58 protein-coding genes and 2 pseudogenes (1 of these 60 running past the window's edge) are annotated in these 55,708 nt (G+C 63.0%); 29 read left to right on the top strand and 31 right to left on the bottom strand.

All coding sequences use genetic code 11. The features are described 5' to 3' along the window. Positions 1–6: 6 nt before the first annotated feature. Positions 7–981: a hypothetical protein gene (locus HB630_RS13215; RefSeq protein WP_213772689.1), complete on the top strand. Its 975-nt coding sequence runs from the start codon at positions 7–9 to the stop codon at positions 979–981. A 14-nt stretch (positions 982–995) separates the two neighbouring features. Beyond that, complete coding sequence (locus tag HB630_RS13210) at positions 996–1,433, top strand: DUF1489 domain-containing protein (RefSeq protein WP_213772688.1); 438 nt, start codon at positions 996–998, stop codon at positions 1,431–1,433. 221 nt (positions 1,434–1,654) lie between these two features. Here HB630_RS13210 and panC read toward each other — a convergent pair whose 3' ends face one another. Continuing rightward, positions 1,655–2,506: a pantoate--beta-alanine ligase gene (gene panC / locus HB630_RS13205; RefSeq protein WP_213772687.1), complete on the bottom strand. Its 852-nt coding sequence runs from the start codon at positions 2,504–2,506 to the stop codon at positions 1,655–1,657. A 264-nt stretch (positions 2,507–2,770) separates the two neighbouring features. Here panC and HB630_RS13200 point away from each other — a divergent pair, with 264 nt between their 5' ends. From HB630_RS13200 to HB630_RS13185, 4 genes are all read left to right on the top strand, one after another. Beyond that, positions 2,771–3,694: a division plane positioning ATPase MipZ gene (locus HB630_RS13200; RefSeq protein WP_213772686.1), complete on the top strand. Its 924-nt coding sequence runs from the start codon at positions 2,771–2,773 to the stop codon at positions 3,692–3,694. 324 nt (positions 3,695–4,018) lie between these two features. Next, positions 4,019–4,867, top strand: a complete 849-nt coding sequence (locus tag HB630_RS13195) for an alpha/beta fold hydrolase (protein ID WP_213772685.1) — start codon at positions 4,019–4,021, stop codon at positions 4,865–4,867. A 116-nt stretch (positions 4,868–4,983) separates the two neighbouring features. Beyond that, a complete protein-coding gene (locus HB630_RS13190; protein WP_213772684.1) occupies positions 4,984–5,739 on the top strand; it encodes a VWA domain-containing protein in 756 nt (251 codons plus the stop codon). Between the two features lie 54 nt (positions 5,740–5,793). Beyond that, entirely contained in the window at positions 5,794–6,525 is a 732-nt protein-coding gene (locus tag HB630_RS13185; protein WP_213772683.1) for a DnaJ domain-containing protein, read from the top strand. 247 nt (positions 6,526–6,772) lie between these two features. On the opposite strand, the gene HB630_RS13180 is transcribed toward HB630_RS13185, so the two are convergent. Continuing rightward, positions 6,773–8,566, bottom strand: coding sequence for a serine hydrolase (locus HB630_RS13180; protein ID WP_213772682.1), 1,794 nt, complete (start codon positions 8,564–8,566; stop codon positions 6,773–6,775). Positions 8,567–8,965: 399 nt separating this feature from the next. Between HB630_RS13180 and HB630_RS13175 the strand changes: the two genes are divergently transcribed. Continuing rightward, entirely contained in the window at positions 8,966–9,268 is a 303-nt protein-coding gene (locus HB630_RS13175) for a phasin family protein (protein ID WP_213772917.1), read from the top strand. A gap of 76 nt (positions 9,269–9,344) precedes the next feature. Here HB630_RS13175 and HB630_RS13170 read toward each other — a convergent pair whose 3' ends face one another. Beyond that, positions 9,345–11,318, bottom strand: coding sequence for a TadE/TadG family type IV pilus assembly protein (locus HB630_RS13170; RefSeq protein WP_213772916.1), 1,974 nt, complete (start codon positions 11,316–11,318; stop codon positions 9,345–9,347). Between the two features lie 472 nt (positions 11,319–11,790). Between HB630_RS13170 and clpS the strand changes: the two genes are divergently transcribed. Together clpS and clpA are read left to right on the top strand one after the other, a co-directional pair. Further along, positions 11,791–12,120, top strand: coding sequence for an ATP-dependent Clp protease adapter ClpS (gene clpS, locus HB630_RS13165; protein ID WP_213772915.1), 330 nt, complete (start codon positions 11,791–11,793; stop codon positions 12,118–12,120). Between the two features lie 240 nt (positions 12,121–12,360). Further along, complete coding sequence (clpA, locus tag HB630_RS13160; protein WP_213772681.1) at positions 12,361–14,784, top strand: ATP-dependent Clp protease ATP-binding subunit ClpA; 2,424 nt, start codon at positions 12,361–12,363, stop codon at positions 14,782–14,784. Between the two features lie 83 nt (positions 14,785–14,867). Here clpA and HB630_RS13155 read toward each other — a convergent pair whose 3' ends face one another. The 3 genes from HB630_RS13155 to HB630_RS13145 all read right to left on the bottom strand — a co-directional run bounded on the left by HB630_RS13155 (position 14,868) and on the right by HB630_RS13145 (position 17,833). Then, positions 14,868–16,289 (bottom strand): MFS transporter, encoded by a 1,422-nt coding sequence (locus HB630_RS13155; protein ID WP_213772680.1) that lies wholly within the window; start codon positions 16,287–16,289, stop codon positions 14,868–14,870. 118 nt (positions 16,290–16,407) lie between these two features. Beyond that, on the bottom strand, positions 16,408–16,764 hold the full coding sequence (locus HB630_RS13150) for a PilZ domain-containing protein (protein WP_213772679.1): 357 nt from the start codon (positions 16,762–16,764) through the stop codon (positions 16,408–16,410). 133 nt (positions 16,765–16,897) lie between these two features. Continuing rightward, positions 16,898–17,833 (bottom strand): glycine/sarcosine/betaine reductase selenoprotein B family protein, encoded by a 936-nt coding sequence (locus tag HB630_RS13145; protein ID WP_213772678.1) that lies wholly within the window; start codon positions 17,831–17,833, stop codon positions 16,898–16,900. 177 nt (positions 17,834–18,010) lie between these two features. On the opposite strand from HB630_RS13145, the gene HB630_RS13140 reads away from it, so the two are divergent. Beyond that, complete coding sequence (locus HB630_RS13140) at positions 18,011–18,937, top strand: lytic transglycosylase domain-containing protein (protein ID WP_249780856.1); 927 nt, start codon at positions 18,011–18,013, stop codon at positions 18,935–18,937. A 6-nt stretch (positions 18,938–18,943) separates the two neighbouring features. Here the strand turns inward: HB630_RS13140 and HB630_RS13135 are convergent, their stop codons facing one another. Both HB630_RS13135 and HB630_RS13130 read right to left on the bottom strand, forming a co-directional pair. Next, positions 18,944–20,104, bottom strand: a complete 1,161-nt coding sequence (locus tag HB630_RS13135) for an AbrB family transcriptional regulator (protein WP_213772676.1) — start codon at positions 20,102–20,104, stop codon at positions 18,944–18,946. A 6-nt stretch (positions 20,105–20,110) separates the two neighbouring features. Further along, entirely contained in the window at positions 20,111–20,683 is a 573-nt protein-coding gene (locus tag HB630_RS13130) for a hydrolase (RefSeq protein WP_213772675.1), read from the bottom strand. Between the two features lie 173 nt (positions 20,684–20,856). On the opposite strand from HB630_RS13130, the gene HB630_RS13125 reads away from it, so the two are divergent. After that, positions 20,857–21,519: a TetR/AcrR family transcriptional regulator gene (locus HB630_RS13125; RefSeq protein WP_213772674.1), complete on the top strand. Its 663-nt coding sequence runs from the start codon at positions 20,857–20,859 to the stop codon at positions 21,517–21,519. A 173-nt stretch (positions 21,520–21,692) separates the two neighbouring features. Further along, positions 21,693–22,184, top strand: a complete 492-nt coding sequence (tsaA, locus tag HB630_RS13120) for a tRNA (N6-threonylcarbamoyladenosine(37)-N6)-methyltransferase TrmO (protein ID WP_213772673.1) — start codon at positions 21,693–21,695, stop codon at positions 22,182–22,184. A 19-nt stretch (positions 22,185–22,203) separates the two neighbouring features. Here tsaA and HB630_RS13115 read toward each other — a convergent pair whose 3' ends face one another. From HB630_RS13115 to HB630_RS13100, 4 genes are all read right to left on the bottom strand, one after another. Then, complete coding sequence (locus HB630_RS13115; RefSeq protein WP_213772672.1) at positions 22,204–22,626, bottom strand: HIT family protein; 423 nt, start codon at positions 22,624–22,626, stop codon at positions 22,204–22,206. A 49-nt stretch (positions 22,627–22,675) separates the two neighbouring features. Beyond that, entirely contained in the window at positions 22,676–23,920 is a 1,245-nt protein-coding gene (locus HB630_RS13110; protein ID WP_213772671.1) for a GNAT family N-acetyltransferase, read from the bottom strand. A 107-nt stretch (positions 23,921–24,027) separates the two neighbouring features. Then, positions 24,028–24,780, bottom strand: a complete 753-nt coding sequence (locus HB630_RS13105) for a glycerophosphodiester phosphodiesterase (RefSeq protein ID WP_213772670.1) — start codon at positions 24,778–24,780, stop codon at positions 24,028–24,030. 14 nt (positions 24,781–24,794) lie between these two features. Beyond that, positions 24,795–25,262: a RidA family protein gene (locus tag HB630_RS13100; protein ID WP_213772669.1), complete on the bottom strand. Its 468-nt coding sequence runs from the start codon at positions 25,260–25,262 to the stop codon at positions 24,795–24,797. A gap of 249 nt (positions 25,263–25,511) precedes the next feature. Between HB630_RS13100 and HB630_RS13095 the strand changes: the two genes are divergently transcribed. Beyond that, positions 25,512–26,399, top strand: a complete 888-nt coding sequence (locus tag HB630_RS13095) for a cell envelope integrity EipB family protein (RefSeq protein ID WP_213772668.1) — start codon at positions 25,512–25,514, stop codon at positions 26,397–26,399. A 116-nt stretch (positions 26,400–26,515) separates the two neighbouring features. On the opposite strand, the gene HB630_RS13090 is transcribed toward HB630_RS13095, so the two are convergent. Both HB630_RS13090 and HB630_RS13085 read right to left on the bottom strand, forming a co-directional pair. Then, a complete protein-coding gene (locus tag HB630_RS13090) occupies positions 26,516–27,799 on the bottom strand; it encodes a DNA polymerase IV (protein WP_346656088.1) in 1,284 nt (427 codons plus the stop codon). Further along, positions 27,796–28,095 carry a DUF3572 domain-containing protein gene (locus HB630_RS13085; protein WP_213772666.1) on the bottom strand — a complete coding sequence of 100 codons (300 nt, stop codon included), beginning with the start codon at positions 28,093–28,095 and terminating at the stop codon, positions 27,796–27,798. The genes HB630_RS13090 and HB630_RS13085 overlap by 4 nt, the downstream gene beginning before the upstream one ends. A gap of 223 nt (positions 28,096–28,318) precedes the next feature. On the opposite strand from HB630_RS13085, the gene HB630_RS13080 reads away from it, so the two are divergent. Beyond that, positions 28,319–28,684: a response regulator gene (locus HB630_RS13080; protein ID WP_213772665.1), complete on the top strand. Its 366-nt coding sequence runs from the start codon at positions 28,319–28,321 to the stop codon at positions 28,682–28,684. Positions 28,685–28,695: 11 nt separating this feature from the next. Next, the gene (locus HB630_RS13075) at positions 28,696–30,069 is read left to right on the top strand and encodes a PleD family two-component system response regulator (RefSeq protein ID WP_213772664.1); all 1,374 of its coding nucleotides are present in this window, start codon (positions 28,696–28,698) and stop codon (positions 30,067–30,069) included. A gap of 259 nt (positions 30,070–30,328) precedes the next feature. Here the strand turns inward: HB630_RS13075 and rpmG are convergent, their stop codons facing one another. The 6 genes from rpmG to topA form a co-directional block, all read right to left on the bottom strand. Continuing rightward, positions 30,329–30,496 carry a 50S ribosomal protein L33 gene (rpmG, locus tag HB630_RS13070; protein WP_100382284.1) on the bottom strand — a complete coding sequence of 56 codons (168 nt, stop codon included), beginning with the start codon at positions 30,494–30,496 and terminating at the stop codon, positions 30,329–30,331. Positions 30,497–30,624: 128 nt separating this feature from the next. Continuing rightward, a complete protein-coding gene (locus tag HB630_RS13065; protein ID WP_213772663.1) occupies positions 30,625–31,950 on the bottom strand; it encodes an LLM class flavin-dependent oxidoreductase in 1,326 nt (441 codons plus the stop codon). Between the two features lie 228 nt (positions 31,951–32,178). Beyond that, a complete protein-coding gene (locus tag HB630_RS13060) occupies positions 32,179–32,931 on the bottom strand; it encodes an NUDIX hydrolase (protein WP_213772662.1) in 753 nt (250 codons plus the stop codon). A 35-nt stretch (positions 32,932–32,966) separates the two neighbouring features. Beyond that, entirely contained in the window at positions 32,967–33,407 is a 441-nt protein-coding gene (locus HB630_RS13055) for a DUF983 domain-containing protein (RefSeq protein WP_213772661.1), read from the bottom strand. Then, positions 33,404–35,785, bottom strand: coding sequence for a ribonuclease R (gene rnr, locus HB630_RS13050; protein ID WP_213772660.1), 2,382 nt, complete (start codon positions 35,783–35,785; stop codon positions 33,404–33,406). The genes HB630_RS13055 and rnr overlap by 4 nt, the downstream gene beginning before the upstream one ends. A 13-nt stretch (positions 35,786–35,798) precedes the next feature. Continuing rightward, positions 35,799–38,561, bottom strand: coding sequence for a type I DNA topoisomerase (gene topA / locus HB630_RS13045; protein ID WP_213772659.1), 2,763 nt, complete (start codon positions 38,559–38,561; stop codon positions 35,799–35,801). A gap of 222 nt (positions 38,562–38,783) precedes the next feature. Here topA and HB630_RS13040 point away from each other — a divergent pair, with 222 nt between their 5' ends. After that, the gene (locus HB630_RS13040; protein WP_346656087.1) at positions 38,784–39,026 is read left to right on the top strand and encodes a hypothetical protein; all 243 of its coding nucleotides are present in this window, start codon (positions 38,784–38,786) and stop codon (positions 39,024–39,026) included. A gap of 102 nt (positions 39,027–39,128) precedes the next feature. Here HB630_RS13040 and HB630_RS13035 read toward each other — a convergent pair whose 3' ends face one another. Then, positions 39,129–39,596 (bottom strand): helix-turn-helix domain-containing protein, encoded by a 468-nt coding sequence (locus HB630_RS13035; protein WP_213772913.1) that lies wholly within the window; start codon positions 39,594–39,596, stop codon positions 39,129–39,131. 163 nt (positions 39,597–39,759) lie between these two features. Between HB630_RS13035 and HB630_RS13030 the strand changes: the two genes are divergently transcribed. Together HB630_RS13030 and HB630_RS13025 are read left to right on the top strand one after the other, a co-directional pair. Further along, a complete protein-coding gene (locus HB630_RS13030; RefSeq protein WP_213772658.1) occupies positions 39,760–40,533 on the top strand; it encodes an SDR family oxidoreductase in 774 nt (257 codons plus the stop codon). A 94-nt stretch (positions 40,534–40,627) separates the two neighbouring features. Beyond that, positions 40,628–40,789, top strand: a complete 162-nt coding sequence (locus HB630_RS13025; protein WP_213772657.1) for a hypothetical protein — start codon at positions 40,628–40,630, stop codon at positions 40,787–40,789. A gap of 71 nt (positions 40,790–40,860) precedes the next feature. Here the strand turns inward: HB630_RS13025 and HB630_RS13020 are convergent, their stop codons facing one another. Next, positions 40,861–41,469 (bottom strand): NAD(P)H-dependent oxidoreductase, encoded by a 609-nt coding sequence (locus HB630_RS13020; protein WP_213772656.1) that lies wholly within the window; start codon positions 41,467–41,469, stop codon positions 40,861–40,863. 117 nt (positions 41,470–41,586) lie between these two features. On the opposite strand from HB630_RS13020, the gene HB630_RS13015 reads away from it, so the two are divergent. Then, a complete protein-coding gene (locus tag HB630_RS13015) occupies positions 41,587–41,967 on the top strand; it encodes a helix-turn-helix domain-containing protein (RefSeq protein WP_346656086.1) in 381 nt (126 codons plus the stop codon). Here the strand turns inward: HB630_RS13015 and dprA are convergent. The 3 genes and pseudogenes from dprA to HB630_RS13000 all read right to left on the bottom strand — a co-directional run. Then, a pseudogene (dprA, locus tag HB630_RS13010) lies at positions 41,968–42,999 on the bottom strand (DNA-processing protein DprA); the annotation flags it as partial. Positions 43,000–43,094: 95 nt separating this feature from the next. Next, positions 43,095–43,877, bottom strand: a complete 783-nt coding sequence (locus HB630_RS13005; protein WP_213772654.1) for a hypothetical protein — start codon at positions 43,875–43,877, stop codon at positions 43,095–43,097. Positions 43,878–43,941: 64 nt separating this feature from the next. Beyond that, positions 43,942–44,178, bottom strand: coding sequence for a DUF6471 domain-containing protein (locus HB630_RS13000; protein WP_213772653.1), 237 nt, complete (start codon positions 44,176–44,178; stop codon positions 43,942–43,944). Positions 44,179–44,278: 100 nt separating this feature from the next. On the opposite strand from HB630_RS13000, the gene HB630_RS12995 reads away from it, so the two are divergent. After that, positions 44,279–45,262, top strand: a complete 984-nt coding sequence (locus HB630_RS12995; RefSeq protein WP_213772652.1) for an IS1595 family transposase — start codon at positions 44,279–44,281, stop codon at positions 45,260–45,262. Positions 45,263–45,467: 205 nt separating this feature from the next. Beyond that, positions 45,468–45,695 carry a hypothetical protein gene (locus HB630_RS12990; protein ID WP_213772651.1) on the top strand — a complete coding sequence of 76 codons (228 nt, stop codon included), beginning with the start codon at positions 45,468–45,470 and terminating at the stop codon, positions 45,693–45,695. On the opposite strand, the gene HB630_RS12985 is transcribed toward HB630_RS12990, so the two are convergent. The 5 genes from HB630_RS12985 to HB630_RS12970 all read right to left on the bottom strand — a co-directional run bounded on the left by HB630_RS12985 (position 45,681) and on the right by HB630_RS12970 (position 49,271). After that, the gene (locus tag HB630_RS12985) at positions 45,681–46,130 is read right to left on the bottom strand and encodes a hypothetical protein (protein WP_213772650.1); all 450 of its coding nucleotides are present in this window, start codon (positions 46,128–46,130) and stop codon (positions 45,681–45,683) included. The two genes, HB630_RS12990 and HB630_RS12985, sit on opposite strands and share 15 nt — an antisense overlap. A gap of 38 nt (positions 46,131–46,168) precedes the next feature. After that, complete coding sequence (locus HB630_RS28640) at positions 46,169–46,291, bottom strand: hypothetical protein (protein WP_276571600.1); 123 nt, start codon at positions 46,289–46,291, stop codon at positions 46,169–46,171. Between the two features lie 100 nt (positions 46,292–46,391). After that, a complete protein-coding gene (plsY, locus tag HB630_RS12980; protein WP_213772649.1) occupies positions 46,392–46,988 on the bottom strand; it encodes a glycerol-3-phosphate 1-O-acyltransferase PlsY in 597 nt (198 codons plus the stop codon). A 26-nt stretch (positions 46,989–47,014) separates the two neighbouring features. Then, the gene (locus HB630_RS12975; protein ID WP_213772648.1) at positions 47,015–48,316 is read right to left on the bottom strand and encodes a dihydroorotase; all 1,302 of its coding nucleotides are present in this window, start codon (positions 48,314–48,316) and stop codon (positions 47,015–47,017) included. Position 48,317: 1 nt separating this feature from the next. After that, positions 48,318–49,271 (bottom strand): aspartate carbamoyltransferase catalytic subunit, encoded by a 954-nt coding sequence (locus HB630_RS12970; protein ID WP_213772647.1) that lies wholly within the window; start codon positions 49,269–49,271, stop codon positions 48,318–48,320. A gap of 274 nt (positions 49,272–49,545) precedes the next feature. On the opposite strand from HB630_RS12970, the pseudogene HB630_RS28365 reads away from it, so the two are divergent. The 3 genes and pseudogenes from HB630_RS28365 to HB630_RS12960 all read left to right on the top strand — a co-directional run. Then, positions 49,546–49,656, top strand: a pseudogene (locus HB630_RS28365) (peptidase M15); the annotation flags it as partial. Between the two features lie 40 nt (positions 49,657–49,696). After that, positions 49,697–51,340, top strand: a complete 1,644-nt coding sequence (locus tag HB630_RS12965) for an acyl-CoA dehydrogenase family protein (protein WP_213772646.1) — start codon at positions 49,697–49,699, stop codon at positions 51,338–51,340. 10 nt (positions 51,341–51,350) lie between these two features. Continuing rightward, positions 51,351–52,136 carry a CPBP family intramembrane glutamic endopeptidase gene (locus HB630_RS12960; protein ID WP_213772645.1) on the top strand — a complete coding sequence of 262 codons (786 nt, stop codon included), beginning with the start codon at positions 51,351–51,353 and terminating at the stop codon, positions 52,134–52,136. 4 nt (positions 52,137–52,140) lie between these two features. On the opposite strand, the gene ruvX is transcribed toward HB630_RS12960, so the two are convergent. Continuing rightward, positions 52,141–52,623 carry a Holliday junction resolvase RuvX gene (gene ruvX, locus HB630_RS12955; RefSeq protein WP_213772644.1) on the bottom strand — a complete coding sequence of 161 codons (483 nt, stop codon included), beginning with the start codon at positions 52,621–52,623 and terminating at the stop codon, positions 52,141–52,143. Positions 52,624–52,677: 54 nt separating this feature from the next. On the opposite strand from ruvX, the gene HB630_RS12950 reads away from it, so the two are divergent. From HB630_RS12950 to gatA, 5 genes are all read left to right on the top strand, one after another. Continuing rightward, positions 52,678–52,890, top strand: a complete 213-nt coding sequence (locus HB630_RS12950; RefSeq protein ID WP_213772643.1) for a hypothetical protein — start codon at positions 52,678–52,680, stop codon at positions 52,888–52,890. A gap of 101 nt (positions 52,891–52,991) precedes the next feature. Further along, positions 52,992–54,068: a nitronate monooxygenase family protein gene (locus HB630_RS12945; RefSeq protein WP_213772642.1), complete on the top strand. Its 1,077-nt coding sequence runs from the start codon at positions 52,992–52,994 to the stop codon at positions 54,066–54,068. A 76-nt stretch (positions 54,069–54,144) separates the two neighbouring features. Next, positions 54,145–54,432, top strand: a complete 288-nt coding sequence (gene gatC, locus HB630_RS12940; RefSeq protein ID WP_213772641.1) for an Asp-tRNA(Asn)/Glu-tRNA(Gln) amidotransferase subunit GatC — start codon at positions 54,145–54,147, stop codon at positions 54,430–54,432. 77 nt (positions 54,433–54,509) lie between these two features. Further along, positions 54,510–54,722 carry a hypothetical protein gene (locus tag HB630_RS12935; protein ID WP_213772640.1) on the top strand — a complete coding sequence of 71 codons (213 nt, stop codon included), beginning with the start codon at positions 54,510–54,512 and terminating at the stop codon, positions 54,720–54,722. Beyond that, positions 54,719–55,708, top strand: the 5' portion of a protein-coding gene (gatA, locus tag HB630_RS12930) for an Asp-tRNA(Asn)/Glu-tRNA(Gln) amidotransferase subunit GatA (RefSeq protein WP_213772639.1). The gene runs 486 nt beyond the window's last position; only the first 990 of its 1,476 coding nucleotides appear in the window; it begins with the start codon at positions 54,719–54,721; its stop codon lies beyond the right edge, outside the window. Before HB630_RS12935 ends, gatA begins: the two co-directional genes overlap by 4 nt.

The following is a 55,708-nucleotide window of genomic DNA, read 5'->3' as shown; positions in this document are numbered from 1 at the left end:
TTACGCATGAATTGGGCTTGGGCAACATCGCTCGATCAGGTCTGGCGCTCGCCGGCCTTCCCGATGTGGCTGACTGTGGCCGCCGCGGGATTCTTCGGGATCATCGTTTTCGTCACGCTGTTGCGCGCCGAGAAATCGGTCGCCAACGGAGCGCTGACCGTCATCACGCTGCTGGCGATCGGCGTCGCGGTGGCCTCGACTCTTCGCAGCTTCGGGCCGCCCGGCGGCGGCGGCGCTCCCGTATCCACGTCAACTCAGCAGCCGCCGGTGGTGAACGCGGCGCTGCCGGCCTTGTCGTGCGTCGACGACCTCGCCGGAGAAGTCGTTTTGACGGCCTGCGAGAAGGTGTTGTTCGGCTCGGCCGAATCCGCCGCCGCGGCGGTGTCGTATGCGGCGGCCCGGCTGACGCGCTTGATGTCGTTCGGCGACGTCGTGACAGCCGACAAGAACATGACGCCGGATCTGCAGGCGCTGCGCAGCTCGATCGAGCGCGACCGCTATGGACTGGCGGCCCACGTGCTGCTGGCGCGCGACCATTGCACGCCGGCGGAATGCGCGGCCTTCAACTCGCTCACGGACCACAGCCGGATCGTCGCGAACATGGATCAGCAGGTCTATGACGGCTTGGTTTCGCATTATGCGCCGGGTTGGAACGCGCCTGTGACGACCGGAACGACGATGGGCGCGCTCGCCGCGTTTCCTCCGTCGGTGCCGACGGGCAGGCCGACCAACGCGGATTTTCCAAGCGCCGCTTCCACACCGCCGGTCAGCATCATGACGCCTGAGCCGGGTTCGGGCGCCGGATCGCGCACCCCGCCCGCAACGGCGGGCACGCCGCCACCGCATCCGGCCGCAACGGCCACGACGCCGACGGCGGCCAAGAAACCCGCGCCGAAACCGCGCGCGGCGGCGGCGCCTGTCCAGATCGCGCCGTCTGCGCCCGCAGCGCCTGCGGCGGCTCCCGCCGCGTCAAACCAGTGAGTGTTTCAGGATCGATGCCGCTTCATCTCATCAAGCTTGCCGTCGGCTGTGATTCCGTCAAGGAACTGAAAGGCTGGGTTGCCGAGCGCATGCGGGTCGCGAAGCAGAAGGGCCTGCCGCGCCATCACATCCACATCACCCGCATGGTGCCGAAGCGCGACCAGGAGATTTTGGCGGGCGGATCGCTTTACTGGGTGATCCGCGGCGAAATCGCGGCGCGGGAAAAGATCGTCGCGATCGAGCCGTTCCGCGACCGCGACGGCATCGGACGTTGCCGCCTGGTCTTGCAGCCCAAGGTGATCGCCGTGCTGCCAAGGCCGATGCGTCCGTTCCAGGGCTGGCGCTATTTCGAGGATCGCGATGTCCCGCCGGACCTGGATTCGGCAGGCACGGGCCTTGCGGCGATGCCTGAGCCGATGCGTCGCGAATTGCGCGAGCTTGGACTGCTTTGAAGCGTTTTCGAGCGAAGTGAATGCCGGTTCGCGTGAAGAAAACGCGTCAAAATAACAATCTGGAGCTTCGGTTCTGATTCAATCAGAACCGGTCATGCCCCAGAGCTGGATGACTTTTCCTCGAATAGTCATCCAGCTCTATCTTTTTGTTTGAGCATGATCTTTTCGGAAAACCGGCTCCCACTTTTCCGGATCATGCCCTGGCGTCGGAGGCTTGCACCTCAGGCCGCGATATTATCGATCAGCCGGGTCTTGCCGAGCCTTGCCGCCACCAGGATCCGCATCGGGCCGTCCTTCACCGAGTCGATCGGCGCCAGCGTTTCGGCGTGGCGGAGCTCGAAATAATCCAGCGTGAAACCGGCCGCGACGATCATTTCCGCGCCGCCCGCCATCGCGGCGTTGACATCATCGCCGGCCCGCAAGCGGCGGACGCTTTCCTTCATGGCGCGGTACAGCGCCGGCGCCGTCTGGCGTTCCTCCGGCGACAAATAGACGTTGCGCGAGGACATCGCGAGGCCGTCGCGCTCGCGCACGGTTTTCGACCCCGTCACCTTGACGCCGAGATCGAGATCCCTGGCCATCTGCGCGATGACCCGCAATTGCTGAAAATCCTTTTCCCCGAACATCGCGAAGTCGGGCCGGACTTGGGCGAACAGCTTGCCGACCACGGTGGCGACGCCGCCGAAAAAATGCGGCCTGAAACGATCCTCCAGACCGGCGGTCGCCGGTCCCTCCGGCACGATGCGCGTGGCGAAGCCGTCCGGGTACATGGTCTTGACGTCCGGATTCCAGACCAGGTCGACACCTTCGTCCGAGAGCTTGGCGATGTCGGTCTTCCAGGTGCGCGGATAGGAGCCGAAATCTTCTGTCGGCGCGAACTGGGCGGGATTGACGAAGATCGAAACCACGACCTTCCTGGCTCGGCGCTTGGCGAGCCGGACCAGCGACATATGGCCGTCATGGAGCGCTCCCATGGTTGGCACCAACGCGACCGTGGCCTTGCGCGCGCGAAGGCCATCGAGCGCGCGATGCAGTGCAGGGATCGTGCGGGCGATCATGGGGCTTCGCGACATTGGGGCTCGGTCTGTAAGGGGCCGGTTCTGGCCTGACGGCGGGAACACCAACCCTATCAAGGCTGATGCTCTCTCGCCAAGTGGACAGAGTGGACAGTCGGCAAATCGGTCGCGGATCAGAACGCGGTTCATGGCGCATCGCGCCGGCCGTTCTGCGCGCGTGATTCACCATCACGACAGGCGATCGGGGATTGAATGGCGTCGTCGCGCATTTCACTTGACCGCCGTCGCGCGCGATTTGAAGATGTCGGCAGGGGACGAATGATGCTGGTGCAGACTACCCAGGGGCAATCGGGTTCGGCACATGTCGTTGTGCTGGGCAACGAGAAGGGCGGTTCGGGCAAATCGACCGCCGCCTTGCACATCGCCGTCGCCCTGATGAAGGCAGGTCAGCGCGTCGCCACCATCGACCTCGATTGCCGCCAGCAGAGCTTTACCCATTACATCAACAACCGGCGTGCCTGGGCGCGCCGCACCGGCCTCGATCTCGAGGTTCCCGTCCATTGTTGCATCAAGCTCGGCGAGACCATGCAGATCGCCGACAACGAATCTTCCGAGTTGCAGCAATTCGTGGACGCGGTGAGCGCGGTCGAACGCACGTTCGATTTTCTCGTCATTGATACGCCGGGCTCCGACAGCTACCTGATGCGGCTGGCGCACTCGATGGCCGACACGCTGGTGACGCCGATCAACGACAGCTTCCTCGATTTCGACGTGCTCGGCACCGTCGATCCCGCCACCTATGCGGTGACCGGCGAGAGCCATTATGCCGAAATGGTGCGGGACACGAGGCGCAGGCGCCGCCAGCTCGATGGCGTGAATTGCGATTGGATCGTGGTCCGCAACCGGCTGTCGATGCTGGGCTCGCGCAACAAGCAACTGGTTGCCGACAGCCTCAAGGAACTGTCGTTCCGGCTCGGCTTCCGCGCGATCGACGGTTTCGCCGAACGCGTGGTTTATCGCGAATTCTTTCCGCGCGGGCTGACCGCGCTCGACGATCTCGACGAGGCCACGCTGGGCACCCGGCCGAGCCTGGGCCATGTCACCGCGCGCGAGGAGGTCATGAGCCTGTTGCGGGAGCTGAAACTACCTCTGGACGAGCGCGGCCGGCGCCGCGCCGCCAACCGCGCCGAGTGGTTCAGCCAGATCGACAAGCCGCTCGACGTCCACGACATCATCGGCGTTTGATCCCCGAAGCGCGAGGCGCCTCATCCTGAACCGGGCGTCCGGCGCAGAGCACAGTTTGGTGTCTCGCATTTATGGCGTTTTACCAAGGATTTGTGCCCGACTTTCATTGCCGTCGTCGTTCGTAACTTCGGGTGGAGGCGGGGGGCCTCTGCACCCCCAGTAGTCAATTTGCCCAATATTAGGGTGCATCGCACAACGATCAGGCGGCTAACTCACAACATTTAGCCTTTCTGTCACGGGGCTGTGACATATACTGCGGACAAGGGACCGAAGAGTTTCAAGGTTGAGGATGCCCACCGAGAGGCCGGTGCGTCGAGGACGAACATGAAACGTGGAATTGCCGTTCTGCTTTCGCTGTGTGTGCTGGTGACGGGCGCCTATTTCACGGCGAGCAAATGGGCTATCCGCCACGAGACCATCACATTCTATGATCCGGCGCGCGATAACCGCCCGGTTGCGGTCGATGTTGCGGTCCGGCGCGACAAGGAGATGCAGGCAGACGCTGACATGATCACGCTGCCGGTCGCCATCCTGAACCACGGCAACACCGTCAAATTCACCGAATATTCTTTCCTGGCGAACGTCTTTGCCGCGCGCGGCTATCTCGTCGTAAGCATCCAGCATGACCTGCCGACCGATCCGCCGATGGTGACGAAGGTCGGCGAACTCTACGTTGGCCGGTTGCCGCAATACGAGCGCGACATTGCCAATATCCGCTTTGCGATCGACGAAATGAAGAAGGTGCAGTCGAACGCGGACTACGATCATTTGACCATGGTGGGACACTCCATGGGCGCCGATGTCTCGCTGTATTTCGCCAAGATGTATCCCGACAAGATCAAGAAAGTCATCACTCTGGACAATCTGCGCGTTCCGTTCATGACCGACGGCAAGTTCAAGATCCTGTCGTTCCGTTCCAAGGATCCGGTGTTCAAGCCTGATCCCGGCGTCGTGCCCGACAGTGACATCTGCGAGAAGTCCGGCATTACGATTGTACAGACCGGCTTCCAGCATAATGACATGCGTGATACCGGTCCCGACGAGGCAAAGACATCGATTCAGAACATGCTCGACAAGTTCCTTGATGACGACTCCGCTCTGGCGCCGGTCCAGACCAAGGCGCCGAAGGTCAAGCCGCGGCCGGTCGCCCTCAACGCGCCGATCAGGAACTGATAGTCTGCGGCGATAAACCTGTTCAAGGGATTTGACCGCCGCTCGGGTGATTGTTCCGCGCATTGACCACGGTGCCATCCGGCTCCACATAAGCTTGCGGCAATCAGCGAGCATTTATGTCGGGCGAACCTGTCAAACCGAAATCCGCAGGCGATATGCCGTTGGCGAACAAGCCTTCGTCGCGGGAAGCGGATTCGCTGGTCTCGGCTTCGGAAGACATCGCCGCCTTCGTCGCCAGGGCCCGCGCGATGTCTCCCCATGCGGCGGGCGCGAGGGGCCGGATGGTGTTCGCGCTCGACGCCACCATGAGCCGGCAGCCGACATGGGACATGGCCTGCGCGTTGCAGGCCGACATGTTTCGCGAAGCTGCGAGCCTCGGCAGTCTCGATATCCGCCTCGTCTATTATCGCGGCCTCAACGAATGCCGCGCCACCGGTTGGATCTCCGACAGCACACAACTGGCCAAACTGATGGGCAAGATCGATTGCCGCGGCGGCAACACCCAGATCGGGCGGGTGCTGTCGGAAGCGCGCCGCGAGGCCGTGGCGTCGGCCGTGCGCGCGGTGGTCTTTGTCGGCGACGCCATGGAGGAATCGGTCGATCAGCTCTGCGTCAAGGCCGGCGAGCTTGGTCTGCTCAAGGTCCCCGTATTCATGTTTCAGGAAGGGAATGATGCCGTTGCCGAGCAGGCGTTCCGCGAGATCGCGCGCCTGACCGGCGGCGCATGGTGCCGGTTCGATCCGGGGGCGGCGGCACAATTGCGTGAATTGCTGCGCGCCGCTGCCGCCTATGCCGCCGGCGGGCGCGAGGCGCTGTTGCGGCTGTCGAAGGCCGGCGGCAGTGCGGCCAGGCTGATCAGCCAGATGAAGTGATCCGGCGGCGTCGTCCGGCATGTCTTTCGGCGCGAGGGAAGCTATATTGGGTTCATGCCTACGCTGATCGCCGGCGCCGTCGCCATTTTCGTTCTTTATTCGCTGCTGCAGATGTTTCGTGCGGCCAATCCGGTCGTGCTGGCGCGTGCGGTCAAGATCGTCGGCGGCGTGCTGGCGCTTGCGGTCGCTGCCTTTACCGGCCTCAAGGGCGAGCTTGCCGTCGCCATTCCGATCGGAATCTTTGGTGCGGGACTGCTCGGCTGGTCGCCGTTCGGCGCGTCCGGCTTTGGCCATTTCGGCGGGATATTCGGTGGCTCCGGCGCTCAACGCTCGGCCGGGCAGTCGTCGCGGGTCCGTTCGCAATATCTCGACATGAGTCTCGATCATGACACCGGCGAATTGAACGGACAGATTACAGACGGACCCTATGCCGGCCGTTGGCTCGGCGAATTCGACCTGTCGCAATTGCTGGCGATGATCCCGGGCTTCGACGCCGAGAGCGTGTCGTTACTTGAAGGCTATCTGGACCGCCGGTTTCCCGCCTGGCGTCAGGACCCGCAGGGAAACGCGGCAGGGGGGCAAGGTCGAGCGGCGTCGGGCGGCAAAATGACGGAACAGGAGGCCTATCAGATCCTTGGCTTGCAGCCGGGGGCGGGGCGTGACGAGATCGGCCGGGCCCATCGCGGGCTCATGAAGAAATTGCATCCCGATCAAGGGGGGTCGACGTATCTCGCCGCCCGTGTAAACGAGGCCAAGGATACCCTGCTTCGTACGCATCACAGCTAACTCCGGCAACGCTACTAAACGCCACTACCTGAGAGTTGCTTCTGTTTTTCAGCTCTGTTGACGCCCTGGCACCGCCCGCCGTTATCCGGCGTGGTCGATCTTTGATCTGCTCAGTTCTAGCCGCCAAATCTTGACGAGAGGTTTGCGCGCCAGGATTTTGCACCGCGAACGATACGTACCGGCCAGCAAAAAAGCCGCCCGCATGGAGCGGACGGCTTCGCCATGTGCCCCGCAAAAGGGACTCGGTTCAGTTCTTGACGGTGATGCATGATATCTCGGAGCGCTTCAGCGTCCGGCAAACGGCTTCGGCCTGGTCGCGATCAAGGCCGGCGAAGCGGGCGCGGTACAGTTTCTTGTCGCCCTTGGAAACGACCGGTTCGGTGAACGGATCGGCCCTGCTGAGCAGACCGTGGGCCTGGCTGCGGGCCGCCTCGATGCGCTCCTTCGCTTCGGTTTCGCTGTCGAGCGCGCCGACCTGGATGATCCATCCGCTATGGGCGGTGGCTGGCTTGAGGGGCCCATCCTGCTGCTGGGTTGCTTGCGGCGCCGGATCGGCGGAGGCGATCCGCACCTGCGGGTTGGCCGCCACGCTGGAGGCCGGCAACACGCCAAGGATGCCTTGTCCGGTGCCGAAATTGGCCGGCTGCGGCGGCATATCGGTCCTGGCATCAGTCTTGTTGGCTTCCGCCTTGGCGACGACGGCACCCGAGGTTTCCGGCACTTCCATTCGCATCGGCGCTATGGCGCTGGTGATTGTCGTGGCGGGCTGGGACGGTGCGGCGGAGGCCAGCTTCATCGGTCCGGCTTTGATCTGAACGGTTTTCACCTTGACCGGCTTCATCGGCTCGGACGAGCCGGGGATCACGGCGATCGGCTGGGTTTGAATCACCCCGCTCGTGAGCGGCGCCGGCTCGGGTTTGGCTTGCGGCGGCGGAACTGCGGCGGTTGCGGCGGCGAGCAGGGACGATTTCTGCACCGGTGCGCTCGGACGCGCCGGCGGTGGAGCCGCCGGCTCGTTCGATGCGGAGGCGACCTGAACCGCGCTGTCAAGCTGAGCCGTCGGCGCCGGTTGCGGTCGCGCGTCATCCTCCGCCACCTCGGTGCTGGCCTCCGCGCCGCCGCGTTCGCTGATCGCGGCGACCGTGCGCGTGGTCGAGGCCTTGTCCAGGTTTTCGGCCAGCAGGCCGCGCATGATGGCGTCGCGCGAGCCGCCGCTGTGGCCGCCCAGCACCACGCCAACGAGATGACGGTTGCCGCGGCGCAAATTGGTCACGAGATTAAAACCGGAGGCGCGGGTATAGCCGGTCTTGATGCCGTCGACCCCCTCAACGCTGCCGAGCAGGTGATTATGGCCATGGATCGATTGGCCGCGAAAGTTGAACGCCTGTGTCGAGAAATAACGATAATAGCGCGGAAAGCGATCCTGGATCGCCCGGCCAAGCGTCGCCTGGTCGCGCGCGGTGGTGATCTGGTCGTCGTCCGGAAGGCCGGAGGCGTTGACATAGGTCGTCCGGCCCATGCCGAGCGCCCGCGCTTTTCGGGTCATCATCTTCGCGAAATCGTCTTCGTCGCCGCCGATCGCTTCAGCGATCACCACGGCCGCGTCGTTGGCCGAGCGCGTCACGATGCCTTTGATCGCGTCTTCGACGCGCAGCGTCTGACCGGGGCGAAGGCCGAGCTTGGTGGGCGCCTGTTCGGAGGCATGTTCGGAGACCGGCATCCCGGTGTCGAGCGTCATCTTGCCGGATTCCAGCCGCTCGAACAGCAAATAGAGCGTCATGATCTTGGTCAGCGAAGCCGGATGGCGGGGGCTGTCGGGATTGTTCGATTCGAGCGTCGCGCCGGAATTCGCGTCGACGATGATGGAGGCGAATGCCGGGCTGTAGCCCTCCGACTCCTCGTGATGGTGACGGGCGTAGTACCGGTGCCGGTGGTGACGCGCGTCGGCCGTGCCGGTGGTGAGAACGACCGTGGCGGTGGTGGCTAGCCCGAAGGCAAGGACGCGCAGAACGCGCGACGAAGCCAAGGTTGTGCGAAGCATAAACTTCCCCGTCCCATTTTCTGTCTTGTTCACCGCCCCGTGAGGCCAAATTATGCCCGACGGTCGGAGACGTTTTCCGTTCCAAGCTGCCGGCTGTCAGGCTGGCATTTCCGCTGGAAAGGCCAATCGGATCGCTATGCTAGCTAACCAACTGTACGCAAACATATTTTTGACGAGTCTGTCGGGAGCGCGAATAGCGTCAGAATCAGGTTAGGTCGCGGGGGTTTCCAAAAAGTTAAACAACCCTTGCGTGGAATTCCGGTGTTTGACGATAAACTTAATGAATTGTGCATTGCACAAATTCGTTGACTTTATTGTGCATTGCACTATATTTAGGCTGCGAGGGAACCGGGATCTCCCGCCGAACTGTCAAACTTCAGTCTGGGAAAGGATTCGATGATGGTCAAAATTGAAGAGATTCAACAATATGGGACTTCGCTGCAGAGCGGTGTCCAGGCGATCGCGACCGCCTATGGCGACTACACCAAGAAGTCGTTCGAAGACACCAAATCATTCGTCGAGAAGCTGTCCGGCGTGAAGTCGCTGGACAAGGCGCTCGAAGCGCAGAGCGAATTCGCGAAGTCCGCCTACGAGACCTTCGTCGCCGATTCGCAGAAGATCGCGGGGCTGTATACCGACCTCGCCAAGCAGACCTTCAAGCCGTTGGAAAACGTGGCTGCGAAATTCACCCCGGCCACCTGATTTTCACGCTGCATTAAAAATCAAAAGCCCGGCCGTTTTTGGCCGGGCTTTTTGTTGTCGAGAACGATTACCGCGATTATCGCGCGACGCGCAATTCGCTCAGGGTGTTTCCGATCGTGGTGAAGGTCGTGGCGATCTGGTTGGAACTGGTCAGCATGAAGAACTTGTCCGGGCTGCTGGCGCAGTTCTGCAGGACGGTCGATGTCGGATCGGCCGGTCGGCCGGTATTCACCTGGATCGTGTAGACCGTGTACATCGGCAGACCGGTCTTGGGATCGATCTGGTTCTTGATGTTCTGGCACATCAACGCCTGCCTTGCGTCGATATCACCAACGCCGCCGGTGAAGTTTTGCGTATTGCCGTTGCCGTAGTCCGGCCAGCGGTCCTCGGTATTCAAGCCGTCCGACAGCAGGATGATGACCCGGTTGTAGGCGGTGTTGGAATCTTCTTCCGGGGCCGGGATCGGGCCCGTCGTCAGAAGCGACTGCCATGCCCAGGCCAGTCCGATCGCCTGATTGGTGCCGCCGGTCGGCTGCATCGCCGTGATGTTGGACTTGAGCGTGCTCCAATTATAGGTCATCGGCATGATCGGCTTGAGCGGCGGCGAATTATTCAAATTACAATAGGCCTCGCTGTTCTCGTAATACTGGTTGGCCGGAAACATCGTATCCGTGATGTTTTGCGTGGGAGAATCGCCCTGGGCGTCGTAGGGCTGGGTGCGATCGGTCACGCAACCGGTCCAGGTGCTGATGGGATTGGTTGATTGCGCCGCATAGGTATTCTGAACAGCGTTCTGGGGTACAGTTGAATCAAAAAACGGGTCCACAGATTGCCAGGGAATCTGCTGGCTATTTGAGTTCTGTGTTGGAGCCGATTTGGAGACTGAGGGCTGTCCCCAACTGGTGGTGGCATTCCATTGGTGATTTTGGAAGCCCACATAGGCGTTCACTCGGGGCGCTTCCAGATTATGTGTCTCGTCATTCGGCTGCGTCCAGTTGTGGTCGTAAAGAGGCCCTGTACATGACGTATTACTGCCACTGCCAGTGCATTTACAACTGCTGGATGCTCCACTTGGGCAATAGCAATTTGAGGATCCCGAGCAGAAAACTCCACTAGAGGGACTGGCTTGAGTACTGGTCCAACAGCCATTGTAACGAGTATGAGAATTGCTATCCACGCTCGGGCAAATGTAGCCGCTGGATGGAATCGTTGAGGCATTTGACGTGCTGGTCGGACCGGTGGTGCAGGTGAATCCGCTATTGCTGGTCGTGAATGGACACTTCATGCCGGGCCCGAGCGCATGCCAGTATGAAGGAAGCATCGCTTCATAGTTTGTGCCGCCAACGTTGTTGGCCGGCTGCGCGGTCGGCGGATTCAGCCAGTCGGTCCAGTCGATCCAGTCCGCGCTGACATTGCTGGTGCCGATATTGACCGTCTTGGCGAACGGAATGAGGGAAATGTAGACGTCGCCATCGGTCTTGGCGAGGGCGCTGAGCTGGTCGATGAGATTGCTCGCGGCGGTACGCAGCGCGGTTATTTTGCCGTCTTCGGACATCGATCCCGTGTTGTCGAGCGCCAGCGCGACGCGCATCTTCACGTTGCCCCACGCCGTGGTCGAACTGCTACCGAAGGAGAGGGTCGGAAAGCCAGCGATCTTCATGAAGTCGGTGTTGATGAGCCCGGATCCATTGATCGCGATCGTGTTGCCCAGATTGCCGTTATTGGCCGTGTAGGTCGCGCTGACGGTAACGGACTTCGCGTCGGCATCCGTATAGAGCGCGCTGAAATAGGCTTGGGCTGTCGCGTCGACCTGGGCCGCCGTGATTTTGCCCGACGACAGATCCTTGGACAGCATCAACGCCGTCGAGTCGAGCGCGGCCTGCATCGACGAACGCGCATCGTTGAGGCGGCTGTAGTCGATCGCGGCGCCGACAAAGCTGATGATGGGGAGGGCGGCGATGGTGAAGATCACCGCGATGTTGCCCTCGCTGGCTCCCATGAAACGGAGGGCCGCTTCCCGGACATGGCGGATAATGGATGCACCGAGCATGGCTGTCACCGAAGTTGTATTTTCCGATGCCATTTCGGTTCCCGCCGCTAAACAGGCGGTAAATCCGTCCGGGGAAAGGCCGGCCTATGGCGGTGGATGTCCGGAATCCGCGCTCGGAACCGGCGGATATCGTCAATACCCGCTAAACGGTGACGGCATTCCTTTGTCAAACCGGTCGGAATTGATTAACCTTGTCCGGATCGCCGAACGGTTCGAAGCCCGCAGCGGGATGCGCGTCAGCAGTATCCGCGCGCTTGCGGCGGGCGGAAAGCGGACCCATATTCCTGATACCGGTCCGCGCATGGATCGGGGAGGAGCGGCGGTTGGAAACGTGTCCGGGAAACTGCCTGGACGCTGTCTGATTTTCCGTGGGGATTTCGAACACCTGACCATGCTGCAACCAACATCGACATCTGATTTGCCTTCGCCTGATTTGCCCGCGCCATCTGTAGCCGCCGTTTCTGCTCCACAAATGAGCAACGACGATCGCGGCGGTGGGACGGGCGGTCCGGCCGCATCGGTCATTACCAAGGTCAAGCCCAAGACCAAGCGCCCGAATCTGTATCGCGTGCTGATCTTGAACGACGACTATACGCCGATGGAATTTGTCGTCCTCGTGCTGGAGAAGTTCTTCCAGAAGGATGTCGAAGCCGCGACCAAGATCATGCTCCACGTCCATCATCATGGAATCGGGGAATGCGGCGTCTTTACCTACGAAATCGCCGAGACCAAGGTGACGCAGGTGATGGATTTCGCACGCAAGCATCAGCACCCCCTGCAATGCGTGATGGAAAAGAAATAGTCTAATCTCGCTTTCCCCCAAACGGGAACGGGTCTTGCATTGCTTACTCCCGATCGACAGTCAGCCTGGTCGAGTCGGAGGGATCGGCGTTTTCTGTGCCTGCGGGATGGATTTCGCGTGCAGAAAACGCGGTTGCGGAACCGGTCTTTCGCCCCGATCGAGCGTAACTATATGATGAATGTTGTTGTTGCCTGAGCGGGCAAGGACGATCATGATGGCCGGGGGCCATAGAGGACGCGAATGCCAACTTTTTCTCAAAGCCTTGAACAATCCCTGCATCGAGCGCTGGCGATTGCAAATGAGCGTCACCATCAATATGCGACGCTTGAACATCTTCTGCTGTCGCTGATCGATGATTCCGACGCGGCCGCCGTGATGCGTGCCTGCAGCGTCGATCTCGACAAGCTGCGCACCAGCCTCGTCAACTATCTTGAGACCGAATTCGAAAACCTGGTGACGGATGGCGCCGATGACGCCAAGCCGACCGCCGGTTTCCAGCGCGTGATCCAGCGCGCAGTAATCCACGTCCAGTCGTCCGGCCGCGAGGAAGTGACCGGCGCCAATGTGCTGATCGCGATCTTCGCCGAGCGCGAGAGCCACGCGGCCTATTTCCTGCAGGAGCAGGACATGACCCGCTACGACGCGGTGAATTACATCAGCCACGGCATCGCCAAGCGTCCCGGCGTCTCGGAAGCGCGCCCGGTGCGCGGCGTCGACGAGGAGACCGAGACCAAGGGCAACGAGGATTCCAAGAAGAAGGGCGAGGCGCTCGAGACTTATTGCGTCAACCTCAACAAGAAGGCGCGCGACGGCAAGATCGATCCGGTAATCGGGCGCAATGCCGAGATCAACCGTGCGATTCAGGTGCTGTGCCGCCGCCAGAAGAACAATCCGCTGTTCGTCGGTGAGGCCGGCGTCGGCAAGACCGCGATCGCGGAAGGCTTGGCCAAGCGCATCGTCGACAGCGAAGTGCCGGAAGTTCTGGCGGCCGCCACCGTGTTCTCGCTCGACATGGGCACGCTGCTCGCGGGCACGCGCTACCGCGGCGACTTCGAGGAGCGGTTGAAGCAGGTTCTGAAGGAACTTGAGGCGCATCCGAACGCCATCCTGTTCATCGATGAAATCCATACCGTGATCGGCGCCGGCGCGACCTCCGGCGGCGCGATGGATGCGTCCAACCTGCTCAAGCCGGCGCTGGCGTCGGGCACGATCCGCTGCATGGGTTCGACGACCTACAAGGAATACCGTCAGCACTTCGAAAAGGATCGTGCGCTGGTGCGCCGGTTCCAGAAGATCGACGTCAACGAGCCGACGGTGGAAGACGCGATCGCGATCCTCAAGGGCCTGAAACCCTATTTCGAGGATTACCATCACCTGAAATACACCAACGAGGCGATCGAGGCCGCGGTGCAGCTGTCGTCGCGCTACATCCACGACCGCAAGCTGCCGGACAAGGCGATCGACGTGATCGACGAATCCGGCGCGGCGCAGATGCTGGTGGCGGAGAACAAGCGCAAGAAGACGATCGGCATCAAGGAAATCGAGACGACGATCGCGACCATGGCGCGGATTCCGCCCAAGAGCGTGTCCAAGGACGATGCCGAGGTGCTCAAGCATCTCGAGCAGACGCTCAAGCGCGTGGTGTTCGGCCAGGACAAGGCGATCGAGTCGCTGTCGGCGTCGATCAAGCTGGCGCGCGCCGGCCTGCGCGAGCCGGAAAAGCCGATCGGCTGCTATTTGTTCTCGGGCCCGACCGGCGTCGGCAAGACCGAGGTGGCCAAGCAGTTGGCGTCGTCGCTCGGTGTCGAGCTGATCCGGTTCGACATGTCGGAATATATGGAGCGGCATACCGTGTCGCGCCTGATCGGCGCGCCTCCGGGCTATGTCGGCTTCGACCAGGGCGGCCTGCTTACCGATGGCGTGGACCAGCATCCGCATTGCGTGGTGTTGCTCGACGAAATCGAAAAAGCGCATCCGGACCTGTACAACGTGCTGTTGCAGATCATGGATCATGGCCGGCTGACCGACCACAATGGCAAGCAGGTCAATTTCCGCAACGTGATCCTGATCATGACCACCAATGCGGGCGCGGCCGATCTGGCCAAGCAGGCGTTCGGCTTCACCCGCAACAAGCGCGAAGGCGACGATCACGAGGCGATCAGCCGGCAGTTCGCGCCCGAGTTCCGCAACCGGCTCGATGCCATCGTTTCGTTCGCCCATCTCAATGCCGACGTGATCGGCATGGTGGTGGAGAAGTTCGTGCTGCAACTCGAGGCGCAGCTTGCCGACCGCGACGTCACGATCGAATTGTCGGAGCCCGCCAAGGCGTGGCTGATCAAGCATGGCTATGACGAGCAGATGGGCGCACGGCCGATGGCGCGCGTGATCCAGGAGCACATCAAGAAGCCGCTCGCCGACGAGTTGCTGTTCGGCAAGCTCAAGAGCGGCGGCCATGTTCGCGTCGTGCTGGTCAAGGACGAGACGGGCGCGGAAGCTGCGGAAAAGATCGGCTTCGAGTTTGTCGAAGGGCCGGTCACGCCGAAGCCGGAAAAGCTGCCCGGCACGCGCAAGCGCACGGCGACGCGCAAGCCGAAGTCGAACGGTCCTAACGGCGGCGGCGGCTCGAAGGGCCCGGCCTCGCGGGGACCACTGGTCAAGGCCTGATCGGCCGGAGCAGAGGCGATCAAGACAGATTAAAGCAAAGAGGCCGGCAAGCGATTGCCGGCCTCTTTGCTATGGCTTGGTGCTCATTCCCCCTTCAGACGCTGGCCCTCATAGACTTGCACCCGATCGGCGCCTCTGCTGCCGGCCATCGACAGCCGCAGCGTGCTGAGCATCGCGCCCGTCACGGCGAAGCCGACCCCGACCAGCAGCGCGATCCGCGTGCCCTGCACCGGATAGCGCGCCAGAAACAACGCCACCAGGGCCGCGCCGATCGTCTGTCCCAGGAGCCGCGCGGTCCCCAGCATCCCACTGGCGCCGCCCGAGCGCTCACGTGGGGCTGCGGCGATCATGGTGCGGTTGTTGGGGGTCTGGAACAGGCCGAAGCCCGCGCCGGCGAGCGCCATGCGCCATGCCACGTCGAGCGGCGAGGCGGCGGCCGGCATCAGCGCCAATGCGCCGAGCCCCGAGGCGAACAGCAGCAATCCGATGCCGCCCAACAGGCCCGCCGGGTAGCGCTCGACCAGCCGGCCGGCGAGGGGGGCTGCGAAGGCGACCGCGATCGGCCAGGGCGTCACCAGCAGGCCGATCTGCACCGCGGAATAGCCGAAATGGCTCTCGAGATAAAAAGGCATTGCGACAAAGGCCAGCATCTGGCCGCAGAACGAAGCGATTGAAGTGCCGATCGACAGCGCGAAAATCGGAATCCGCAACAGATCCACCGGCAATAGCGGCGCCGGAAGATGCGTCTGCCGGTACACCAACAGGACGCCCGCGGCCACGGCGACGCCGAACTCGACCAGGCACAGATACAGCGCCTCGCCATGACCGGCGCTGTCGATCGCGGCGATGCCGAGCCCGAAGGCCACGGCGCTCAGGCCGGCGCTTTGCCAGTCGAACCTGTGACCGGCCGGACTGGTATGAGGCATATAGCGCCAGCCAAGCGCCAAGGTCGCGATGCCGAGCGGGACGTTGATGGCGAACAGGTACGGCCAGGTTCCGATGGCCAGAATGGCCGAGGCGACGGTCGGGCCTACCGCGGCGGAGACGGCGACGACCAGCGCATTGAGGGCGATGCCGCGACCGAGCAGGGTGCGCGGGTAAATGAAGCGGACCAGCGCCGTGTTGACGCTCAGGATTCCGGCCGCGCCAAATCCCTGCACGATGCGCGCAGCGGTCAGCAGCACCAGCGTATGCGACAGCGCGCAGAACAGCGAGGCCAGCGTGAACAGCAACAGACCTGCGAGATAGACGCGGCGATAGCCGATGATCTCGCCCAGCGAGGCCAGCGGAAGCAGAGAAATCGTGATCGCGAGCTGATAGCCGTTGACGATCCAGATCGAAAACGCGGGGCTCGCGTCAAGATCCCGGGCGATGGTGGGCAGGGCAACGTTGGCGATCGACCCGTCGATCACGGCCATCACGATGCCGAGTGCGATGGTGAGGATGGCCAGATTGCGTTGTGGCTGCGGCAGCCCGTCGGCATACTCGACTGTAGCGGACGACATCAGATGAAATGGCCTCGACTACCAGCATCGGCTGGCTATCGCATGATGGATCGGCCGGCACTTTGCAACCCCGAAATACCACACCGGTTCCGGCAGATGCCGGGGCCTCCGGCCGGCTTTACTCCTCGCCGAGCAGTTCCTTGATACGGCGCTGGAGCGCGCGTTTTTTCGCTTCGCTTTTGCGAAGACGCTCCTCGAGATCGGAGACGGGCGCGGAAGGCGCTTCGCCGTTGAAAGCGAGGCCGACGAAATTATCACGCCACCAGATCACCCTGGCGAGGAAGGAGCGGCCCTTTCGCGCGATGGTCAGCGATATCTGCTCCTTGGGAAACCTGACGGGATTCGTGAGTTCGATGCTGGCGCCTTGTTCCGAGAGGTTGCGGACGACGCAGGCCGTGGCCGTGCCGGATTCACCGACCCTGGCAACACCGCCATAAAGAACCTTGTCGCGGGTATTCTGGCGCCGCTCCGGCATCGGATAAATCTCCCAAATAACGGGATGACCTTACCCCGCTGCGCTGCCTACGAAAGGGGCAGGGTCGGCAAAATGCCGCGTTAACGTAAACCGATCACCACTGCGACCGGATGCGTCTCCGGGGATGCGGGCTTTACGCCGCGTTTTCACGCAATCCGCGGGCGATTTCCTTCTGCGCGTCGAATTCCCGCCGCCGCCGCGCCAGTTCCTCGGCGCTCAACATCGCGACATTGTTGTAGTCGCGCTTCCAGGATGCGTCCGCGCTCCAGCGCAGCGGTGATTGCACCGTGGTTTGCGGCCCCGGCGCGGTCTCGAGCACGCGCAGCGCAAGCTCCAGCGTGAAGGCCTGCGACGGCAGATCGTGCGGCTTGCCGGCGGAATTGCCGAGCGGGAAATCGCTGAACAGAAACCGCGGCACCGCGGCGAATTCGACGATGTCCTTGGCGCAGCCCATCACGACGGTGGCAATGCCATTGGCCTCGAGATGCCGCGCCACCAGGCTGACGGTCTGGTGGCATACCGGGCAGTTCGGCACCAGCACCGCGGCATCGACCTGATCGGCCCGGCAGCGGGCGAGAATGTCCGGCGCGTCGGTTTCGATGGTGACGCGCTGGCTGCGGTTGGTCGGCGCGCCGAAGAAGCGCGGCGCCACGTCGCCGATGCGTTTCTCGCGCGCGAATTGTTGCAGTTGCGGCAGCGGAAACCAACTGCCGCTGTCCTCGGCTTTGGTATGCACGCGATCATAGGCGACGTGCGAGATCCGCAGATCATGCGTCTTCGCAGTGTCGCCGTCATAGACCGAATAGAATTTGGCGCCGCCATTATATTTCGCGCCCGGGCCTTGATCGCCCTTGGCCGGATCGAACGGGGCCGCCGTGGTGATGATCGCGACGCGGGATTGATTGATCGGCTTGCGCAGCGGCTGGAACGGCGCGTCGATATAATGCGCCCAGCGATAGGGCGTGGTGTAGCCGATGGCCTGATAATATTCACGGGTCCGCGCCATATAGGGGATCGGCACGTCATCGTCGGGCGCGAAACCAAGCGGATCGTCAGACACTCCGGGCATTCTTGCGTTCCCTCATCTGCGCCATCATTTTTGAATTAGCTAGACGGTCCTCCTTGTGTGTCAAGCAGGTTGTCGGGAACAATGGCATTGCGAAAGGTCAGGGGGCTGCCAGCGGTGCTTTGCACCGTGGCCATTATTCTCGCGCTGCCGGCAGCGGCGGAAGATACCTCGCCTGCCATGACCGATGTGGCGCGGCCAAGCGTCGAGGAACTGGCTACCAAGGGCGAACCGGTAAAATCAGATGAAATTGCCGGCGACGCCGATACCCGCGAGGCCATGTGCCTGATGATCGAATCGGCGGCCCGGTCGCAAAACCTGCCCGTCGAATTCTTCGCGCGCGTGATCTGGCAGGAAAGCCGCTTTCAGTCCGATGCGGTCGGACCCATGACGCATAGCGGCCAGCGCGCGCAGGGGATCGCGCAATTCATGCCGGGAACGGCCTCAGAGCGCAGCCTGCTCGATCCTTTCGATCCGGTGCAGGCGCTGCCGAAATCGGCGGAGTTCCTGAACGAACTGCGCAACCAGTTCGGTAATCTCGGCCTTGCCGCTGCTGCCTACAATGCCGGGCCCCGCCGCGTGCAGGAATGGCTCGCGGGAGCCGGCGCCATGCCGCAGGAGACCCGCCACTACGTTCTCGTCATTACCGGTTCGACCGTCGATGACTGGGCCGCGGCCGGCAAGAACGGCAAGACCCCGGATGAGCACGGGCGCGCCGCGCCGAACGGCACGCCGGCCACCGCGCCGAAACTGGGCTGCCGGGAGCTGATGGCGTTGCTGCAGCGCGCGCCCAATCCCTTTGTCACCCAGCTCGAACAACATGTGAAGCTGAGCGCGGCCAAGCTATGGGGCATCCAGCTCGCGGCCGGTTTCAACCGCGACATGGCGCTGGCGATGTATGCCCGCGCCATGAAACGGCTCAGCGCCGTGATCGGAGATCAGGATCCGAGCCTGCTGAGTTCGGTGCTGCGCAGCCGCGGCACCCGCACCTTCTATCAGGTGCGGATCGGCGCCGACACGCGCCCGGCCGCGGACGATCTCTGCAACCGCATCCGCCGCGCCGGCGGCGGCTGTTTTGTGCTGCGCAACCCCAACGTCCGGGGGTGATGACGTTCAGTCGAGGTCGCCGAGATCATCCTCGGCTGCGCGGCGTTCGATTTGCAGAACGGAGGTCGGTGACAGCTCCGGCGCCGGGCCATGATCCCCGTCCACGAGCCGGGCGACGAACAGCGAGAGCGCGGGCCCCGCCACCAGGATCAGCACGAAGCGAACAGTCTGCATCGCCATCACGAAGGACGTGTCGACCTTGGTCGAGGCCGCGATGATGGCCACGGAATCGACGCCGCCGGGGCTGGTCGCAAGATAAGCGGTCAACGGATCGACGCCGATGATGCGTACCAGCAGCACAGCCAGCCCGCCACAGAACGCGATCATGACGACGATCGAAAACACGCTCTGCGGCAGCGCCCGCACGACCGCGCTCAACAGCTTCGGGCTGAAGCGCAGGCCGGTGTTCCAGCCGACCAGCGCGTAGCCTGCCGCGAGTAGCCAGGGCGGTAGTTCGATGGCGCTGTAGCCGCCGATATGCAGCACGCCGCCGATCGCCATCGCCGCGATCAGGACGCCGGCGGGGATTCCCGGTACGAGCAAAGCAAGGAAGCTGACGGCGATGATCAGCAGCGTTGCCAGTAGTGACAGCCATGCGACCGGTGGAAACCAGATCATGGCATGTGCGGCATCCGCCGGGACGTGGACCCAGAAGCGGGCAATCAGCGATGCGGTGATGGCCACGAACACCACGCGCAGATATTGGATGAAGGCGACCAGCGGCGCATCGGCGCCATAGGCTTCCGCCATCAGGATCATCACCGGTGCGGCGCCCGGCAACAATCCCCAAACCGCGGTCGTGCCCGGCATGATGCGAAGCGTGCTGATCAGCCATCCGAGGGCGACGCTGGCGATCACGATGGTGACGACGACAACCAGAAACAGCGGCCAGCTTGCACCGAACCTGACGAGAATCTCCGAGGTGAACGAACGGGCAATCAGGCAGCCGATCACGGCCTGCGCAAAATTCATCGGCAGTCGCGGAACGCGCATTATGCCGCCGCCGGTTGCAGTCAGGATGCCCGCCATCATCGGGCCCAGCATCAGGGCGGCCGGCAGCCGCACCCATTCAAGGATGGCCGTCGTCACCACCGAAATGGCGACGAGGACGGCCCACTGAACCGAAAGCGAAAGCTTCGCCAACGGCAGCGCGCGCGACGCGGGCATTGTCGTTCAGCGCTTTAGCGCGATGTCGTCGGCCTTCACCACGCGGCTCAACATCGGAAAGATGGCGTTGACCGCGAACGCATGCATCTCGCTGGAGAAGCTGGTTGTCGTGTCTTCCGCGATCACCACCTCATAGGCATGTTCGTGCGCCTGTCGTGCCGTCGATTCAACGCCGATATTGGTTGCGATCCCGCCGAGCACGATGGTCCGGATGCCGCGACGGCGGAGCTGCACATCGAGGTCGGTGCCGTAAAACGCGCCCCATTGATGCTTGGTGACGAGGATATCGCCGGGACGATAAAGGCCGTCGACGAGCTCGCTGAAATTGGCAGGAAAACCGCCTTCCGGATGCGCCATCGGCCTGTCGACCGGCGGTTTCAAGGCATCGCCGAAATCCGGCGCGAACGCGACGTTGACCAGCACCACGGGCGCGCCGGCGGCGCGGAAACGCTGCGCGAGCCTGATGCCGGCCGCAGCGGCCTCAGCGCCGGATCTCGGCGCGAGCGCCGGCATCGCGACGATGCCCTGTTGAAGATCGATCAGGACGAGGGCCGTGGTCGCGGGGGAGAATTCGGGCATCGAGATGTTTCCTGGGTGGGTTGAGGACCGCCGCAACGATCGTCCGGTCGCGGCTTTGCCGGCCGGTCAGGCGGCCGTCATGAACTTGAGGATATACTCAAACATGGAATCTACTTGAGTGCAACATCAAATAAGAATTGGCCGTTATCGGAGACTGCTGCTAGGCTGCCGGCATGCCCTCACGTCCTGCAAAACGGCGGCCGGCCACGGCGGCTTCAAGGCCCAATCGCGACCGTCCTGCGCTTCGGCCGCAGCGCAGCGTCGGGCGGGAGCGCGTCGCCAATCTGATGATCGCCGCGGCGGACGTCATTCGCGAGCGCGGATTCGATGCCGCCACGATGGCGGAGATCGCGGAGCGGGCGGGGGCGAAGGTCGGTTCGCTCTACCGGTTCTTTCCGAGCAAGGAAGTTCTGGCCGATGCGCTGATGCAGCGTTATGCGGATCTGATCGACGCCGCCTGCGATGAGATCGACGCCCGCCTGTCCGCGCTCGCGGCGGATGAACTGGCCGATCTCTTCGTGAACTTCTTCGTGAAGATTCACCACGAAAGCGGCGCCTTGACCGCGCTGTTGGAGGCGCGTTCGCATTGGTCGGCCAAGCGTCTTGAATTTCGCGAGCAGGCCCTGAAGCGCTTTGTCAACACGCTGTTGCTCAGGGCGCCGGCACTGCCGCGAAAGACGGCGCGGGACATGGCGGTTGTCCTGCTCAACAACATGAAGACGATGGTCGCCATGACAGTCGACAAATCGGCGCCCACCAGTCCGGGAAGCGCGGATGAACTGCGGTTCATGAACCGCCTTTATCTTGCCAGCAAGCTTGCCGGGTTTGAGCGCTAGAGCCTTGTCGGTTCTGATTGAATCAGAACCGAGGCTCGCCTCTTTTATTTTAACGCGTTTTCTTCACGCGAACCGGAAGCCGCTTCGCTCGAAACGCTATAGATACAACCATGCCGCATTGCGGCGGTGCGATATTCGGCTAGACTCATGGGGCGCATGGAGTGGATTGAAGCATGGTTCGAGAGAGTGAAGTCCGCGAAGGCGAAATCGCCGTCGATATGCCGGCGGCGCGTGATGCTGGCCTCATCTTTATCGGCCGCATCCGGACGCCCTGGACCTCGCGGCTGGTGACGCCGCGGCAGGGGCGTCAGGACGGCCCGGTCTGCCGGCTGGAGATTTTCGAACCCTGGGTGCCGGCGATCAAGGACGTCGATTTCTACGCGAACCTCGAGGTGCTGTACTGGCTGCATCTGTCGCGCCGCGACCTGGTGCTGCAAAGCCCGAAGAACAACAAATCGACCCGTGGCACGTTCTCGCTGCGCTCGCCGGTACGGCCCAATCCGATCGGCACCTCGATCGTCAAACTGGTCGGCATCGAAGGCAACACGGTGCTGGTGCGCGGCCTCGATTGCCTCGACGAGACGCCGTTGCTCGATCTCAAGCCCGACCGTTGCGAATTCACCCCGCTGGCGCCGCCGCAAGACGGTGATTTCGAGACGGAGTGATTTTTTCGTCTGGGGCGCGCTACCCCAGCGCCGCGATCAGCTTGGCGGCGTTGTCTTCCAGCACCTTGGCGTCTTCCTTGCGGCTGGCCGGCGGCAACAGCGAGACGCCGTGGTGGCGCGGCATGATGTGGATGTGCAGGTGAAAGACCACCTGTCCGCTGGCGGGTTCGTTGTGCTGCTGCACGGTGAGTCCGTCTGCGTTGAACGCTTTCATCGCCGCCGCGGAGATCCTGTGGGTGGCGCGGGCCACGTGAACGTAATCATCCGGCGATATGTCGAAGATGTTGCGGGCAGGGGCCTTGGGAATGACAAGCGTGTGGCCGGGCGAGCGCGGCATGATGTCGAGAAAGGCGAGGACATGCTCATCCTCATAGACCTTGTAACAAGGTAGCTCGCCGCGCAGGATTTTCGCGAAAATATTATTGGTATCGTAGGCGGGCATGACGGCTCCTGAAATGTATTGTTGAATTTCCCGCAGCCGGCCTGCGCGGTCAAGCATCATCGGTCTTGCGGAACGGCCCGGCCTCGGTGAGTTCCTGCGCTGCTTCCGCCACATAGACGCGCTCGCGCTGTAGATACTCGGCAATGGCGTGGCGCAGGCCGGGATCGGCGATATAATGCGCCGAATAGGTCGTCTGCGGCAGATATCCGCGCGCGATCTTGTGCTCGCCCTGTGCGCCGGCCTCGACGGTTTTCAGCCGGCGCTGGATCGCAAAATCGATCGCCTGATAGTAACAGACCTCGAAATGCAGGAACGGGTGATGCTCGATCGCGCCCCAGTTGCGGCCGAACAGCGTGTCCGAGCCGATGAAATTGATCGCGCCCGCGATCCAGCGCCCATCGCGCTTCGCCATCACCAGGAGCACGTCCTCAGCCATGCTCTCGCCGATCAGCGAGAAGAAGGAGCGGGTGAGATAGGGCCGGCCCCATTTCCGCGAGCCGGTCTCCATGTAGAATTCGAAGAAGGCGTCCCACGCGTCTTCGGTGATGTCGCTGCCGCTGAGCGGGTGGATCGTGATGCCAGCCGCCAGCGCATCGCGCCGCTCGCGCTTGACCGCCTTGCGGTGGCGCGAATTCATGGTCGCGAGGAAATCGTCGAAGCTGCCATAGCCCTGGTTGTGCCAGTGAAACTGCTGGTCGGTACGCTCGAGGAATTCGTGTTCGGCCAGGAATTTCTGCTCGGCCTCGCGGGCAAAGGTCACGTGAACGGAGGAGGCATTGCTGGCGTCGCATAGCGCCACCAGCCCGCTCGCAAGCGCGGTGCCGATCAAATCCGTATCGACGCCGTCGCGGATCAGAAGGCGCGGGCCGGTCGCCGGCGTGAAGGGAACCGATACCTGCAATTTGGGATAGTAGCGGCCGCCGGCGCGCTCATAGGCGTCGGCCCAGCCGCGGTCGAACACGTACTCGCCTTGCGAATGCGATTTCAGATAGCAGGGCGCGATGCCGGCGATGCGGCCGTTGATCTTGGCCAGCAGATGTCGCGGCCCCCAGCCGGTCCGCGCGGTGGCCGAACCCGATTTCTCGACCGCCGAGAAAAACGCGTGAGAAACGAAGGGGTTGTAGTTCGATTCGAGAGCGATGCAGGAGGCGCCTGGGAGAACGACGGAACTCAGCGTGTCCAGACGTTCGATACTGTTCGGATCGCGCCTGGGATTGGCGCAGGCGTCCCATTCCTCAGCCGGAATGTCGCTGACGGAAGGGACCGCTTCGAGGGTGATTTCAGATGACGCCATCGACGATCAGGACCGGTCTTTCGTCAGCATCGGCCGTCGCTTCATAGGGGCCGATATTCCAAAGATCGTGCATTGCACACGCGACTTCAAGAGCCGAAAACTGCGCATCAGGTTTCCGGCCTGAAGCCTTCGAAAATCATCTGGTCGGCGTAGCGGGCGGCGCGCTGGCGCTGCTCGGGCGTGCGCACGGTCCAGGTCAGCAGCGGAAGGCCGAAAATATGGCGGGCGATCCAGGGCGCCGGCGCCGGCAGCTGATTGACCCAGAAGGCGACAAAATGCGGCTCGGTGTGGAAGGCATGACGCAGATGGAGCATGCCGTCGCGCTGCTCAGGCGTCAGTTTTTTCCATTCGTCGTCGTCATAGCTGCGCTGGGCGATGATGCCGCGCGGCAGCTTCGGCATGGTCTCGCGCAAGGCCAGCACCTGATCGGGATCGAACGACATCGCGGCGGCCGGCCCCTGATAGGAGCCGAGCACTTCGGCCATTCGCCTGACCAGCTTGCGGTCGCCGTCAAAATGGCTCTTGATCTCGATCACAAGGGGAACGCGGCCCGCGACCAGCGCGCAGAGATCGCCGAGCGACATCATCCGCTCGGAGGTGTTCTTGAACCTGACCGCCTTGAGTTCGGCGGCCGTCTTGTCGAGCAATGCGCCGGAGCCTTCGGTGAGGCGGCCAAGCCCGTCGTCGTGATGTACCATGGCTTCACCGTCGGCGGTGAGCTGGACGTCGCATTCGATCGAAAAACTGCCCGCGATCGCGGCCTCCGCCGCGCCCGGCATGTTCTCGACAATGCCGCGCGCCAAATCATGCAGGCCGCGATGGGCCACCGGTCGCGCAGTCAGCCAGCTGGGTGCGCGCACCGGATGGCGTCCTCTCAGGCAACCTCGAAGATGCCCTCGACCTCGACCGCCGCATCCCCGGGAAGCACGGCGACGCCGATGGTGGTGCGGGCGTGACGGCCCTTGTCGCCGAACACCGCGACCATCAGGTCGGAAGCACCGTTCAGCACCTTCGGTCCCTCCAGGAAATCCGGCGCGGAATTGACGAAGCCGCCGAGCCGCACCACGCGGACCACCTTGTCGAGGTCGCCGAGCGCGATCCTGACCTGCGCCAGCAGATTGATCGCGCAGCCGCGCGCCGCGGCGCTGCCTTGCTCGATGGTAACGCCGGCGCCGAGCTTGCCCTTGGCGATCAGCTTGCCGTCGAGGCCGTTACAGACCTGACCCGATACGAACAGCAGGTTTCCGGAGCGGACAAAGCCGACATAATTGGCGACGGGGGCTACGGGCTCGGGCAAGACAATACCCTGTGCCGCCAGTTTCTGCTCAATCGTACCTGCCATGCTTCGTCCTCGTCTGCTGTGATCTGTACCCGATATAGCCGGGCGCGCTTTGTTTCGCGCATTGCGGCACTACATGCAAGCCATCGGGTTTCGGCAAACGGCCTCCCGGTTTTCCGGCTGTTTCCCGGGCCGAGGACGGGAGGACAGGCCGGAAAACCGGGAGGCCGGACTGTTTTTGTCGGTTTCGCCCTAGTTGCGGCGCAATGGGGCGATCCCTAATGTGACGGAATCCTGACCGAGAACACACACATGACCCGTTCGCTTCCTTCCTTCCGCAACGCCCGGTTGCTGGCGCTAGCCATTGCCGCCATCGGGCTTGGGTCTGGTTTTGCCGACGGCACGGCCGATGCCGCTGCGGCTACGCCGTTTCTCGCGCATCAGGCGCTCTATGATTTGAGCTTGGTGAAGTCGCGCGGCTCCAGTCCGATCAGCAGCGCCCGCGGGCGCATTCTCTACAATTTTTCGGGCAGCGCCTGCGAAGGCTACACTTCGGAATTCCGGCAAGTCTCGGAGATGGAAAGCGGCGAGGACAAGCTGACGCTGAGCGACCTGCGTTCGACCTCCTGGGAGGACGGGGCCGGCAAGACCTATCGCTTCAAGATCGATGCGCGGATGAACGAAGCCGATTCCAGCCCGGTCGATGGCGTCGCGGAGCGGACCGGCGACCATGTCACCGTCAAGCTGAAATTGCCGGAGGAGAAGACCTTCACGCTCGACGGCAACACCGTGTTTCCGACCCAGCAGATCGAGCGCATCATCGAAGCCGCGCGCGAGGGAAAATCCGTGCTCGAACTGATGGTCTATGACGGCTCGGACAATGGCGAGAAAGTCTACAACACGCTTTCCGTGATCGGCCAGCCGATCCCGGGCGGCCGGGCCCCCTCCGACCCGGATCCCTCCACTGCGAGCGATGCGATGAAGTCGATGACGCGGTGGCCGGTGACGGTCAGCTATTTCGACCACGACGCCAAGCCTACCGAAGGCGAACAGACGCCGGTCTATTCGATGTCGTTTGAATTATACGCGAACGGCGTTTCGCGGGCGCTGGTGCTGGACTACAATGATTTCGTGATTTCAGGTTCGCTTGGAAAATTCGACGTCTCGGACGCCGGCAAGGACTCCAAGCCGTGTAAGTGAGGCGAGGGCCTTACGCCTCGACCGTCATGCGCGGGGTTAATCCTGCGCATCCATCACACTTCAAGGATTTTTCGAAATAGATGGATTGCCGGGTCAAGCCCGGCAATGATGGTTGGTCATTCCGTCTTCTGCGGTCCCTCATAGGCAATGCCCCGGATCACGGCGGCATCGCCGAATTTCCGGCGCAGATCGTCGATCGCGCGCTCGGCATGGGCCGAGCGGCGGTCGAGCATGTCGGTGTCGTTGGCCTGCGATCCCGGGCGCAGCGCACTGACGCCGGTGCCCATCAGCCGGAACGCGGTGCCGTCGATTTCCTTCGCCAGCATTTCCCGGGAGATCGCGAAGATTTTTGCCGCGAGCTGCGTCGGCGCATGGATCGATTGCGAGCGGGTGCGTTGCCGGAAGTCGGCGGTCTTGAGCTTCAGCGTGATGGTGCAGCCTGCGAGGCTGCTGTTCTTCAGCCGCGACGATACTTTTTCCGACAGCCGCCAAAGTGTTTTCTCGAGGGTTGCAAGATCGCGGATATCGGTCTCGAAGGTGGTCTCGCTGGAAATGGTCTTGGCGCCGCGATCGGGCACCACGCAGCGGTCGTCGATGCCACGCGCCAGCCGCCACAGCCTGCGGCCCTCGGTCGAGAACTGCTTCATCAACTCGGTTTCGTCGGCGCGCTGCAAATCGGCGATGCTGCGGAAACCGCGCTGCGACAGCCGCTCCTGGGTCGCAGGTCCGACGCCGAATATGAACCCGACCGGTTTGTCCGCCAGCATCGCTTTCGCTTCCTCCTGGTCGAGCGCCGCAAAGCCCCTGGGCTTGTCGAGGTCGGAGGCGATCTTGGCCAGGAACTTGTTGCAGGACAGGCCGACGGAAACCGTGATCCCGATCTCGCGTTCGACCTGGTGGGCAAAGCGGGCCAGCACCTTGGCCGGGATCATGCCGTGGACGCGCTGGGTGCCGGCGAGATCGAGGAACGCCTCGTCGATCGAGAGCGGCTCGACCAGCGGCGTCAGCGCCTGCATGGCGTGGCGGACCTCGCGGCCGACCCTGACATATTTCGCCATGTCGGGCCCGATCACGACCGCCGACGGGCACAGCGCGAGCGCCTTGAACATCGGCATCGCCGAGCGCACGCCGTAGGTCCGCGAAATGTAGCAGGCCGCCGAGACCACGCCGCGCTTGCCGCCGCCGATGATGACGGGCTTGTCGGCTAACTTAGGATTGTCGCGCTTCTCCACGGTCGCGTAGAAGGCGTCGCAATCGATATGCGCCAATGTCAGCGCGGGCAGGGCGCGGTGATGCACTAGGCGAGGCGAGCCGCATTCGCTGCACCGCCGGGCCGCCGCGTCGAGATCGACAAGGCAATCCCGGCAAAAACATGTCGGCCCTGATGCGGCATCGTTCACGGCACATCGCGCTCCCACTGCGGATCGTTCAGCGCCTGATGGGCGGCTGCAATGTTGGTCGGATGAAGCTGGGAAGCTGCCGCGAACGCCTTCACGGTCGCGTCATCCCGCATCACGAAATCGAGCACGCTTGCGAGGAAACGCGGATCCTTCGCTGCCATGCGCAGGGTCTCCGGGCCGATCCCGCTTTCGGCCAGGAACAAGCCCAGCCGTTCCGGTTCCCCGGCGATGAAGGAAAGCGCCTGAACTGCAACAATTTCAGCCACTTCCCGCGGGTTTTGAACAGGTTTTCTCAACGGTCCCGTTTGCCTTTCCGTAACTTCTGGTCTCTAGTTTGGAACCATCATGCCCGAGTCTGCGAAAAATGTTCAAGCAAGTGCGAACCGCAGCGCAGAAAGACATCCCCTCAACTTAACGGGTTAGAGCGAATCTGGCGCTATTTTGAATTCACTTTTTTACACGTCCGGCGGGCGGCCGATAGCCGCTTGCCGGGTCCAGCAATGTGATCGGAGGGACGGGATGGCGAAAACCGTCCTGATCGTGGAAGACAACGAGCTCAATATGAAGCTCTTTCGCGATCTCCTGGAGGCGCACGGCTATAATACGTCCGGAACCAGCAATGGTTTCGAGGCGCTCGATCTCGTTCGCAAGCTGCGCCCGGATCTCGTTCTCATGGATATCCAATTGCCCCAGGTGTCCGGCCTCGAAGTGACGAAATGGATCAAGGACGATCCGGATTTGCGCGCCATTCCGGTGGTCGCGGTCACGGCGTTCGCGATGAAGGGGGATGAGGAGCGTATCCGCGAAGGCGGTTGCGAGGCTTATTTGTCCAAGCCGATTTCAGTAGGCAAGTTTATTGAAACCGTCCGGCGGTTTGTGGGGTAGGGGAGAATTTAGTGTCCGCGCGTATTTTGGTTGTCGATGACGTCCCCGCCAATGTCAAACTGTTGGAAGCGCGGCTGTCGGCCGAGTATTTCGACGTTCTGACGGCGAGCAACGGCACCGAGGCGCTCGCGATCTGCGCGCGCGCCGAATGCGACATGATCCTGCTCGATGTCATGATGCCCGATATCGACGGCTTCGAGGTCTGCCGCCGGCTGAAAACCAATCCCGCGACGCATTTCATTCCGGTCGTGATGGTCACGGCGCTCGACAGCCCCGCCGACCGCGTGCGCGGCCTCGAGGCCGGCGCCGACGATTTCCTGACCAAGCCGGTGTCCGATGTCGTGCTGATCGCAAGGGTGCGGTCGCTGACCCGGCTGAAGATGATGACGGACGAGTTGCGCATGCGCGCCATCACCTCGCTCGAGATCGGCGTGCAGGCGCCGGAGCGCAGCGCCGTGGCCGATACCGGCATGGGCGGCCGTGTCCTGCTGGTCGACGACCGCGCCTCGTCCTATGAGCGGCTGGCGCCGGTATTGAGCGCCGAGCACACCGTCGATGTCGAGACCGATCCGGCGGAAGCGCTGTTTCATGCCGCAGAGGGCAATTACGATCTTCTGATCGTCTCGCTGGGCCTTGAGAATTTCGACGGCTTGCGGCTGTGCAGCCAGGCGCGCTCGCTGGAGCGGACCCGGCATGTGCCGATCCTTGCGATTTCCGACGCCGACAACAACACCCGGCTGCTGCGCGGCCTCGAGATCGGTGTCAATGATTACCTGCTGCGCCCGGTCGACAAGAACGAACTGCTGGCCCGCGCGCGCACCCAGATCCGCAAGCGCCGCTATACCGACCATCTGCGCGACAATGTGCAGAACTCGATCGAGATGGCGATCACCGACGGGCTGACCGGCCTGCATAATCGCCGCTACATGGAGAGCCATCTGGCCACGCTGGCCGAACAGGCCGCAAGCCGCGGCAAGCCGCTGGCGCTGATGATGCTCGACATCGATTACTTCAAGGCGATCAACGACACTTACGGCCACGATGCCGGCGACGACGTGTTGCGCGAATTCGCCGTCCGCGTCCGCAAATCGATCCGCGGCATCGATCTCGCCTGCCGCTATGGCGGCGAGGAATTCGTCATCGTGATGCCGGAAACCGACCTGCATGTCGCGGGCATGGTGGCGGAACGGCTGCGGCGCGCGATCGCCGGCGAACCCTTTGCGGTGAACAAGGGCAGCAAGCGCATCGAGGTCACGATCTCGATCGGGCTGTCCACGCTGGAGAACAAGGTCGAAAACGTCGCCGACCTGCTCAAGCGGGCGGACATCGCGCTCTACCGCGCCAAGAACAACGGCCGCAACCGGGTGGTGGCGGAGGCGGCCTGAGCGATGGCCGGTGGATCGGCCGGCGATGATCTGGTTCAGGTCGAGAGCCTTATCGGTTCTGATTGAATCAGAACCGGGCGCTGCCATTTTTTGACGCGTTTCTTCACGCGAACCGGAATCCACTTCGCTCGAAAACGCTATGGTTTCGCCGAAACACCGGCTCGCGCTTTTCCGGACCGAGCTCCGAAGATGAAAAAAGCCCTGAAAAATGAAAACGGGGCCCAAAGGCCCCGTTGAAGTCGGCAGTATTCCCGCGATCTTACTTGATTTTACCTTCGCGGAATTCGACGTGCTTGCGCGCGACCGGATCGTACTTCTTCTTGACCAGCTTGTCGGTCATGGTGCGCGAATTCTTCTTGGCGACGTAATAGAAGCCGGTATCCGCCGAGGAGACGAGCTTGACCTTGATGGTGACCGCTTTGGCCATGTTCAGAACCTATAATGTAAAGAGTGGTCAGGCGCCGGCCAAACCGGCCTGCATTTGGCGCGCAACCTAGCCTTTAACGGCCCAAAGTCAAGATTTTGCCGGTAAAATAACCGCACAAATCAGGCCATTCAGGCCTCGAAGAAGCGGTTTTTCGGCCTCGGCAGCCCCAGATTTTCCCGCAAGGTCTTGCCCTCGTACTCTTTCCGGAAGATTCCGCGCTTTTGCAGTTCCGGGATCACCTTGTCGACGAAATCGTCGAGGCCGGCGGGTAGGAACGGGAACATGATGTTGAAGCCGTCGCTGCCTCTCGTCGTCAGCCATTCCTCCATCTGATCGGCGATCAGCGCGGGCGTGCCGACGAAGGACAGCCCGCCATAGCCGCCGACGCGCTGGGCGAGCTGGCGCACGGTGAGCTTGTCGCGCGCCGCAATGTCGACCAGGCGCTGCCGGCCGCTCTTGGAAGCGTTGGTTTCGGGGATCGGCGGCAACTGGCCGTCGGGGTCGAAGCCGGAGGCATCGGTGCCCAGGATCACCGAGAGCGAGGCGATGGCGCTGTCGTAATGTACCTTGCTGTCGAGCAAGGCGCGCTTCTCCTTGGCTTCCTCGACGCTGTCGCCGACCACCACGAAGGCCCCGGGCAGGATCTTCAGATGGTCGGGATCGCGGCCGACCTTTTCCATGCGGCCCTTGATGTCGGCATAGAGCTTTTGCCCGTCGGCGAGGCTGCTGCCGCCGGTGAACACGGCTTCCGCGGTCTCGGCGGCGAGCTGCTTGCCGTCTTCCGACGCGCCGGCCTGCACGATCACCGGCCAGCCCTGCACCGGGCGGGCGATGTTGAGCGGGCCGCGCACCTTCAGATATTTGCCCTTGTGGTCGAGCACATGCATTTTGGCGGGGTCGAAATAAAGCCCGGCTTCGACGTCGCGCACGAAGGCGTCGTCGGCGAACGAGTCCCAGAGCCCGGTGACCACGTCGTAGAACTCGCGCGCCCGCTTGTAGCGTTCGGCGTGCTCCATGTGATCCTCAAGCCCGAAATTCAGCGCGGCGTCCGGATTGGAGGTGGTGACGATATTCCACCCCGCGCGGCCGCCGCTGATGTGATCGAGCGAGGCGAACCGGCGAGCGACATGGTAGGGCTCGTCGAAGGTGGTCGATCCGGTGGCGACCAGCCCGATATGTTCGGTGACGCTGGCCAGCGCCGACAACAGCGTGAACGGCTCGAACGAGGTGACGGTGTGGCTGCGCTTCAGCGCATTGATCGGCATGTTGAGCACGGCCAGATGATCGGCCATGAAGAAGGCGTCGAACTTGCCGGCCTCGAGTTTCCGGATCAGTTGCTTGATATGCGCGAAGTTGAAATTGGCGTCCGGCCAGGCGCCGGGATAACGCCACGCGCCTGTATGAATGCTGACCGGCCGCATGAATGCGCCGAGCTTGAGTTGCCGTTTTGCCATCGCCCCAATCCGTGCTGGTTGTCGTTTGGGAAGAAGTAGGCATGAAAGGGCGCCGTGCCATTGCCGTAAGGGCAGAAGATTATTTTGTTTTTGGGCGCGTCTCCGACACGATCGTCATTCCGCGATGGTCCGAAGGACCAGACCTCCGATGCGCAATTGCGCATTGGGGAATCTCAAGATTCCGGGTTCGCACTAACGTGCGCCCCGAAATGGCGGAGAGGTGGGACGCTACGCCCCCAGCACGTCCTTCTGCATCTTGCCGCCGTAGAAATGGAAAAAAGGCACCGGCGCATCGTGGCTCAGGGGCCCGGCGGCGAGGCGCTTTTCGAGTTCGTTCAGCACGTTTCTGGTCATGGCGTGCAGATCGGCGAGCGGTTGCGACCCGAGCTCGACCCATACCAGCTCGACCAGTTCGGCGTCGGGGTGGACCACGCCCTCGACCCGATGCGCGATGGCCGAGGCATCGGCGGTGAAGAAGCGGGTATCGAAGCGCCTGATACGGCCGGGCGGGGTAATCGCACGCGCGATCAGGAACAGGCCCGATGGATCGGGCAAAAGACCTGCCTCGACGAACGGCTTCCACGGACCGTCGAGGCTGGGCGCGTTGCTCTCGCTCTTGCTGCCGAGGCAGAGGCCGGTCTCTTCGCAGGCTTCGCGGATGGCGGCGACCGCCAGCGCGCGCGCCCGCGAGGCGGCGATCCTGGGGCTGCCTTTCAGCAGGTTGGCTTCCAGCGCTTTGGACATCGGCGCGGCAACAGGGACACGGTTGTCGGATTTATCGACCCGGCCGCCCGGGAAAACGAACTTGCCCGGCATGAACACCACCTTGTCGTGGCGCCTGCCGACCAGAACTTTCGGGACCGCCGCGCTGCGATCGATCAGGATCAGCGTCGCGGCATCCTTGGGCCGGAAATACGGATGGTGATCGGCTTCTTTTTCTTCCTTTTTCGCTTCCCTTGCGGCCTGTGCGACGTCGGTCATCTCCACCCCACTGATCTTATTTTTAATTAAGCCGATTAGACGGGCGGAATGCCGTCCGGGGCGTTGTCGTCAAATCCGTGCATGCGCAGGGCCCATTGCAGGCCGACCACGACCCCCTTTACCGGCTGCAGCAGCAGGATTGAGAGGATGAAGGTGAGCGGCAGGTAGATCGAGAGTTGCAGCGCCACCGGCGGGGAATAGTTGGTTTCGATCATCAACGCCAACGGCACCATGATGTGCCCGACGATGACGATGACCAGATAGGCCGGCAGGTCGTCGGCGCGGTGCGGCGTGAAATCGAGGCCGCACACCGAACAATGGTCGTCGACCTTCAGGAAGGCGCGAAACAGCTTGCCTTCGCCGCAGCGCGGACAGCGGCTGCGAAAGCCGCGCTTCATCGCGCTCCACACGTCGCGTTTTTCAACCAGTCCGGCTTGTCGCGTCCAGACCTTGGGCGCCGGGTTCAAGGTGTTCATGGCTTGCCTTTCCCTGACTTGTCCTTTCCTGACGTGCCGGATTTGCTCCTGGCTGACGTGCGGACGGTCTTGTGCGGGCTTCGGCCCGGATGTTTTTTGGTCTTGTGCTTTTCGGCCCTGTGCGTTTGGGGGTGGGCTTTCGTCAGCGTCCCCGGACCGGCGCCACGCGCGCGGTCGCGTCTTCGTCCTCGCTGCTCGACACGGCCTTCCGACAGCAGTTCAAAGCGCAATGCGCCGGCGACGGGGGCAGCTTCTACCAGACGGACGTCGACCACGTCACCGAGCCGGTGCATGGCTCCGCTGCGCGATCCGATCAGCGCGTGGCGGGTCTCGTCGTAATTGAAATATTCGGTTCCCAGCGTGCGGATCGGGATCAGGCCATCGGCGCCGGTATCGTCGAGCTTGACGAACAGACCGGCGCGGGTGACGCCGGAAATCCGGCCCTGAAAGGTGGCGCCGATCCGGTCGGCGAGGAAATGCGCGATCAGGCGATCGGCGGTTTCGCGCTCCGCCTTCATGGCGCGGCGTTCGGTGACGGAAATCTGCGCCGCGACCTCGTTGAGGCTTTCCACCGTCTCGGTCTCGGGCAGGGCGCCTTCGCCGAGGCCAAGCGCCCGGATCAGGGCGCGATGCACGACCAGATCCGCATATCGCCGGATCGGCGACGTGAAATGCGCATAGCGCCGCAGGTTCAGGCCGAAATGTCCGTAGTTCTCCGCCGAATATTCCGCCTGCGCCTGCGAGCGCAGCACCACTTCATTCACCAGCGGTTCGGAATCATGACCGCTGACCTGGGCCAGCACGCGATTGAACATCGAGGGGCGCAGCGCGCCGCTCTTGACGAAGGGAATGTCCAGCGTTTTCAGAAATTCCTGCAAATTGTGAACCTTCTCGAGCGTCGGTTCGTCATGCACCCGATAGATAAGCGGCAGCGCCTTCTTTTCCAGTGTTTCGGCGGCCGCGACATTGGCCAGGATCATGAATTCTTCGATCAGTTTATGCGCGTCCAGCCGCTGCGGCACGATCACGCGATCCACCATACCGTCGGGCTTCAGCAGGATCTTGCGTTCGGGAATATCGAGATCGAGCGGATCGCGTTCGTCGCGCGCGCGCTTGACGAGATCATAGGCCGCGTAGAGCGGTTTCAGGATCGGATCTAGCAGGGGCCCTGTCACATCGTCGGGCCGCCCGTCGATCGCCGCCTGCGCCTGAGCGTAATTCAGCTTGGCGGCCGATCGCATCAGGATGCGATGAAAGCTGTGCGAACGCTTGCGGCCGTCATTGCCGATCACCATCCGCACCGCCAGCGCGCCACGCGGCTCGCCCGGCACCAGCGAACACAGGTCGTTGGAGATGCGTTCGGGGAGCATCGGCACCACGCGGTCCGGGAAATAGACCGAATTGCCGCGGGCCAGCGCGTCGCGGTCGAGCGCCGATCCCGGCCGTACATAGAAGGCGACGTCGGCGATGGCGACGTGGACGATGGTGCCGCCTTTGTTGTTTGGATCGCTATCCGGTTCGGCGTGAACCGCGTCGTCATGGTCCTTGGCGTCCGGCGGATCGATGGTGACGAGCGGCAGCTCGCGCCAGTCCTCGCGTCCGGCAAGCGTTGCAGGGCTTGCCGCTTCGGCCTCGCGCAACGCCGCCGGCGAAAAGGCTTGCGGAATTTCGTGGGCGTGGATCGCGATCAGGCTGACCGCTTTTTCCGACGCCAGCGACCCGAGCCGCTCTTTCACTTTTCCGGACGCAAGGCCGAAGGCGCGGGTGCGGACCAGATCGACGCTGACGAGATCGCCATCCTCGGCGCCGTTGGCATCGGCTTTCGCGATATTCAGTTCGCGGCCGGCCTGCTTCTTGTCCACCGGGACCAGGCGTCCGCCGCCGTCGGGAAGCTTGCGGAAGATTCCGAGCAGTCGCGTCTTGCCGTGATCGATCACCTTGATGACGCGGCCGCGATAGGGCGTGCCGTCGCTTTCCTCGATTTTTTCGATCCGTAGCAGCGCGCGATCGCCGACGCCCGCCGCCGTGCCCGGCTGCGGACGGCGGGGAACGTGAATGCGGATTTTCGGCGCGGCGCCGCTCTCTTCCTCGTCCCATTCGGTCGGGGTTGCGATCAATTCGCCATCGGCGTCGCGGCCGGTGATGTCGGCCATCACGGTCGGCGGCAGCGCCAACGGTTCATGCATCTTCCGCTTGCGCCTGGCGATCGCGCCTTCGTCGGCGAGTTCACGGAGCATGCGTTTCAGTTCGACGCGGTCGGCATTCTTCAAGCCGAACTCGCGTGCGATTTCACGAGTCCCGACCTCGCCCGGATGCGCGCGGATAAAGGCGACGATGGCGTCCCGGCTTGGAAAGACCTTGTCGCGGTGTTTTGCCACTTATCCGCTTATCCTATCCGCTCGCTTTGCCGGCGCTTTTCTTCGCGGCGGGGTTTGCGGCTTTTGCCGCCGACGTCTTGGCCGTTACCGGAGCGCGAGCTTTGCTCGCGGCGTCGGATTTCGGCTTTGCCGCCGACTTTTTCGCGGCGGCCTTCTTGGCAGGCTTTGCGGCTTCGCCGTCTGCTTTTTCCTTGGCGGGTTTCGCCTTGGCGGACTTGGTACTTGCCTTGGCGCCTGTCTTGGCCGCGCGCTTCGGCTTGGCGCCGCCCTTCGCCACGCGCTCGTCGATCAGCGCGATGGCCTCGGGCAGGGTGATGGTGTCGGGCGTCTTGTCGCTCGGGATGGTGGCGTTGACGCCGCCCGCGGTGACGTAAGCGCCGTAGCGGCCGTTCTTGACCGCAACGCCGCCAAGCGTCGGATGATCGCCCAGCGGCTTGCCGGGATCGGCGCCGAAACGGCGGCCGCTCGGTCCTTTGGCGACCTTCTCGGCGATCAGCGTGACGGCCCGGTTGAGCCCGATATCGAACACCTCATCGCCGGCCTCGAGGCTGGCATAGGTTTTTTCGTGGCGCACGAACGGGCCGAAGCGGCCGATGCCGGCGGTGATCGGCTCGCCGGTCTCGGGATGCTTGCCGATCTCGCGCGGCAGCGACAGCAGTTTCAGCGCAAGCTCAAGCTCGATATCGCCGGGCGACATGTTCTTCGGAATGCCGGCGCGCCTGGGCTTTTCGCCCTCGGCATAGTCCTTCTGCTCGCCAAGCTGGATGTAGGGGCCGAACCGTCCGGCCTTCACCACCACATCGAGGTCGGTGTCGGGATCCTTGCCCAGGATGCGGTCGGCGCTGGCCTCGCTGTCGGCCGCGAGCGGACGGGTGTAGCGGCATTCCGGATAATTCGAGCAGCCGACAAAGGCGCCGAACTTTCCGGCCTTGAGGTGGAGCTTGCCGGTGCCGCAGGTCGGACACTGCCTGACGTCGCCGCCATCGGCGCGGGGCGGGTAGATGTGCGGCCCGAGCATGTCGTCGAGCACGTCCAGCACTTGCGCGACGCGCAAATCCTTGATGTCGTCGACCGCTCCGATGAAATCGCGCCAGAAATCCTTCAGCACCTGCTGCCAGGAAATCTCGTTGTTGGAGACGCGGTCGAGCTGCTCCTCCAGATCGGCGGTGAAGTCGTATTCGACGTAGCGGCGGAAGAAGCTTTCCAGGAACGCGACCACGACGCGGCCCTTGTCTTCGCCATGCAGGCGTTTCTTCTCGAGCCTGACATAGCCGCGGTCCTTCAACACCTGCAGGATCGAGGCGTAGGTGGAGGGACGGCCGATGCCGAGCTCTTCCATGCGCTTGACCAGCGAAGCTTCGGAAAAGCGCGGCGGCGGCTCGGTGAAATGCTGGGTGACGGCAAGATCCCGCCGCTTCAGCGCGTCGCCCTGGCTCATCGCGGGCAGGCGCCGGCTGTCCTCGTCCTCGCCATCGTCGTCGCGGCCTTCCTGGTAGAGCGCGAGGAAGCCGTCGAACTTGATGACCTGGCCGGTGGCGCGCAGCTCCAATAGCCGCGAGCCCGCCTTGGCTGCGATATCGACGGTGGTGCGCTCGAGCTCGGCCGATTCCATCTGGCTGGCGACGGTGCGGGTCCAGATCAATTCATAGAGCCTGGCCTGGTCGGAATCGAGACGGTGGCTGACATCCGGCGGACGCCGCGACAGATCGGTCGGACGGATCGCTTCATGCGCCTCCTGCGCGTTCTTCGCCTTGGTCTGGTACTGGCGCGGCGCCTCCGGCACATAGGCGTTGCCGTAGTCCTCGCCGATCACCTTGCGCGCCTGCACGATCGCCTCATTGGCGATCTGCACGCCGTCGGTTCGCATATAAGTAATGAGTCCGACGGTCTCGCCGCCGATATCGACGCCCTCATAGAGCCGCTGCGCGATCCGCATCGTATGCGCCGGCGCGAAGCCGAGCTTGCGGCTGGCTTCCTGTTGCAGCGTCGAGGTGGTGAACGGCGCCTGCGGGTTGCGGCGCGCCGGCTTGGCCTCGACCGAGGAGACCGTGAAGCTTGCGGCTTCGATCGCCTTCTTGAAGTCCTCGGCTTCCGCGCCGCTGCCGATATCGAGCCGCTGGATCTTCTTGCCGTCGGCGCCGACCAGCCGCGCCTCGAAGGTGTCGCCGCGCGGCGTGACCAGGGTCGCCACCAGCGACCAGTATTCGCGGGGGACGAATTTCTCGATTTCGAGTTCGCGGTCGCAGACCAGCCGCAGCGCCACCGATTGCACGCGGCCGGCCGAACGCGCGCCCGGCAGTTTGCGCCACAGCACCGGCGACAGCGTGAAGCCGACCAGGTAATCCAGCGCCCGCCGCGCCATATAGGCGTCGACCAGCGCGCCGTCGATCTCGCGCGGATGCTTCATCGCATCGGTGACCGACTGCTTGGTGATGGCGTTGAACACCACGCGCTCGATCTTCTGATCCGTCAGCGCGCGCTTCTCCTTCATCACTTCGAGCACGTGCCACGAGATTGCCTCGCCCTCGCGATCAGGGTCGGTGGCGAGGATCAGCTTGTCGGCGCCCTTCAAGGCCTTGGCGATGTCGTTGAGCCGGCTCGCCGCCTTGGGATCGACCTCCCAGATCATCTGGAAGTTGGCCTCCGGATCGACCGATCCGTTCTTCGCCGGCAGATCGCGGACATGGCCGAACGAGGCCAGAACCTCGTAGGACGGGCCCAGATACTTATTGATCGTCTTGGCTTTCGCCGGCGACTCGACAATGACGAGATTCATGTCATTCCAATAACTTACAGGGAGAATAAAGGCCGGTTCCGCGAGATTCGCGCCGGCCGTTTCGCACCGAACATGGGTGTAGCCGGGGCCCCTGTCAAATCGGCAGATGTCGAGGGGCCCGTTTCCGGCCCCGATCCACTATCCGGAAAGTTGTAAAATACCGTCCTAGAGTTGCGCTCTCAAAGGGGGTACCTTCCGGCAATACACGGATTCGGATGTACCTTGACCAAGAAAAAGAGCGGCCGAAAACGCGCCACCCGGGCCATGCCAGCCAGGGTCCGCCAGCGAGACCATGAGCCGCGCGGCGAGGGAGGACCGGAGGAGGCGGCGGCTTTCATCGCGGAAGCCACCGCCGATCTGGTCCAGATGGCCCACCGTCACGGGCTTGAGATGCTCAGCCATCTGCTGCGGATGGCTGAACTGGAGGCGGACGAGTATCTGCGCGACAAGCGCAACCTGTCGTGAGCGGTGGGGCCATAGCGTTTTCGAGCGAAAGCCTGTCCCGGACCTGGATAGCGGGGCGGATGCCGGTTCGCGTTCAGAAAACGCGTTAAAATAACCGGCTATTCAGGCGCGCCGCCGGCGTTTTGCCGGCGGATTTGGCTGCAACATCGTATCGATGCCGTCGAGCAGCCGGCCGTCCTCGGCGCGCAGTTCCAGCTTCCGCACCGGCCGGCCCTGTTCGCGATCGACCAGCAGGGTGGCGAAGCAGGGTTCGGGCGAAAATTCTTCGCTCCACTGCCGCAGCGCCACCAGGATCGGGAAAATCCCGCGCCCCTTCGGCGTCAGCACATATTCCTGGTAGGCGCTGCCGTCGGAGGCGGGCGCGTTTTTCAGGATGCCGTCGTCCACCAGGGCGCGCAGCCGCACGGTCAGGATGTTCTTGGCCAAACCCAAGCTTTTCTGGAATTCGCCGAAGCGGCGCCGGCCCAGAAAGGCATCGCGGATGATCAGAAGCGACCACCAGTCGCCGATCGAATCCAGCGATCGCGCGATCGGGCACTCGGCCTGCTCGAAGCTTGTCCGTTTCATCAGCGCATCCTTATCGAACTCGTCTTTTTCGGAGCATGGCCTTTTCGGAAAACCGGTACCCACTTTTCCGGGTCATGCTCCGATCACGGCGTTGTGTAGTTGCATTATGAAACCGCGTCCCATAGATGGCAACTTAGTTTAATAATGCAACTACTGGAGGCTATTCGTGAGATTGGCGAACAAGACGGCATTGATTACCGGCGGCAACAGCGGCATCGGCCTGGCGACGGCGCGGCTGTTCGTGAAGGAGGGCGCGAAGGTCACGATCACGGGCCGCAACCGCGCGACGCTGGAGGAGACCGCGAAGGAGCTCGGGCCGAACGCGCTCGCGGTGGTGGCCGATGCCACCGATGTCGCGGCCACGGAAGCCGCGATCAAGCAGGCGGCGGAAAAATTCGGCAAGCTCGACGTCGTCTTCGCCAATGCCGGCATTCCCGGCAACACGCCGCTCGGATCGACCACGCTGGCCGCGTTCGAATCCGTGATCCGGACCAACATCACCTCGGTCTTCTTCACGGTGCAGTCGGCGGTGCCGTATCTCAACGACGGCGCCTCGATCATCCTCAACGGTTCGGTGATCTCCGTGCTCGGCAATCCCGGCTATTCCGCCTATGCGGCGAGCAAGGCGGGCGTGCGGGCGATGGCGCGGGTGATGGCCTCGGAGCTTTCGCCGCGACGGATCAGGGTCAATGTGGTCGCGCCAGGCGCCGCGCGGACGCCGATCTGGAATGGCGCCGCGCCGACGCCGGAAGCGTACGCGGCGCTCGACAAGCGGATTTCGCGGGCCATCCCGCTGGGCCGGCTTGGCGAAGCCGACGAAGTCGCCAAGACGGTGCTGTTCCTGGCTTCCGACGATGCGTCGAATATCCAGAGCGCCGAGATCTTCGTCGACGGCGGTTCGACCGGCTCGCCGGCCGGCGCGCCGATCTACCGCGGATAGGCGAAAATTCATTGAACCTTGCTCGGACCCGCACAGACCTTTTCTAGGCAGGACTTCTGGCGGCTTTGAAAACCGACGCATGGGAGCAATGGATATGCCGGAGACGAATGGTCATTCCGCATCGGTGCGCGCATCACGCGCTTTGTCTCAGGGGTCCGAAGAGCATCCCCTGGTACCGATCGCGCTGTTCTCCGGCATAGGTCTTTTGGCCTCGCTGCTCGCCATGCTGATGGGCGTGCAGGTCGCCTGGTACTAGCCGACCGCATTTCAGGGCGAAGATTCGACCTGCCGCTGTCAGATGGCGGCGACAGGTCGTTTTTGTTTCCCTTATGCCGCGTGCAGATCGGTCGCGGCCTGCAAGGCGCCGGTCAATGCTTTCTCGCGGTATTCCGGTCCGATCTGAATGCCGTCGGCGGAAATGAATTCGGGGTTCTTGACCCCGATGAAGCTGAACACCCAGCGCAGATAGGTCTCGAGATGTTCGCCGGCCGCCATCGGCGTGTCGGCGCCGTAGAAGCCGCCGCGCGAAACGGCAATGATGACCCGCTTGTTGCCGGCCAGCCCTTCGACGCCTTGCGCGCCATATTTGAAAGTCTTGCCGGCGACCACGATGCGGTCGATCCAGGCCTTGAGCTGGCTCGGAATGGTAAAATTATACATCGGCGCGCCCAGCACCACGATATCGGCGGCGAGGAACTCGTCCAGCATCGTCTGGCCGGCAGCGAGGTCCTGCAGCAGCGAGGCTTCCGGCGTGGCGCCTTGCGCGGCGGCCAGATGCGAGCCGGACAGATGCGCCAGCGGCGTCGCGGTGAGGTCGCGAGAGACGATTTCGAGATGCGGATGCGTTTTCCGCAGCCGGTCCACGATCGCGGCGGAAACTTGGCGGCTGACGGAGTTCGGGCCGAGCACGCTGGAGTCGATATGCAGGAGTTTCATTAGGGTCACCCTTGGTATAAGTTTGTAACTGGCGCTATATGAGTGACTGTTGGGAAACCCCGCAAGAACGCACATTTTTTGAACCTGAGCACATCTGTGAAACCCGAGCACAACAAAGTGCCTGTCCTGCCGCCCAATGCGCATCTCGACGGCGACTGCCGCGCGGTCGCCTCGGTGCTGGCGCGGGTCGGCGACAAATGGAGCGTGTTCGTCATCATGCTGCTTGGCGGCGGGCCGCGCCGTTTCAACGAGATCAAGCGCATGGTCGGCGGCATCTCGCAGCGGATGCTGACGCTGACATTGCGCGGCCTGGAACGGGATGGGCTGGTCACCCGCACCGTGTTTCCGACCATTCCGCCACGGGTCGATTACGAACTGACCGATCTCGGGCACGGACTGTCGAAGCCGGTGGCAGCGCTCGGCGCATGGGCGCACGAGCATCAGCCGGAAATCGAGGGCGCCCGTACACGGTTCGATGCACGGAATGGCGCGGGCTGATCAGATCAGCGACACCAATCCGCCGCCGTGACGCTCCAGCCTTCCGGCAAGTTCAAACTCGAGCAGCACGACGCGCGCGGTGGCCGGCGAGGCGCCGGACAGCCGGATCAGATCGTCGAGGCTGACCGGGCTCGGCCCGAGCAGGTTGAGGATACGCGTGCGATCGGCGGCCTCCGGCTCGAAATCGAACAATTCGTTGTCATCGGGTTCGCGCAGCGCGATCGGTCGCCCCAGGATCGGTTCGACCACCTGGATCACGTCGGCGGCTTCGGTGATCAGCGTCGCGCCCTGCTTGATCAGGTCGTTGGTGCCGGCGGCGCGCGGATCGAGCGGCGAGCCGGGCACCGCGAACACCTCGCGGCCCTGTTCGGCGGCGATGCGCGCGGTGATCAGCGAGCCCGAGCGGTGCGCGGCCTCGACCACGACGACGCCGACCGCTGCGCCCGAGATCAGCCGGTTGCGGCAGGGAAAATCCCGCGCCCGCGGCGCATGGCCGAGCGGCATTTCTGAAATCGCGGCGCCCGAGCCCAGCAGATCGAGTAGCAGATCCTCATGCTCGGGCGGATAGATCCGGTCATGGCCGCCGGCCAGCACCGCCAGCGTGCCGCTGGCGAGGCTGGCGCGATGCGCCGCCTGATCGATGCCGCGCGCCAGCCCCGAGGCAATGACAAAACCGGCCTCGCCGAGATCGCACGCCAATTGGCCTGCGAATTTCAAACCGGCGGCGGACGCATTGCGCGAGCCGACGATCGCAATCATCGGCCGCATCAACACTTCAGGCGCGCCGCGCACGCCGAGCAAAGGCGGCGCATCGTCGAGTTCTGCAAGCCGTGGCGGGTAGCCGGCTTCATCCGGCGCCAGCAGGCTGACGCCCCATCGCTGGCTAGCGGCAAGCTCAGTGCGTGCGTCTTCTTCGGTGCAAATGCGCCCCGACCGTGCCGCACCTCCGCGCCGCGCCAGATCGGGCAGGCGCTCCAGCGCCACACGCGCGCTGCCGAAATAAGTGAGGAGGGAACGGAAGGTGCGCGGGCCCGGTATTATGGCGCAAACGCCACAAGGTGGGACCTAGCCAATCCCGCCGATGCCCATAGGTGAGCGCCATGTGGCAGCGAGCGGCTTGGACCGCGTCAATCGTCTTGTGCTGGGGAGTTGTGTTCGGGGCAATCGCCGAAGCGCAATGTTTCGTCCCCGATGTCCGGATCATAAATTCGACAGAAGGGCGTTCTCCGAATCTTCTTGAAGACATCCCGGAAGACAATTTCTCCATAGAAGAAGATTGTCGCTTGGTGCTTACGCGCCCGGTTTATCATTTGGATGGTTTCGCTCGAAAGGTCCTCGGCTCCGGGGATCGAGTCTCCTGGGTTCACGGTGCCTTTGTCATCCAGGACATTGTTTTCAATGTTAGGAAATTTGAAGTCGAGTGGAAGGGTTGCGCCAAATGGCATCTCTTTCCAGCTCCCATGCATATAGGAATCGATCGCCGGTGTTTGCCCAGAATTGCGGACAAAAACCATTATGAAATTTCCCCGGTAAAAGGCGCTCTTTTTTTCGATTTTGGGTGCGTCGGGCGGATCGCAGCTTTCGCAATGCAACTCAAAAGCCTTGGCATCCATTGCCAGATAGGCCCTGAGCTGCAACTCGCTCGATTTGATCTGAGCCCGAAGGCTTTCTCGCAAAGTGCCATCGGTACTATGCATTTCGATCCACTGCCAGATGGCGACCCAAACAAGCAGTCCGGTCGCGACCGCAGTGAGGATGGGGCTGAGCCAGTTGAGGGTATCTACAGCATACTTCAAGTGGCCGGAGATGGATCTGAGAGCACCGAGCGCAGTTTCCCTTATTTCCGATTTTGGGGAGGCGGCATCATCTTTACGCTCGGGTTCTGCTCCTGCTTGATCGCCATCGGTCAAAGGAAGCCCCTGCTTTTTATCTTCGGCTCGGCTCTTTGCATTGTTGCCGCTATTCTTGCCGGGCCTAAATCTCCTCCAAAGCTACCCCTTCAAGTTCCAGTGCCGCAATACACGCGAGGAAGAATGTCGCCGGGAATGTGCCTCTAGCGAGTTTGTTGGTGATTGAGGCCTTGGTTTCATTCAGCCCGTGTTTCTTGAGCCGCGTTGCCAATTCGTCATAGGTGACATCAGTATCCTTCAGCTTGTGCTTCAGGAACGCAGCGGCCCGTTCAGCCCATTCTTCCTCTGATTTGATGTTCATCCTGACCTCTCAAAAATGAAAGGATATCATATCTGATATTTTCCTGTTGCCAACCCCACTGCTATCAGATATGATATCTTCATTGATCAGGGGCAAACAAATGGCACAGCACTTCCTCCTTTCCCGAGCCGCCAAGTCCCTCTCGCTGGCGACCGTTTTCACGATGAAGGATGAGGAAGCGGAAGCCAGGTTTCGGCAAATCCGCTGGGCCGAAACCAACGGCGAGCCGGTTTGCCCGAACTGCGGAAGCGTTGATGCCTACGATTGCCGGCGCCTCAAGGGCGCGCCGCGCTTCCGCTGCCGGGGCTGCAAAAAGGATTTCAGCATCACCAGCGGGACGCTGTTCGCCAGCCACAAGCTGCCGCTCCGCTGCTATCTCGCCACCATCGCAATCTTCTGCAACGAAGTGAAGGGCAAGAGCGCGCTGGCCCTCAGCCGCGACCTGTGCGTTTCCTACAAATGCGCTTTCGTACTGCTGCACAAGCTGCGGGAAGCCATGGCCGAAGAACTCAAGGGCCGCATCGTCGGCGGTGAAGGCAAAGAGGCCGAAGTGGATGGCGGCTATTTCGGTGGCTACATCAAGCCTGCCAATCTCAAGGAAGAACGCGTCGATCGGAGATATGCCAAGAACCAGAACGGCAAGCGCAAGGTGGTCGTCATCATCCGCGAGCGCGGCGGCAATTCGGTTCCCGCGGTATTCGGATCAGAGAGCCAAGCAGCCTCGTTCATTCGCGCTCGGGTCGCCAAAGGCACCGTGGTTCATGCCGACGAAGCCGGTTCTTGGGATGGTCTTCACGAGCGTTTCGAAATGAAGCGTATCAATCATCAGGAAGCCTACAGTCTAGATGGTGCCTGCACCAATCAGGCCGAAGAATACTTCTCCCGACTGCGGCGGGCCGAGATCGGAGTTCATCACCATATCGCTGGCGCGTACCTCCTGCGGTACGCTCAAGAGTCCTCATGGCGTGAGGATAACCGCCGAATCTCGAATGGCGATCAGATGAACCGCGTAGCGGCGCTGGCGTTAAAGCGCGGCAAGTCGGTGGACTTCACCGGCTATTGGCAGCGACATATCGCAGGCTAACTTGCCAACAGCTTTTTGCAAAGATTGGCCGCTGCAATAATTCGCTGAAAGTCACCAATGGCCTTCGCTGTGCCAGTCTGCCCGCGAAGTCGCTTGATGTGGCTTTCCATCCGGTCAATATCAGCCGTTTGGATGGCGATGAGGAGATCTCGCATAGTCAACTACTTACCTCTGGTGCAGCCTCGTAATTCTCTGGAGAACTCTCATGAAAATCACAAAGCTAGCTTTGCCGATCTTGGCATTCACTATTACTGCCTTAAACCTGGGCGTATTGATGTTGAATTTTTCCGTTCGCGCAAAAGCAGACGTCGCAGGCAAGGACTGGTTCGAACTCGTGAAGGATGATGATTTTAGGCAAGCGGTCGGATTTGTCGTAAGTAAATGCACGATTGACGAGGATAGTGGGCCACCAAAAATCCTATGTGGACGGTGAAGCCTTTAATCGCCAGCGCGCGGGAAATCCCTCCCCAATTACCGCCGCACCTTTGCGTTTTCGCAACGCCGCCAAGATAGCGGCCTGCAGGTTGTTCTCCTGCTTCCCCGTGGCCGCTGGCGACTTGCCGACCAACAGGGTCTTGCAGATATCATCCGCCGTCATGGGCCTCTCAGCCCGCCGTAGGGTGTCTATAACGGCCCTATATAGAGTTCCGCGCTTGAACCAAGGATTGCCGGTATTGCGCCGCTTAGCCGATATGGACCGGGCGTTAAAATCCGGGTCCAGCATCTTCATGACGGCTTCTACCTGCACCATTTGGGCGCGGAGTTTGTCGCCAGATTTGCGGTTGCCCTCGATCTTGCCGGCCAGCTCGGCATGAAGCTGGCTAAGGGTGTGCATGGCTTGCTTGGATAGTATCTCGGCTCTCGGCATGTTCGTCTCCTTGTGCCGGAAGACGTAGTTAGAGCCGGTTATTTGGCTTGTGGCGTTTGCGCCATAATACCGCGCGGGCCGATATTGTCGGAACGGATCAGCCGCAGGCGGTCGATCCGCTCGGCCTCGGTGAGGTGAACTGTCTGATTAGAATCGTCCACGCTTGCTCCCGCATGTCATTCCGGGGCGACGCGAAAGCATCGAACCCGGAATCTCGAGATTCCGGGTCCATACGAAGACGCGTGTCCCGGAATGACGATCCTATTTCTTCTGCCCGATCTTGCTTTCGGTCCCTGCCTGCAGGCGCATGATATTTTCGCGATGCTTGTAGAACAACAACAGCGTCAGCACGGCGAACAGCGAGGCGAGCGCGAGGTGGCCGAACCACCACAGGAAGATCGGCGTCACAACACTCGCCACCAGCGCCGACAGCGACGAATAACGCGTGATCGCGGCGGTCGCGAGCCACACCACGCAGAACAGGATCGCGGCCGGCCAGAACAGGCCGATCAAGACGCCGATATAGGTGGCGACGCCTTTGCCGCCCCTGAACTTGATCCAGATTGGAAACAGATGGCCGAGAAAGGCGCCCAGCGCCGCCAGCATCGCGGCGTTGGGGCCGTCTGAGAGGCCCGCGATCAGCACCGCGGCGGTGCCCTTGAGCATGTCCAGGATCAGCGTCGCCGCGGCGAGACCCTTGCGGCCGGTGCGCAGCACGTTGGTGGCGCCGATATTGCCGGAGCCGACCGAGCGCAAATCCTGCGTGCCTGCCAGTCTGGTGAGGATCAGCCCGAACGGGATCGAGCCGAGCAGATAGCCGAGGACAAGCGCCACGATCAGGAAGGCGTCAGCCGACATTGCCGTTATTCCTTCCACGGCTGTTCCTAAACATGTTCAAAGACGGTGCGGCCGCCGATGATGGTGCGCACCACACGGCCCGAGAACCGCGCTTCGTCGAACGGCGTGTTCTTGCATTGTGACTTGAGGTCGGCGGGATCGAGCACCCAGGGCACGTCGGGATCGATCACGATCACGTCGGCGGGCGAACCCGCGCGCAGCGTTCCGCCCGGCAGCCCCAGCAGTTCGGCGGGACGCGTCGACATCGCGCGGATCAGGGTCTTGAAATCCATCTCGCCATTATGGACCAGCCTCAAGGCCGCCGGCAGCATGGTTTCGAGGCCGACCGCGCCGCTGGCGGCCTCCGCGAACGGCAGGCGCTTGACCTCCACGTCCTGCGGATTGTGATCGGACATGATGACGTCGATCAGGCCCGAGGCGACGGCTTCGACCAGCGCCCGCCGATCGTCCTCGGTACGCAATGGCGGCGACAATTTTAAAAACGTCCGGTAGGGGCCGATATCGTTCTCGTTCAGCGTCACGTGATTGATCGAGACCGAGGCGCTGACCGCCAGCCCCGCATCGCGGGCGCGCTTGAGGATTTCCAGCGAGTCGATCGCGGAGAGCGACGCCGCATGATAACGGCCGCCGGTCAGCGCGACCAGGCGCATGTCGCGCTCCAGCATGATCGCCTCGGCGGCGTTGGGAATGCCGGTCAGGCCGAGCCTCGAGGCGAACTCACCTTCATTCATCACGCCTTCGCCGACCAGATCGGGATCTTCGGTGTAATGGACGATCAGCGCGTCGAAATCGCGCGCATAGGTCAGCGCCCGGCGCATCACCTGTGCGTTGGTGACGCTGTGCGCGCCGTCGGTGAAGGCGACCGCGCCGGCGGCTTTCAACAAGCCGATCTCGGTCATCTCCTCGCCGGCAAGGCCCTTGGTCAGCGCCGCCATCGGATGGATGTTGACGATCGCGGTGTCGCGCGCGCGGCGCAGCACGAAATCCACCGTCGCCGAATTGTCGATGACGGGCGAGGTATCCGGCTGGCAGATGATGGTGGTGATGCCGCCGGTCGCGGCGGCCTGGCTGGCCGAGGCAAAGGTCTCGCGATGGCTGGCGCCGGGCTCGCCGACGAAGGCGCGCATGTCGATCAGCCCTGGCGCGACGATCTTGCCGGCGCAATTGACGATGTCGGTGCCTTCGGGCACGCCGGCGGCACCGATGCCGCGCCTGCTATCGCGGATCACGCCATCGGCGATCAGCACATCGCCGACGCCATCGAAATCGCGCGCGGGATCGATGATGCGGGCATTGGCGAGCAGGATCGGGCGGCGGTCGGTCAGCATCTCAGGCGTTCGGCAGGTTGCGGGCGAGTGCTTCGAGCACCGCCATCCGCACCGCCACTCCCATTTCCACCTGTTCGCGGATCAGCGATTGCGCGCCGTCCGCCACCATCGAGTCGATCTCGACACCGCGGTTCATCGGCCCCGGATGCATCACCAGCGCATCCGGCTTGGCATAGGCCAGTTTCTTCTGGTCGAGGCCGAAATACTGGAAATATTCGCCCGTTGACGGCACGAAGGAACCGTTCATGCGCTCGCGCTGCAACCGCAGCATCATCACGATATCCGCGCCATTGAGTCCCTCGCGCATGTCACGGGCGACCTCGACGCCCATCCGTTCGATGCCGCTCGGCAGCAGCGTGGAGGGTGCGACCACCCGGACGCGGGCGCCCATGGTGTTGAGCAGGATGATGTTGGAGCGCGCCACCCGCGAATGCATCACGTCGCCGCAAATTGCGATCACCAGGCCCTCGATGCGGCCCTTGTTGCGGCGGATGGTCAGCGCGTCGAGCAACGCTTGCGTCGGGTGCTCATGGGCGCCGTCGCCGGCATTGATCACGGAACCGTCAACCTTGCGCGCCAGCAACTCGACCGCGCCGGAGGCGTGATGCCGCACCACCAGGATGTCCGGGTGCATGGCGTTCAGCGTCACCGCCGTGTCCATCAGGGTTTCGCCCTTGCGCATCGACGACGACGACACCGACATGTTCATGACGTCGGCGCCGAGGCGCTTGCCGGCGATCTCGAACGAAGACTGGGTGCGGGTCGAGGCCTCGAAGAACAGGTTGACCTGGGTGCGGCCGCGCAGCGAGGTGCGCTTCTTGTCGATCTGGCGGTTGAGCTCGACATATTCCTCGGAAAGGTCGAGCAAGCCGGTGATGTCGGCAGCGGAAAGGCCCTCGATTCCCAGCAGATGCCGGTGGCCGAGGACAAAGGACGATTTCGATACAGGGGTCATTAAAGCGAGAGCTATAGGCGCGGAGGGATGGCGGGGCAAGTACGAAAGGGGCGGTCGCGAGTTATCCCCCGGTCTGTCCTTTTTCTCGTCATGCTGGCGTTTGTTCCGGCCATCGACGTCTTCCTTGTCATTAACCGTAAAAAAGGCATCGGGGGGACCGAAACAAGTCCAGCCATGGCAGCGTTGGAGCGAGCTTTTCGTGAAGGTGGTTGCAATCACTCTCGCGGCTCGCGTGCGTGTCGCTTCGGTTGCACAGGCTTTGCCTGACGGTTTCGTGACCGCAATGGCCCGGCAAGGGTTTGTGAACTATTCGAAGGCGTGGCGGTACTTTTCAGTGCCGGGCGCAGGCGGCGCGGCCTATGATTTCGGGGTGACGGCGCGTCGCTATCGATTCTGCCGGATTTCGACCGGAAGGGGGACGGCCCATGACCCAGCCTTCATTTGCCACCCACGAGGTGTTCAACCAGTCGCCGCCGTTCGAGGATGTCGACCTGTTCGCGCTGGACCGGCCGCTTGGGGACGCGGTCGCAGCCAATGGCGGGGGCGCGGCGGAAAAGGAACTGTCCGAATTCGGCCGGCACTGGGGTTCGGCCGCGATGGCCGAGCGGGGCCGCCTCGCCAACGAGAACACGCCCAAACTGCGGACGTTCGACGCGCGCGGCAACCGGCGCGATGTGGTCGAGTTTCATCCGGCCTATCACGAATTGATGGCGCACAGCGCCCATGCCGGCGTGCATAATTCGACCTGGGACACGCAGGGCCGGCCGGCCGGCGGCGCTTCGGAAGTGGTTCGCGCCGCGAGATTCTATATGGCCGCGCAGGTCGAGACCGGCCATCTCTGTCCGATCACGATGACGCGCGCATCGGTGGCGGCGTTGGCGTCGCAGCCTGACCTGCTGGCCAAGGCGATGCCGGTGATCGCGACCCGCTCCTACGATCCGGGCTTTACGCCGTGGTGGACCAAGCGCGGCATGACGCTCGGCATGGGCATGACCGAGAAACAGGGCGGCACCGATGTTCGCTCGAACATGACGCGCGCCACCCGCGACGGCGATGCCTACCGCATCGTCGGCCATAAATGGTTCATGTCGGCGCCGATGTGCGACGCGTTTCTGGTGCTGGCGCAGGCCGGCGAGGGCCTGACCTGCTTTTTCATGCCGCGCTTCGCGCCGGATGGATCGGTCAACGCGCTTCATTTCCAGCGGCTCAAGGACAAGCTCGGTAACCGCTCCAACGCCTCGTCCGAAGTCGAATTCGAAAACGCCTATGGCTTGCGCGTCGGCGAAGAGGGCAAGGGCATCCGCACCATCATCCAGATGGTGCAATTGACGCGGCAGGATTGCGCGATCGCTTCCGTCGGCCTGATGCGCTCCGGGCTTGCACACGCGCTGCATCACGCCCGGCATCGCAGCGTGTTCCAGAAACATCTCGCCGATCAGCCGCTGATGCAGGCGGTGCTCTCGGACATGGCGCTGCATGTCGAGGCCTCGGTCGCGCTGGTGATGCGGCTGTGCCGGTCTTTCGACCGCGCGCCCGACGATGCCGGCGAGGCGGCCTATGTGCGTCTGCTGACGCCGGCGATCAAATACTGGACCTGCAAGAGCGCGCCGGGATTCCTCTATGAGGCGATGGAGTGTCTGGGCGGCAACGGCTATGTCGAGGAGGGCATTCTGGCGCGGCACTACCGCGAGGCTCCCGTCAATGCGATCTGGGAAGGCTCGGGCAATGTGATGTGCCTCGACGTGCTGCGGGCGCTGTCGCGCGAGGCTGACGCGGCCAGCGCCGTCTTGCAGGGGCTTGTCGGCGAAACCGAAGGGTTGCCCGGCGCCTCCGAGACGGCGGCCTTCATCGGCAAAATATTCCGCTGGCCGGACAGCGAGCGCGTGGCGCGGCTCGCGGTCGAGAAACTGGCGCTGCTGGCAGCCGCCGCCGCGCTCAACCAAATATCGCCGCGCAGCGCCGAACTGTTCGCGGCGACCCGGCTTGCCGCGACTCACCCCGCGATGTACGGCGCGGTCGATCTCGCCAGCGCCGATATCAAAAGCCTGCTGATGCGGGCGCTGCCCTGAAAGTGCATTGATGGATTCCCTCACTCCCGTAGATCCGCCGGTCACCGTAACCCTTGCCGAACCCCTTGCCGAACGCCCGCCGCGGGTCTGGAAGTTCTGGGGCACCGCGCTGTGGGGCCTGTTTGTGTTCGCGGCGATGTTCGTGGGCCAGCTCGCGGTGGTGGGCTGGTTTGTGCTGCGCCAGCAAGGGCCGATCGATATGGCCGCGGCCATTCACGTGCTGGGCGGCGGCCTCACGATCGCGCTTTCCGTGATCACGGGGTTGCCCGCCGTCCTGGCCGCGCTGTGGCTGCCGATCCATCTGTCGCACATATCGTTCAAGGACTATCTCGCGCTGCGCTGGACCTCGTGGAGCAATGTCCTGATTGGCATCGTTGCCATGGTCGTCGTGGTGATGGGCTGGGATATGGTATCGCGTCTGACGGGCCGCGAGGTGCAGCCGGGCTTCATGGGCGACGTGGTGCAATCGGCCGCGGCCGACGGCGCATTATGGCTGCTGGTGCTGGCCTTCTGCGTCGCCGCCCCGATCACGGAAGAGTTTTTCGCGCGCGGTTTTCTCTATCGCGGCTGGTCGGAATCCTTCCTCCGGCCTGTCGGCGCCATCCTGCTGTCGTCGGCGGTATGGACCATGCTGCATCTGCAATATGACTGGTTCTTCCTCGGCGAAGTGTTCTCGATCGGGCTGGTGCTCGGCTATATGCGTTACCGCAGCCGGTCGATCTGGCTGACCGTGCTGCTGCACGGTCTCAACAATCTGGCGGCGCTGGCGCAGACGCTGCTGCTGACGGGATCGTGAGAGGTCAGCGCGTCCCGCGCAGCTTCGTCAGCCGGTCGAGCGCGCCTTGCAGGATGAAGATCGCTGCGTGTTCGTCGATTACTTCCGCGCGCCGGGCCCGGCTCATATCCAGGCCGATCAATTCGCGCTCTACCGCCACGGTGGAGAGCCGCTCGTCCCACAGCGCGATGGCAAGCTCCGTGAGCTTTGAGAAATTGCGGGCAAACGCCCGGGTCGATTGCGCGCGCGGGCCTTCGCTGCCATCCATGTTGATGGGCAGCCCCAGCACGAAGCCGGATGCGTTGCGTTCGCCCGCGATCGCCAGCAACCGCGCCGCGTCAAGCTTGAACGCCGTGCGCTGGATGGTCTCGACGCCGGTCGCGAGCCTGCGGTCGGGATCTGACACCGCGACGCCGATGGTCTTGGTGCCGAGATCGAGGCCAACCAGCGCGCCACGCTCGGGCCAGTGCGCGGCGGCGTCGATCAGCGGCAGGATGAGGGCAGGCATGGTCCCGCATAGCATGCGGAAAGCCGCACATGCAAAGCGGGAGGATGAGTACCGATGGACTCGTTGACATTATTCGGCTTGTTCGCCGTCACCGCGATGCTGGTTTGCTACGCGCTGGAGGAACGCAGCCGCTGGTTCGTGCTGGGCTTTGCCGGCGCTTGCGCGCTGGGCTCGGTGTACGGGTTCCTGCAGGGCGCCTGGCCGTTCGGGCTGGTCGAGGCGATCTGGGCGGTCGTCGCGCTGCGGCGCTGGGGTGTCAGGCCGTAACGCAGCGCATAGCCCGTTCGCCGTGCGGGTGCTAATCTGTAGATACGCAGCCGGCACCGACGCCCGCGCCGATTCCCTCCATCAGCCCGAAGGAGCAGACCATGTGGCCGGATCGCCGACTCGTCGACCTTTTCAAGACCGAATTTCCGATCGTGCTGGCGCCGATGGCGGGAGTCATGGATGCGGAACTGGTGATCGCGGCGGCCCAGGGCGGGGCGCTGGGGTCGCTGCCCTGCGCGATGATCCCAGCCGAAAAGGCGCGCGAGCAGGTCAATATCATCCGCCAGCGCGTCTCGGCGCCGGTCAACATGAACTTTTTCTGCCACAAGGCGGTGGATGCGGCCCCTGAGCGCGAGGCCGGATGGAAGAGGCGGCTCGAGCCTTATTATAGGGAGTTGGGTCTCGATCCCGCAGCACCCATCAATGCCGCCAACCGCGCGCCGTTCGACAGCTCGATGTGCGAGGTGGTCGAGGAACTGAAGCCCGAAATCGTCAGCTTTCATTTCGGCTTGCCCGATCAAGCTCTGCTCAAGCGCGTCAAGGCGGCCGGCTGCATCGTGATCGCGTCCGCGACCATCGTGCGGGAAGCGATCTGGCTGGAGGAGAACGGGGCCGACGCCATCATCGCGCAAGGCGCGGAGGCGGGGGGCCATCGCGGCATGTTCCTGACCGACAATATCGCCGAACAGCCCGGCACTTTTGCGCTGGTGCCGCAGGTGGTCGATGCGGTGAAGGTCCCGGTGATCGCCGCCGGCGGCATCGCCGACGGACGCGGTATCGCAGCCGCTTTCGCGCTGGGCGCGGCCGGTGTCCAGATCGGCAGCGCCTATCTGCGCTGCCCCGAATCCCGGGTGATTGCGCCAGCGCGCGCCGCGCTGGCGCAGGCGCGGGACGATTCCACCGTCATCACCAATGTCATGACCGGCCGTCCGGCGCGGGGCGTCGCCAACCGCGTGATGCGTGAGGTTGGCCCGATTTCGCCCGACGCGCCGGCTTTTCCCCATGCCGCGACCGCGCTCGGGCCTTTGAAAGTGGCCGCCGAAAAGCTCAGCAAGGTCGATTTCAGCAATCTTTGGGCCGGTCAGGCGATCCGGCTCGGGCGCGAAATGCCGGCCGCCGAACTGACCCGGGCGCTGGCCGGCGGCGCGCTGGCGCGGCTGAGCCAGATGGCTGGCTGACCAGCCGCCAAGGTTGCGGCGCAAAAGCCGCCTCTGCTATACGGCAGCCTCCCTTTGCCGCAAGAGGCCCTATATAATGTCGGTCGATGCCGCCACCGTTCGCCGCATCGCGCATCTGGCGCGGATCGCGGTCGCTGAGCAGGAGGTTCCCCATCTGCAGGGCGAACTGAACGCGATGCTGGCCTTTGTCGAGCAGCTCGGCGAGGTCGCTGTCGAAGGCGTCGAACCGATGACGTCGGTGACGCCGATGGAAATGAAGAAGCGCCACGATGTCGTCGACGACGGCGGGATCGCCGATGAAGTGGTCGCCAATGCGCCGGAGACCCAGGATCATTTCTTCCTGGTGCCGAAAGTCGTCGAATAACATAACGTTTTCGAGCGAAGTGGGTACCGGTTCGCGTGAAGAAAACGTGTCAAACTTGAGAGTCTTCGAGAGGCAACATGTGTCTGCTCTGCGACGATGAAAAGGCCTATCAGGCCTACGTGAATTATCTCGACGTCATGGCGCGGCAGGGCAAGGCTGCGGATCCCGACAAGGCGATGGATGCGGTGCTTGACCAGCTCGAAGCCAACGACAAGGCGCGCCGCGGGCAGGACGATCCGGCCAACGACAAGACGCTGTCTCCGTTCTTTTGCAGCCCGATCAATAAATGACCGATTTGACATCACTGACGATCGCAGAGGCTCGATCGGGCCTCGCGAAGAAAACCTTTACCGCGCTTGAGCTGACCGACGCCCATCTCAAGGCGATGGAAGACGCCCGCGTGCTCAACGCCTATGTGCTGGAAACGCCGGATCACGCCCGCGCGATGGCGCGCGAGGCCGACACGAAAATCGCCAAGGGCGAGGGCGGTCCGCTCGCGGGCATTCCGCTTGGCATCAAGGATCTGTTCGCGACCAGGGACGTGCGCACCACGGCCTGCTCGAAGATCCTCGGCAATTTCCTGCCGCCCTATGAATCCACCGTGACCTCGCAGCTCTGGCGCGACGGCGCCGTGATGCTCGGCAAACTCAACAATGACGAATTCGCGATGGGGTCGTCGAACGAGACCTCGTGTTTCGGCTCCGTGGTCAATCCGTGGCGACGAGAAGGTTCCGCGACCGCGCTGGTGCCGGGCGGCTCGTCCGGCGGTTCGGCATCGGCGGTGGCGGCGTCCTTGTGCATGGGCGCGACCGCGACCGATACCGGCGGCTCGATCCGGCAGCCGGCGGCGTTTACCGCAACCGTCGGCATCAAGCCGACTTATGGCCGCTGCTCGCGCTGGGGCATCGTCGCCTTTGCCTCCTCGCTCGATCAGGCCGGGCCGATCGCGCGCACCGTGCGCGATACCGCGATCCTGATGCGTTCGATGGCGGGGCACGATCCCAAGGACACCACGTCGGTCGACCGCGCGGTGCCGGACTACGAGGCCGTCGTCGGCAAGTCCGTGAAGGGCATGAAGATCGGCATTCCCCGCGAATACCGCCTCGACGGCATGTCCGCGGAAATCGAAAAGCTCTGGAGCGAGGGCGCCAGCTGGCTCAAGGCCGCGGGCGCGGAACTGGTCGAGGTGTCGCTGCCGCACACCAAATATGCCCTGCCGGCCTATTACATCGTGGCGCCGGCGGAGGCTTCATCGAACCTCGCGCGCTACGATGGC

The sequence above is a fragment of the Bradyrhizobium sp. dw_78 genome (assembly GCF_018449525.1).
Classification (GTDB): Bacteria; Pseudomonadota; Alphaproteobacteria; order Rhizobiales; family Xanthobacteraceae; genus Bradyrhizobium.
Note: the sequence above shows the minus strand (reverse complement) of the source record. Positions and strands in the feature narration are given on the sequence as shown.

Bases quoted from the DNA above. Each gene is read 5' to 3' on its own strand.
- HB630_RS12945 (WP_213772642.1), top strand. From the start codon at position 52,992: ATGTGGCCGGATCGCCGACTCGTCGACCTTTTCAAGACCGAATTTCCG.
- HB630_RS13180 (WP_213772682.1), bottom strand. From the start codon at position 8,566: ATGCTTCGCACAACCTTGGCTTCGTCGCGCGTTCTGCGCGTCCTTGCC.
- HB630_RS13190 (WP_213772684.1), top strand. From the start codon at position 4,984: ATGTCGGGCGAACCTGTCAAACCGAAATCCGCAGGCGATATGCCGTTG.
- HB630_RS12995 (WP_213772652.1), top strand. From the start codon at position 44,279: ATGGCACAGCACTTCCTCCTTTCCCGAGCCGCCAAGTCCCTCTCGCTG.
- HB630_RS12935 (WP_213772640.1), top strand. From the start codon at position 54,510: ATGTGTCTGCTCTGCGACGATGAAAAGGCCTATCAGGCCTACGTGAAT.
- HB630_RS12970 (WP_213772647.1), bottom strand. From the start codon at position 49,271: ATGACCCCTGTATCGAAATCGTCCTTTGTCCTCGGCCACCGGCATCTG.
- HB630_RS13135 (WP_213772676.1), bottom strand. From the start codon at position 20,104: ATGCCCGCGTCGCGCGCGCTGCCGTTGGCGAAGCTTTCGCTTTCGGTT.
- ruvX (WP_213772644.1), bottom strand. From the start codon at position 52,623: ATGCCTGCCCTCATCCTGCCGCTGATCGACGCCGCCGCGCACTGGCCC.
- rpmG (WP_100382284.1), bottom strand. From the start codon at position 30,496: ATGGCCAAAGCGGTCACCATCAAGGTCAAGCTCGTCTCCTCGGCGGAT.
- HB630_RS13185 (WP_213772683.1), top strand. From the start codon at position 5,794: ATGCCTACGCTGATCGCCGGCGCCGTCGCCATTTTCGTTCTTTATTCG.
- HB630_RS13145 (WP_213772678.1), bottom strand. From the start codon at position 17,833: ATGCCCGGAGTGTCTGACGATCCGCTTGGTTTCGCGCCCGACGATGAC.
- HB630_RS13215 (WP_213772689.1), top strand. From the start codon at position 7: ATGAATTGGGCTTGGGCAACATCGCTCGATCAGGTCTGGCGCTCGCCG.
- HB630_RS13065 (WP_213772663.1), bottom strand. From the start codon at position 31,950: ATGGCAAAACGGCAACTCAAGCTCGGCGCATTCATGCGGCCGGTCAGC.
- HB630_RS13000 (WP_213772653.1), bottom strand. From the start codon at position 44,178: ATGAACATCAAATCAGAGGAAGAATGGGCTGAACGGGCCGCTGCGTTC.
- HB630_RS13210 (WP_213772688.1), top strand. From the start codon at position 996: ATGCCGCTTCATCTCATCAAGCTTGCCGTCGGCTGTGATTCCGTCAAG.
- HB630_RS13155 (WP_213772680.1), bottom strand. From the start codon at position 16,289: ATGTCGTCCGCTACAGTCGAGTATGCCGACGGGCTGCCGCAGCCACAA.
- HB630_RS13060 (WP_213772662.1), bottom strand. From the start codon at position 32,931: ATGACCGACGTCGCACAGGCCGCAAGGGAAGCGAAAAAGGAAGAAAAA.
- HB630_RS12965 (WP_213772646.1), top strand. From the start codon at position 49,697: ATGACCCAGCCTTCATTTGCCACCCACGAGGTGTTCAACCAGTCGCCG.
- topA (WP_213772659.1), bottom strand. From the start codon at position 38,561: ATGAATCTCGTCATTGTCGAGTCGCCGGCGAAAGCCAAGACGATCAAT.
- HB630_RS12950 (WP_213772643.1), top strand. From the start codon at position 52,678: ATGGACTCGTTGACATTATTCGGCTTGTTCGCCGTCACCGCGATGCTG.
- HB630_RS12990 (WP_213772651.1), top strand. From the start codon at position 45,468: ATGAAAATCACAAAGCTAGCTTTGCCGATCTTGGCATTCACTATTACT.
- clpS (WP_213772915.1), top strand. From the start codon at position 11,791: ATGAGCAACGACGATCGCGGCGGTGGGACGGGCGGTCCGGCCGCATCG.
- HB630_RS13110 (WP_213772671.1), bottom strand. From the start codon at position 23,920: ATGGCGTCATCTGAAATCACCCTCGAAGCGGTCCCTTCCGTCAGCGAC.
- tsaA (WP_213772673.1), top strand. From the start codon at position 21,693: ATGGTTCGAGAGAGTGAAGTCCGCGAAGGCGAAATCGCCGTCGATATG.
- plsY (WP_213772649.1), bottom strand. From the start codon at position 46,988: ATGTCGGCTGACGCCTTCCTGATCGTGGCGCTTGTCCTCGGCTATCTG.
- HB630_RS13025 (WP_213772657.1), top strand. From the start codon at position 40,628: ATGCCGGAGACGAATGGTCATTCCGCATCGGTGCGCGCATCACGCGCT.
- HB630_RS13150 (WP_213772679.1), bottom strand. From the start codon at position 16,764: ATGCCGGAGCGGCGCCAGAATACCCGCGACAAGGTTCTTTATGGCGGT.
- HB630_RS13140 (WP_249780856.1), top strand. From the start codon at position 18,011: ATGACCGATGTGGCGCGGCCAAGCGTCGAGGAACTGGCTACCAAGGGC.
- HB630_RS13115 (WP_213772672.1), bottom strand. From the start codon at position 22,626: ATGCCCGCCTACGATACCAATAATATTTTCGCGAAAATCCTGCGCGGC.
- panC (WP_213772687.1), bottom strand. From the start codon at position 2,506: ATGTCGCGAAGCCCCATGATCGCCCGCACGATCCCTGCACTGCATCGC.
- HB630_RS13100 (WP_213772669.1), bottom strand. From the start codon at position 25,262: ATGGCAGGTACGATTGAGCAGAAACTGGCGGCACAGGGTATTGTCTTG.
- HB630_RS13195 (WP_213772685.1), top strand. From the start codon at position 4,019: ATGAAACGTGGAATTGCCGTTCTGCTTTCGCTGTGTGTGCTGGTGACG.
- HB630_RS12960 (WP_213772645.1), top strand. From the start codon at position 51,351: ATGGATTCCCTCACTCCCGTAGATCCGCCGGTCACCGTAACCCTTGCC.
- HB630_RS13200 (WP_213772686.1), top strand. From the start codon at position 2,771: ATGCTGGTGCAGACTACCCAGGGGCAATCGGGTTCGGCACATGTCGTT.
- HB630_RS12985 (WP_213772650.1), bottom strand. From the start codon at position 46,130: ATGCCGAGAGCCGAGATACTATCCAAGCAAGCCATGCACACCCTTAGC.
- HB630_RS13080 (WP_213772665.1), top strand. From the start codon at position 28,319: ATGGCGAAAACCGTCCTGATCGTGGAAGACAACGAGCTCAATATGAAG.
- HB630_RS13095 (WP_213772668.1), top strand. From the start codon at position 25,512: ATGACCCGTTCGCTTCCTTCCTTCCGCAACGCCCGGTTGCTGGCGCTA.
- HB630_RS13175 (WP_213772917.1), top strand. From the start codon at position 8,966: ATGGTCAAAATTGAAGAGATTCAACAATATGGGACTTCGCTGCAGAGC.
- HB630_RS13130 (WP_213772675.1), bottom strand. From the start codon at position 20,683: ATGCCCGAATTCTCCCCCGCGACCACGGCCCTCGTCCTGATCGATCTT.
- gatC (WP_213772641.1), top strand. From the start codon at position 54,145: ATGTCGGTCGATGCCGCCACCGTTCGCCGCATCGCGCATCTGGCGCGG.
- HB630_RS12975 (WP_213772648.1), bottom strand. From the start codon at position 48,316: ATGCTGACCGACCGCCGCCCGATCCTGCTCGCCAATGCCCGCATCATC.
- clpA (WP_213772681.1), top strand. From the start codon at position 12,361: ATGCCAACTTTTTCTCAAAGCCTTGAACAATCCCTGCATCGAGCGCTG.
- HB630_RS13170 (WP_213772916.1), bottom strand. From the start codon at position 11,318: ATGCTCGGTGCATCCATTATCCGCCATGTCCGGGAAGCGGCCCTCCGT.
- HB630_RS13125 (WP_213772674.1), top strand. From the start codon at position 20,857: ATGCCCTCACGTCCTGCAAAACGGCGGCCGGCCACGGCGGCTTCAAGG.
- HB630_RS13020 (WP_213772656.1), bottom strand. From the start codon at position 41,469: ATGAAACTCCTGCATATCGACTCCAGCGTGCTCGGCCCGAACTCCGTC.
- HB630_RS13055 (WP_213772661.1), bottom strand. From the start codon at position 33,407: ATGAACACCTTGAACCCGGCGCCCAAGGTCTGGACGCGACAAGCCGGA.